General features: G+C 64.6%; 47 protein-coding genes (1 of these 47 running past the window's edge). 16 read left to right on the forward strand and 31 right to left on the reverse strand.

The genetic code is table 11. The features are described 5' to 3' along the window. The 5 genes from fliO to GTP55_RS20560 form a co-directional block, all read left to right on the forward strand. Positions 1–437, forward strand: a 437-nt coding sequence (gene fliO, locus GTP55_RS20540; RefSeq protein WP_161046722.1) for a flagellar biosynthetic protein FliO, incomplete at its 5' end; no start/stop codon positions are given. Next, on the forward strand, positions 427–1,188 hold the full coding sequence (gene fliP / locus GTP55_RS20545; RefSeq protein ID WP_110844730.1) for a flagellar type III secretion system pore protein FliP: 762 nt from the start codon (positions 427–429) through the stop codon (positions 1,186–1,188). The genes fliO and fliP, both read left to right, overlap by 11 nt. 9 nt (positions 1,189–1,197) lie before the next feature. Beyond that, a complete protein-coding gene (gene fliQ, locus GTP55_RS20550; protein WP_110844731.1) occupies positions 1,198–1,467 on the forward strand; it encodes a flagellar biosynthesis protein FliQ in 270 nt (89 codons plus the stop codon). Positions 1,468–1,555: 88 nt separating this feature from the next. Next, positions 1,556–2,407, forward strand: coding sequence for a flagellar biosynthetic protein FliR (gene fliR, locus GTP55_RS20555; protein WP_161046723.1), 852 nt, complete (start codon positions 1,556–1,558; stop codon positions 2,405–2,407). Positions 2,408–2,482: 75 nt separating this feature from the next. Beyond that, entirely contained in the window at positions 2,483–12,043 is a 9,561-nt protein-coding gene (locus tag GTP55_RS20560; RefSeq protein ID WP_229258084.1) for an SPM autocatalytic domain-containing protein, read from the forward strand. Between the two features lie 95 nt (positions 12,044–12,138). Here the strand turns inward: GTP55_RS20560 and flgL are convergent, their stop codons facing one another. From flgL to flgB, 11 genes are all read right to left on the reverse strand, one after another. Beyond that, complete coding sequence (gene flgL, locus GTP55_RS20565) at positions 12,139–13,413, reverse strand: flagellar hook-associated protein FlgL (protein ID WP_161046724.1); 1,275 nt, start codon at positions 13,411–13,413, stop codon at positions 12,139–12,141. A 16-nt stretch (positions 13,414–13,429) separates the two neighbouring features. After that, complete coding sequence (gene flgK, locus GTP55_RS20570) at positions 13,430–15,376, reverse strand: flagellar hook-associated protein FlgK (RefSeq protein ID WP_161046725.1); 1,947 nt, start codon at positions 15,374–15,376, stop codon at positions 13,430–13,432. Positions 15,377–15,430: 54 nt separating this feature from the next. Then, positions 15,431–16,402, reverse strand: a complete 972-nt coding sequence (flgJ, locus tag GTP55_RS20575) for a flagellar assembly peptidoglycan hydrolase FlgJ (RefSeq protein ID WP_161046726.1) — start codon at positions 16,400–16,402, stop codon at positions 15,431–15,433. Between the two features lie 12 nt (positions 16,403–16,414). Further along, positions 16,415–17,539 carry a flagellar basal body P-ring protein FlgI gene (locus GTP55_RS20580; protein WP_371868388.1) on the reverse strand — a complete coding sequence of 375 codons (1,125 nt, stop codon included), beginning with the start codon at positions 17,537–17,539 and terminating at the stop codon, positions 16,415–16,417. Then, entirely contained in the window at positions 17,539–18,192 is a 654-nt protein-coding gene (locus GTP55_RS20585; protein WP_161046728.1) for a flagellar basal body L-ring protein FlgH, read from the reverse strand. The genes GTP55_RS20580 and GTP55_RS20585 overlap by 1 nt, the downstream gene beginning before the upstream one ends. A gap of 10 nt (positions 18,193–18,202) precedes the next feature. Continuing rightward, positions 18,203–18,994 carry a flagellar basal-body rod protein FlgG gene (gene flgG, locus GTP55_RS20590; RefSeq protein ID WP_110844736.1) on the reverse strand — a complete coding sequence of 264 codons (792 nt, stop codon included), beginning with the start codon at positions 18,992–18,994 and terminating at the stop codon, positions 18,203–18,205. Between the two features lie 70 nt (positions 18,995–19,064). After that, a complete protein-coding gene (flgF, locus tag GTP55_RS20595; RefSeq protein ID WP_161046729.1) occupies positions 19,065–19,805 on the reverse strand; it encodes a flagellar basal-body rod protein FlgF in 741 nt (246 codons plus the stop codon). A gap of 23 nt (positions 19,806–19,828) precedes the next feature. Further along, positions 19,829–21,379, reverse strand: a complete 1,551-nt coding sequence (locus GTP55_RS20600; RefSeq protein WP_161046730.1) for a flagellar hook protein FlgE — start codon at positions 21,377–21,379, stop codon at positions 19,829–19,831. 26 nt (positions 21,380–21,405) lie between these two features. Then, the gene (locus GTP55_RS20605; protein ID WP_161046731.1) at positions 21,406–22,104 is read right to left on the reverse strand and encodes a flagellar hook assembly protein FlgD; all 699 of its coding nucleotides are present in this window, start codon (positions 22,102–22,104) and stop codon (positions 21,406–21,408) included. 22 nt (positions 22,105–22,126) lie between these two features. Next, positions 22,127–22,537 carry a flagellar basal body rod protein FlgC gene (gene flgC, locus GTP55_RS20610; RefSeq protein ID WP_161046732.1) on the reverse strand — a complete coding sequence of 137 codons (411 nt, stop codon included), beginning with the start codon at positions 22,535–22,537 and terminating at the stop codon, positions 22,127–22,129. Positions 22,538–22,539: 2 nt separating this feature from the next. Then, a complete protein-coding gene (flgB, locus tag GTP55_RS20615) occupies positions 22,540–22,968 on the reverse strand; it encodes a flagellar basal body rod protein FlgB (protein ID WP_161046733.1) in 429 nt (142 codons plus the stop codon). Positions 22,969–23,122: 154 nt separating this feature from the next. Here flgB and flgA point away from each other — a divergent pair, with 154 nt between their 5' ends. The 3 genes from flgA to GTP55_RS20630 all read left to right on the forward strand — a co-directional run bounded on the left by flgA (position 23,123) and on the right by GTP55_RS20630 (position 24,716). Beyond that, entirely contained in the window at positions 23,123–23,818 is a 696-nt protein-coding gene (gene flgA / locus GTP55_RS20620; RefSeq protein ID WP_161046734.1) for a flagellar basal body P-ring formation chaperone FlgA, read from the forward strand. 96 nt (positions 23,819–23,914) lie between these two features. Next, positions 23,915–24,232: a flagellar biosynthesis anti-sigma factor FlgM gene (gene flgM / locus GTP55_RS20625; protein WP_110844742.1), complete on the forward strand. Its 318-nt coding sequence runs from the start codon at positions 23,915–23,917 to the stop codon at positions 24,230–24,232. 7 nt (positions 24,233–24,239) lie between these two features. Beyond that, positions 24,240–24,716 (forward strand): flagella synthesis protein FlgN, encoded by a 477-nt coding sequence (locus GTP55_RS20630; protein ID WP_161046735.1) that lies wholly within the window; start codon positions 24,240–24,242, stop codon positions 24,714–24,716. A 1-nt stretch (position 24,717) separates the two neighbouring features. Here GTP55_RS20630 and motD read toward each other — a convergent pair whose 3' ends face one another. The 10 genes from motD to GTP55_RS20680 all read right to left on the reverse strand — a co-directional run bounded on the left by motD (position 24,718) and on the right by GTP55_RS20680 (position 35,612). Continuing rightward, complete coding sequence (gene motD, locus GTP55_RS20635; RefSeq protein WP_161046736.1) at positions 24,718–25,491, reverse strand: flagellar motor protein MotD; 774 nt, start codon at positions 25,489–25,491, stop codon at positions 24,718–24,720. Between the two features lies 1 nt (position 25,492). Further along, entirely contained in the window at positions 25,493–26,239 is a 747-nt protein-coding gene (locus GTP55_RS20640) for a flagellar motor protein (protein WP_161046737.1), read from the reverse strand. Continuing rightward, positions 26,221–26,952 (reverse strand): RNA polymerase sigma factor FliA, encoded by a 732-nt coding sequence (locus GTP55_RS20645; protein ID WP_110844746.1) that lies wholly within the window; start codon positions 26,950–26,952, stop codon positions 26,221–26,223. Before GTP55_RS20645 ends, GTP55_RS20640 begins: the two co-directional genes overlap by 19 nt. Before the next feature lie 20 nt (positions 26,953–26,972). Continuing rightward, a complete protein-coding gene (locus GTP55_RS20650; RefSeq protein ID WP_161046738.1) occupies positions 26,973–27,773 on the reverse strand; it encodes a MinD/ParA family ATP-binding protein in 801 nt (266 codons plus the stop codon). After that, on the reverse strand, positions 27,766–29,220 hold the full coding sequence (flhF, locus tag GTP55_RS20655) for a flagellar biosynthesis GTPase FlhF (RefSeq protein WP_161046739.1): 1,455 nt from the start codon (positions 29,218–29,220) through the stop codon (positions 27,766–27,768). Before flhF ends, GTP55_RS20650 begins: the two co-directional genes overlap by 8 nt. Positions 29,221–29,350: 130 nt before the next feature. Beyond that, a complete protein-coding gene (locus GTP55_RS30090; protein WP_161046740.1) occupies positions 29,351–30,436 on the reverse strand; it encodes a transposase in 1,086 nt (361 codons plus the stop codon). Positions 30,437–30,479: 43 nt separating this feature from the next. Then, the gene (flhA, locus tag GTP55_RS20665) at positions 30,480–32,603 is read right to left on the reverse strand and encodes a flagellar biosynthesis protein FlhA (protein WP_161046741.1); all 2,124 of its coding nucleotides are present in this window, start codon (positions 32,601–32,603) and stop codon (positions 30,480–30,482) included. Then, on the reverse strand, positions 32,600–33,790 hold the full coding sequence (gene flhB, locus GTP55_RS20670; RefSeq protein ID WP_161046742.1) for a flagellar biosynthesis protein FlhB: 1,191 nt from the start codon (positions 33,788–33,790) through the stop codon (positions 32,600–32,602). Before flhB ends, flhA begins: the two co-directional genes overlap by 4 nt. A gap of 128 nt (positions 33,791–33,918) precedes the next feature. Next, entirely contained in the window at positions 33,919–34,899 is a 981-nt protein-coding gene (locus tag GTP55_RS20675) for a fumarylacetoacetate hydrolase family protein (protein ID WP_161046743.1), read from the reverse strand. Then, the gene (locus GTP55_RS20680; RefSeq protein WP_161046744.1) at positions 34,896–35,612 is read right to left on the reverse strand and encodes a pseudouridine synthase; all 717 of its coding nucleotides are present in this window, start codon (positions 35,610–35,612) and stop codon (positions 34,896–34,898) included. Before GTP55_RS20680 ends, GTP55_RS20675 begins: the two co-directional genes overlap by 4 nt. Positions 35,613–35,735: 123 nt before the next feature. Here GTP55_RS20680 and GTP55_RS20685 point away from each other — a divergent pair, with 123 nt between their 5' ends. Continuing rightward, positions 35,736–36,035 (forward strand): hypothetical protein, encoded by a 300-nt coding sequence (locus GTP55_RS20685; RefSeq protein WP_202423808.1) that lies wholly within the window; start codon positions 35,736–35,738, stop codon positions 36,033–36,035. Between the two features lie 171 nt (positions 36,036–36,206). On the opposite strand, the gene GTP55_RS20690 is transcribed toward GTP55_RS20685, so the two are convergent. The 4 genes from GTP55_RS20690 to GTP55_RS20705 are packed head-to-tail and all read right to left on the reverse strand — an operon-like array spanning position 36,207 to position 39,276. Then, positions 36,207–37,223 carry a S49 family peptidase gene (locus GTP55_RS20690; protein ID WP_161046745.1) on the reverse strand — a complete coding sequence of 339 codons (1,017 nt, stop codon included), beginning with the start codon at positions 37,221–37,223 and terminating at the stop codon, positions 36,207–36,209. Positions 37,224–37,243: 20 nt separating this feature from the next. Continuing rightward, positions 37,244–37,621, reverse strand: coding sequence for a Rieske (2Fe-2S) protein (locus GTP55_RS20695; RefSeq protein WP_161046746.1), 378 nt, complete (start codon positions 37,619–37,621; stop codon positions 37,244–37,246). Further along, the gene (locus tag GTP55_RS20700) at positions 37,622–38,281 is read right to left on the reverse strand and encodes an HAD-IIIA family hydrolase (RefSeq protein ID WP_161046747.1); all 660 of its coding nucleotides are present in this window, start codon (positions 38,279–38,281) and stop codon (positions 37,622–37,624) included. 11 nt (positions 38,282–38,292) lie between these two features. Further along, a complete protein-coding gene (locus GTP55_RS20705) occupies positions 38,293–39,276 on the reverse strand; it encodes an RluA family pseudouridine synthase (protein ID WP_161046748.1) in 984 nt (327 codons plus the stop codon). Positions 39,277–39,946: 670 nt separating this feature from the next. Here GTP55_RS20705 and GTP55_RS20710 point away from each other — a divergent pair. The 5 genes from GTP55_RS20710 (at position 39,947) to GTP55_RS20730 (ending at position 47,722) form a co-directional block, all read left to right on the forward strand. Next, positions 39,947–43,048 carry an Rne/Rng family ribonuclease gene (locus tag GTP55_RS20710; RefSeq protein WP_161046749.1) on the forward strand — a complete coding sequence of 1,034 codons (3,102 nt, stop codon included), beginning with the start codon at positions 39,947–39,949 and terminating at the stop codon, positions 43,046–43,048. Positions 43,049–43,213: 165 nt separating this feature from the next. After that, positions 43,214–44,338, forward strand: a complete 1,125-nt coding sequence (moaA, locus tag GTP55_RS20715) for a GTP 3',8-cyclase MoaA (RefSeq protein ID WP_161046750.1) — start codon at positions 43,214–43,216, stop codon at positions 44,336–44,338. Between the two features lie 7 nt (positions 44,339–44,345). Next, a complete protein-coding gene (gene moeA, locus GTP55_RS20720; RefSeq protein WP_308494744.1) occupies positions 44,346–46,310 on the forward strand; it encodes a molybdopterin molybdotransferase MoeA in 1,965 nt (654 codons plus the stop codon). Positions 46,311–46,316: 6 nt separating this feature from the next. After that, positions 46,317–46,928, forward strand: a complete 612-nt coding sequence (locus GTP55_RS20725; RefSeq protein ID WP_161046752.1) for an ABC transporter ATP-binding protein — start codon at positions 46,317–46,319, stop codon at positions 46,926–46,928. Beyond that, entirely contained in the window at positions 46,925–47,722 is a 798-nt protein-coding gene (locus GTP55_RS20730; protein WP_161046753.1) for an ABC transporter permease, read from the forward strand. The genes GTP55_RS20725 and GTP55_RS20730 overlap by 4 nt, the downstream gene beginning before the upstream one ends. Here GTP55_RS20730 and GTP55_RS20735 read toward each other — a convergent pair. The 4 genes from GTP55_RS20735 to cqsA are packed head-to-tail and all read right to left on the reverse strand — an operon-like array spanning position 47,673 to position 52,178. Further along, positions 47,673–49,250 (reverse strand): acyl CoA:acetate/3-ketoacid CoA transferase, encoded by a 1,578-nt coding sequence (locus GTP55_RS20735; RefSeq protein WP_161046754.1) that lies wholly within the window; start codon positions 49,248–49,250, stop codon positions 47,673–47,675. The two genes, GTP55_RS20730 and GTP55_RS20735, sit on opposite strands and share 50 nt — an antisense overlap. Before the next feature lie 10 nt (positions 49,251–49,260). Then, positions 49,261–50,535, reverse strand: coding sequence for a DNA recombination protein RmuC (locus GTP55_RS20740; RefSeq protein ID WP_161046755.1), 1,275 nt, complete (start codon positions 50,533–50,535; stop codon positions 49,261–49,263). A 3-nt stretch (positions 50,536–50,538) separates the two neighbouring features. Then, positions 50,539–50,931, reverse strand: coding sequence for a group II truncated hemoglobin (locus GTP55_RS20745; RefSeq protein WP_161046756.1), 393 nt, complete (start codon positions 50,929–50,931; stop codon positions 50,539–50,541). 14 nt (positions 50,932–50,945) lie between these two features. Then, a complete protein-coding gene (gene cqsA / locus GTP55_RS20750; protein ID WP_161046757.1) occupies positions 50,946–52,178 on the reverse strand; it encodes an alpha-hydroxyketone-type quorum-sensing autoinducer synthase in 1,233 nt (410 codons plus the stop codon). A gap of 174 nt (positions 52,179–52,352) precedes the next feature. Here cqsA and GTP55_RS20755 point away from each other — a divergent pair, with 174 nt between their 5' ends. Beyond that, the gene (locus GTP55_RS20755) at positions 52,353–53,624 is read left to right on the forward strand and encodes a sensor histidine kinase (RefSeq protein ID WP_161046758.1); all 1,272 of its coding nucleotides are present in this window, start codon (positions 52,353–52,355) and stop codon (positions 53,622–53,624) included. Between the two features lie 3 nt (positions 53,625–53,627). After that, positions 53,628–54,635, forward strand: a complete 1,008-nt coding sequence (locus tag GTP55_RS20760; protein WP_161046759.1) for a response regulator — start codon at positions 53,628–53,630, stop codon at positions 54,633–54,635. 77 nt (positions 54,636–54,712) lie between these two features. Here the strand turns inward: GTP55_RS20760 and GTP55_RS20765 are convergent, their stop codons facing one another. Continuing rightward, complete coding sequence (locus GTP55_RS20765) at positions 54,713–57,250, reverse strand: ABC transporter permease (RefSeq protein WP_161046760.1); 2,538 nt, start codon at positions 57,248–57,250, stop codon at positions 54,713–54,715. Then, positions 57,251–57,671, reverse strand: the 3' end of a protein-coding gene (locus GTP55_RS20770; protein WP_161046761.1) for an adenosine deaminase. The gene runs 587 nt beyond the window's last position; only the last 421 of its 1,008 coding nucleotides appear in the window; its start codon lies off the right edge, out of view; it ends in the stop codon at positions 57,251–57,253.

Here is a 57,671-nt window from a genome sequence, read left to right on the forward strand (position 1 = left end):
CCGCCGTGCCGCCCACCGCCGTCACCCCGGCCGCGCCGGCCCCATCCGGCGCGATGGCCATGACCATCCCGACCCCGCAGCCGGCCGCGCCGTCGACCGGCGGCGGCCTGCTGCAAACCTCGCTGGCGCTGATCTTTGTCATCGGCCTGATGCTGGGACTGGCCTGGCTGACCAAGCGCTTCGGGCCGCGCAACTTCGGCGGCGGCAACAGCAACATCAAGCTGGTCGGCACGCTCAGCGTCGGCACGCGCGAGCGCATCCTGGTGGTGGAAGTGGGAGAACAATGGATAGTGGTGGGCGCCTCGCCCGGCCGCATGAACGCGCTGGCCACCATGCCGCGCCAGGAAAGCAGCGAACCGTTGCCGACGGCAGCCCTGCCGAGCGCCAATTTCGCCGAATGGTTCAAACAAACGATCGACAAACGCAATGGCAAATAAGCTGTCCGGTTACATCCCGCCGCTGCTCGCGCTGACGCTGCTGGCGCTGCCGCTGGTGGCCGGCGCTGAATCCAACATCGGCATCCCGGCCCTGAACGCCACGCCGGCGCCGGGCGGCGGCACCAATTACACGCTGCCGATCCAGACCATGCTGCTGATGACGGCGCTGACCTTCATCCCGGCCGCGCTGTTGCTGATGACCAGCTTCACCCGCATCATCATCGTGCTGTCGCTGCTGCGCCAGGCGCTGGGCACCCAATCGGCGCCGCCCAACCAGGTCATGGTCGGCTTGGCATTGTTCCTGACGCTGTTCGTCATGGGCCCGACGTTCGACAAGATCTACAACGAAGCGTACCTGCCGCTGCAGGAAAACAAGCTCAACATGAGCCAGGCGCTGGACAAGGGCGCGGCGCCATTAAAAACCTTCATGCTCAAGCAAACCCGCGAGGCCGACCTGGCGCTGTTCGTCAAATTGTCGCGCAGCCCGGCGTTGCAGGGGCCGGAAGACGTGCCGCTGCGCATCCTGGTGCCGGCGTTCGTCACCAGCGAGCTGAAAACCGCGTTCCAGATCGGCTTCGCCATCTTCATTCCATTTCTGATTATCGACATGGTGGTCGCCTCTGTCTTAATGTCGATGGGCATGATGATGATGTCGCCGGCGGTGATCTCGCTGCCGTTCAAGCTGATGCTGTTTGTGCTGGTGGACGGCTGGCAGTTGCTGCTCGGCTCGCTGGCCCAGAGTTTCTACTAGGAGGCCGCGATGACACCCGAAAGCGTCATGACCATGGGCAAGCACGCCATGGAGATCACCCTGATGGTGGCCGCGCCGCTGCTGCTGGTGGCGCTGGTCATCGGCCTGGTGGTCAGCATCTTCCAGGCCGCCACCCAGATCAACGAACAGACGCTGTCCTTCATTCCCAAGCTGGTCGGGGTGTTTGTGGCGCTGGTGGTGGCCGGCCCGTGGATGCTGTCCATCATGCTCGACTACATGCGCGAAGTGTTCGGCGGCATCCCGCTGCTGGTGGGCTAGTCACTTTGTCAATATGTAACAGTTTCCGATTTGGTAAGCACTTGCTCTACAATACAAAAGATGCCGGACGGAAATGTAACAGGCCCTTATGCTGACCGTCTCTTCTGCCGATATCAATATGTGGATCGCGGGCCTGCTGTGGCCGCTGTGCCGCATCATGGCGCTGATTGCCGCCTCGCCGCTGCTGGGCAATAGCGCCGTGCCGGCCAGCGTCAAGCTGAGCCTGGGGGTGATGATCGCAGCCATCGTCGCGCCGGCGGTGCCGGCCTGGCCAGCCACCGACCCGATGTCCTGGGCCGGCCTGCTAATTGTGATGCAGGAAATGCTGATCGGGCTGGCCATGGGGTTCAGCATCCGGATTATTTTCGCGGCGGTGGAAATGGCGGGGGAAATTTCCAGTTTGACCATGGGCTTGGGCTTCGCCAGCTTTTTCGATCCGACCACCCAGGGCCGGTCGTCGGCGATCAGCCAGTTCCTGTCGCTGGTGGCGACCATGGGCTTTTTGGCGGTCAACGGCCACCTGGTGCTGCTGTCGGCGCTGGTGGAGAGTTTTTCCACGCTGCCGGTGTCGGCCCTTCCAGTCTACGGTGGCGGCTTCAAGCAGCTGGCCGACTGGGGCGGCATGATTTTCAGCGTCGGCGTGCAACTGTCGTTGCCGATCGTCGCCGCTTTACTGATTACCAACGTGGCGCTCGGCATTCTGACCCGCGCGGCGCCGCAGCTGAATTTGTTTGGCATTGGTTTCCCGATCACATTGGGCGTCGGCCTGCTGGTCATCGCCATGACGCTGCCGTACCTGGGAATGCCGATCCAGAACCTGTTTTTGGACGGGATCGAGCGCGCGCGGCTGATGCCGCGCACCTGGTCGCAGCGACCGCAAGTAGTCAAACCGGCAACCGTTCCGGTTCGGCCAGCGGTGCTGCAACCGATGGCGGAATAGCCTCATCCCGTCGCTTTTTGGTTTCCTTAAGGAAATTTAACGCGTATCATGGCAGCACCCTAGGGAGATCCTGTAATGACTTCGATTATCGCCAACCTGAATTCTGACCAAATCGCCGCCATCTCGACCGAGCAGATTGCAGCGCTGGCCAGCGAAGACATGCAGGCCCTGACTTCTGACCAGCTGAGCTGGTTCAGCACCGACCAGGTACGGGCGCTGACCACCCGCGCCGTGACCCAGCTGACCGCCACCACGCTGGGCGGCCTGACCACCGATGGCATCCAGGCGCTGCGCACCACCCAGCTGGCCGCCATCCCGACCGCGATCCTGTCCGGCCTGACCGCCGACCAGCTGGTGGCGCTGACCACCCAGGACATGCCGGCCCTGACCACCAGCCAGGTGGCCGCGCTGTCGGCCAGCCAGTTCGCCGCGCTGGAAACCGACGACCTGCGCGCGCTGCGCACCCAGCAGGTCGCCGCCATCAATTCCAACCAGTTGCCGGCGCTCAGCACCGACCAGTTCACCGCGCTGAGCACGCTGCAGTTGCGCGCGCTCGGCACCAGCGCCATCACCAGCCTGACGGCCGACCAGCTGCAGTCGCTCAGCTCGCAAGCGCTGCAGGCCTTGCGCACCGACCAGCTCAACACCCTCAGCGCCGACCAGTTGAACACCCTCGGCACCGACCAGATCGTCAGCCTGAGCACCGTGCAGATCAGCGCCCTGAGCACTACCCTGGTGGCGGCGCTCAGCGGTGACCAGGTAGCCGCGCTGGAAACCCGCGACCTGATCTGGTTGTCCAGCCAGCAAGTCCGCGCACTCAGCGGCGATCAGCTCGCCTTCCTCCTCACCGACCAACTGCATGCGCTGCGCACCAACGAAATCGCCGCCCTGCTGGCCGACCAGATCAGCGCGCTGAACACCGACCAGTTGAACGCGCTGACCACGCTCTCGCCGCTGAACTCGGCGCAAATCGGCGGCCTGACGGCGGACCAGATCGCCGGCCTGACCACCAGGACCATCACCGCCCTCAGCAGCGCCCAGCTGGCCGCGTTCAACGGCGACCAGATCGCCAGCCTCACCACCGACCAGATCGTCGCCCTGAGCAGCCTGCAGGTGTCGACCCTGACCACCGGCATGCTCAGCCAGCTGAGCACCGACCAGCTGATGGCGCTGGAAACCCGCGACGTGCCGGCGCTAACCAGCGCCCAGCTGCGCGCCCTCACCGCCGAGCAGCTGGTGGCGCTCACCACCGGTCAGTTGGCGGCCTTGTCCAGCACCATGCTGCCGTCGTTGAGCCCGGACCAGATCAGCGTCCTCAACACCGACCAGATCGCCGCGCTGAAAAACCTGCTGCTGCTGACCAGCGCGCAGTTCGCCGCATTGACCACCGAGCAGCTGGCCGGGCTGGAAACGCGCGACTTCGTGGCGCTGACCAGCGCCCAGCTGAGCGCGTTGACCCCGGACCAGATCGCCGCACTGACGACCGACCAGGTGGTGCTGCTGACCTCGGCCCAGGTCGGCGCCCTGACCAGCGCCGTGGTCGGCCAGCTCAGCACCGCCCAGATCGCCGCGCTTGAAACGCGCGACATTCGCGCCCTGACCACCGCCCAGATCGGCGCCCTGAATGCCGACCAGTTGTTGGCGCTGACCACCGACCAGATCTCTGCGCTGACCACCGACGACGCCAAGGCCTTGCGCCCCGACCAGCTGGCCGTGATGACCACCGCCCAGATCGTGGCGATCAAGAGCCTGCTGCCGCTGACCACTGCCCAAATCGCCGCCCTGACCACCGACCAGGTGGCGGCGCTGGAAACCAAGACCATCGCCACGCTGACCAGCGCCCAGCTGGCCGCGCTCGGCCTGGAGCAGGTGCAGGCGCTGACCTCGGACCAGCTGGTGGCGCTGAGTACCGCGCAGATGGGCACGCTTGGCACCACGCTGCTGAGCGAACTGACGCCGGTTCAGTTGCAGGTGCTGGAAACCCGCGACATCGCCGCGCTTGGCTCGGCGCAGATCGGCGCGCTGGCGGTCGAGCAGCTGACCGCGCTCACCACCGACCAGTTCGCCGCGCTGAGCAGCGCCGCCGAACGCGGCCTGACGGCCGACCAGATCGCCGCACTGACCACCGAACAGATCGCCGCGCTGCAGTCGCTCGCTCCGTTCAGCACGCTGCAAATCCAGGCGCTGACCACGCTCCAGCTGGTGGGCCTGGAAAGCCGCGACCTGGTGGCGCTGACCAGCACCCAGCTGGCCGCGCTGACCGTTGACCAGATCCATGCGCTGAGCCCCACCCAGATCGTCGACCTGAGCGCCACCCAGTACGCCGGCATGGGCACCGACATGCTCAACACGCTGACCACCGATCAGCTGATCCTGATTGAAACGCGCGACATCGCCGCGCTGCGCACCGCGCAAGTGGCGGCGCTGGCGACCGGCCAGCTGTCGTCGCTGACCACCGACCAGTTCAACGCACTCAGCAGCGCCGCCGTCGGTGCCCTCAGCACCCAGCAGATCCAGGTGCTGACCAGCGAGCAGCTCAACGCCATGAGCACGCTGGCGGGCATCACCAGCCGCCAGCTGGCGGCCTTCACCACCGACCAGATCAGCACGCTGTCGACGCGCAACCTGGCCACGCTGGGCAGCAGCCAGCTGGGCGTGCTGACCTCCGACCAGGTGCAGGCGCTGACGCTGGCGCAGATCGTCGCCCTCAGCGGCGACCAGTTCCGAGGGCTCAGCGCGGCGGGCATCGCCGCCCTGACCTCCGACCAGATCCAGGCAATCGAAACGCGCGACATCGCTGTGCTGGCGACGCAGCAGATCACCAAGCTCACCAGTGACCAGATCGCGGTGCTGCTGACCGAACAGCTGGCCGCGCTCACCACGGCCGAGACCGCAGCGCTGACCACCGACCAGATCGTCGCGCTGACCGACGCCCAGCTCGACGCGCTGCGCAACCTCAGCGTGCTGACCACGGCGCAAATCCGCGCCTTGAGCAGCGACCAGCTCGGCGCCCTGAACACCGACGACCTGGTGACGCTGACCAGCCGCCAGCTGGCCGCCCTCAGCAGCGGCCAGCTGCAGGCGCTGACCACCGACCAGATCGTCGCGCTCAGCACCGCGCAGGTCGCCGCGCTGAGCACCGCCGCGATTGCCGCGCTCAGCCTCGACGCCATCGCCGCCATCGAGACGCGCGACATCCGCGCCATGCGCACCGCCCAGATCGCCCGTCTCAGCACCGACCAGGTAATGGCGCTGACCACCGACCAGTTGGCGGCGTTTACCACCGCCGCAGTGCGGGCGCTGACGCCGACCCAGATCAGCGTGCTGACCAGTGAGCAACTGACCGCGCTGCAACTGCTGCCGCTGGTCACCAAGCAAATCGTCGCGCTGACCAGCGACCAGATCGCGCAGATGAGCAGCAGCGACTTCGCCCGGCTGCAGACCGCGCAGCTGGCCGCGCTGTCGGCACTCCAGGCCAGCGCCATTACCAGCGCCCAGATGGTGGCGCTGGGCACCGACCAGTTGCGCGCGCTCAGCACCGCCACGCTGGCGGCGCTGGCGGCAGACCGCATCGCCGCCCTCAGCAACGGCGACCTGGCAGCGCTGACCACGCGCCAGATCGCGGTGTTGTCCAGCGACCAGCTGGCTGCGCTGAGCACTGCCCAGCTGCGCGCACTGACCACCCAGGAAATCGCCGCGCTGACCGCGCTCCAGCTGGGCACGCTGGTCGACAGCCAGCTCGACGCGCTGCAAACCCTCGCGGCGCTGACCACCCGCCAGTTGCAGGCGCTGACCACCGACCAGGTGGCGCACCTGAACCTGACGGACCTGCGTTCGCTGAGCACGCGCCAGGTGGCGTCGCTCAGCAACGACCAGGTTGCCGCACTCGGCACCGCCCAGCTGGCCGGCCTGCTCAATGAACAACTGCGCGCGCTCAGCACGCGCGCGATCCAGGCGCTCGGCACCGAGCAGCTGGCGTCGCTCAGCGGCGCCGCGCTGTCCAATCTCAGTACGCGCCAGATCGCCGCGCTGACCACCGACCAGGTGGTGGCGCTGACCACCCGGCAAATCACCGCGCTGACCACGGCCGAAGTGGCGGCGCTGACACCGGCGCAAAAAGCCGTGCTGAGCAGCGACCAGATCGCCGCCCTGCCGTCGCTGGCCAGTTTCTCGACCCTGGCCATCGCTGCCCTGACCACCGACCAGATCATCGCGCTGCCATTGGCGACGCTGGCCAGCCTGACCACGCGCCAGATCGCCGCGCTGACCACCGAGCAGACCAGCGTGCTGACCAGCGACCAGATCGTCGCGCTCAGCACCGCCCAGGTGCGTGCACTGAGTACACAGCAGTTGGCCGCGCTCAGCACCGACCAGGTCCAGGCGATCGAGGTGGCCGACCTGCAGGCGCTGTCGACCCGGCAGGTCGGCGGCCTCAGCACCGACCAGGTCAGCAGCCTGACGCTGGCCCAGGTCGCCGCCCTCAGCACGCAAGTGATCAGCGCCCTGACTACCGCCCAGGTGCACGCGCTGAGCACCCGTCAGATGGCGGCGCTGAGCACGCTGGCACCGCTGACCAGCAAGCAGATAGGCGCGTTGACGACCGAACAGATCGCCAGCCTGGCGAGCATCGCCACGCTCAAGACCAGCCAGATCGCCGGCCTCACCAGCGCCCAGATCGGCGCGCTGACCAACAGCCAGATCGCCGCCCTGAGCACTGCCCAAGTGCGCAGCCTGAGCGCCAGCGCGCTGGGCGCGCTGACCACCAGCCAGGTGGCGGCGATTGAAGCGGTCGACATCGGCGCGCTCAGCAGCAGTCAGATCACCGCCCTCAACAGCGACCAGTTGGCGGCGTTGTCGTCGACCCAGTTCGCGGCGCTGCGCACCGCCATCCTGGCCAGCCTGAGCACCCGCCAGATCGCCGCCCTGTCCAACACCCAGATCGACAGCCTGGGATCGTTGGCGCCGCTGACCACCAATCAGGTACGCGCGCTGACCACCGACCAGATCGTCAGCCTGCTGCTGCCGCAGATCGGCACGCTGACCACGCGCCAGCTGCGCGCGCTCACCAGCGACCAGCTGCAAACGCTGAGCGAAGACCAGCTGGTGGCCTTGAGCAGTGCGCAAGTGCGCGGCCTGGGCGCCGCGCTGGCGCTGCTGACGCCGGACCAGATCGCCGAACTGGCGCTGGACGACATCGCCGCGCTGTCGAGCGCACAGATCGTTGCGCTGAACACCGACCAGGTGGCGGCCTTGACCGTGGCCCAGCTGGCGGCCTTCACCTCGCAGGAAATCGCCGCGCTCACGCCGGCCCAGCTGGGCGCACTGAGCGACGCCCAGTTCGCCGCGCTCGGCAGCCTGAGCGGGCTTGGCACCAAGCAGATCGCCGCCATGACATCGGACCAGATCATCGCCCTCACCCCGGAACAGATCGCCAACCTGAAAACCAGCCAGATCGCCGCGCTCAGCAGCACCCAGATCCAGTACCTGAGCGTCGCGCAGATCCCGGCGCTGACCACGGCCCAGATCCGCTCCCTGGCGAACGCCGCCATCGCGGCGCTGACGCCGGACCAGCTGGCAGCGCTGGAAGACGCCGACCTGCGCGCCTTCAGCACGCGCCAGATCGCCGCCCTCGGCAGCGACCAGCTGGCGGCGCTGACGCTGGCCCAGTACAGCGTGCTGACCACCCAGGAAATCACCGGCCTGACTACCCGCCAGATCAGTTGGTTGGACAATACCCAACTGGCCGCGCTGGCCAGCCTGAGCGCGCTCACCAGCAATCAGGTGCGCGCCCTCGGCAGCGACCAGATCAATGGCTTGTCGGTCGACCAGCTGAGCTCCTTCAAGACCAGCCAGCTGGCGGCGCTGACCGCCGCCCAGGCCGATGGCTTGAGCAATGCGCAACTGATCGCCCTCAGCACCGGCCAGGTGCGCTCGCTGTCGAGCGCGCTAATCGCCCACCTGAGCGAGACCCAGCTGACCGCCATCGAGACCGAAGACTTCAGAGCCCTCAGCAGCACCCAGCTGCGCGCGCTGACGACTGACCAGATGGGCTTCCTGCTAACCGAGCAATTGCACGCCCTGAGCAGCGCCAGCATCAACGCCTTCACCCAGGCCCAGATCGGCGCCCTCAGCGCCGCCCAACTGGCGGCGCTGGGCAACCTGGCCGATTACACTACCACTCAGATCGCCGGCCTGTCGACCGACCGCATCCAGGCGCTGACGGCCGACGACCTCGCCCTGCTCAGCACGCGCCAGATAGGCGCCCTGACGTCGATCCAGACCGGCGTGCTGGACGCCACCCAGCTGGCCGCCCTGAGCGGCGCCCAACTGGGCGCGCTCAGCATCAAGGGCCTGGCCGGCCTGGCGGTCGACAAATTGCCGTCGATCGACGCCGAAGACTTTGCCTTCTTCAAGTCGGCCCAGGTGGCCGCGCTCAGCACCGCGCAGCTGGCGGCGCTGACCAGCGACCAGTTCGCCGCGCTGAGCACGCAAAGCATGGCGGGCCTGAAGGCCGCCGTGCTGGCAGCGCTGAGCGCCGAACAGCTCAACGCGCTGCACATCGTCGGTCTTAGCACGGTGCAGGTGCGCGCCCTGACCAGCGAGCAGATCGCCGGCTTGTCGACCGACCAGATCGCCGCGCTGAAGACCAGCCAGATCGCCGCCCTCAGCAACGCCCAGGCCGCCGCGCTGACCACCGAGCAGATCGTCGCGCTGGAAACCGGCGACCTGCTGGCGATGAATACCCGCGCGCTGCAGGCGCTGACCGTGGACCAGATCGCCGCCATCGAAGGCCAGGACCTGGCGGCGCTGAAATCGGCGCAGATCGCCGCCCTGACCTCGGACCAGTTCGGCGCACTGACCAACGACCAGATCAGCTTCCTCAGCACCACCGCCATCGCCGGCCTGACCGTGAACCAGGTGCACAGCCTGAGCACCGGCCAGGTGGCCGGCCTTACGGGCGGCCAACTGCGCGCCCTCAGCACCAAGGCCATTGCCGCGCTGGACGCCAGCCAGTTCGGCGCCATCGAGGCGGCCGACATGGCCGCGCTGAGCACCGCGCAAATCGTCGCGCTGGGCACGGCCGACATCCAGATCATCAGCAACGACCAGCTGCAAGGTCTGACTTCGGCGCAGGTGCGCGCGCTCAGCACCGCCCAGGTCGCCGCGCTGAGCTCCGCGCAGCTGGCCTTGCTGCCGATCGGCTGGCTGAGCACCCGCCAATTGCCGGCGCTGAGCACCGACAACCTGAGCGCGCTGGACGATAGCCAGCTGTCCAACCTCAGCACCATCCAGATCGCCTCGCTGTCGAGCCAGCAGATTGCCACCCTGACCAACCACCAGATCCAGGCGCTGTCGGTGGCGCAATGGCGTGCCATGAGCACCGCCGCCATCCGTGCCCTCAGCAGCGATCAGCTCGCCGCGATGGAGCAGGAAGACCTGGCCGGCCTCAAAACCAACCAGTTCGCCGCGCTCAGCACCTTGCAGATCAGCCTGCTGAGCCTGGACCAGATGAGCCAGCTCAGCACGGCCGAAATCGCCGCCATGACGGCCGCGCAGATTAAGACCCTGAGCACCGACCAGCTGGCCGCGCTGAACTCGCTCACGCCGCTGACCACCCTGCAATTCAGCGGTCTCACCAGCGAACAGTTGCAGTCGCTGGACCCCACCCATATCGCCACCCTGAAAACCAGCCAGGTCGCCGCGCTGACCAAGACCCAGCTGCAAACCCTGGGCACCGAGCAGATCATTGCGCTGAGCACCGCGCAGACACGGGCGCTGGCGCTGGCCGCGCTGGCCGGCCTGAGCACCGACCAGATCAGCGCGATGGAGGCGGAAGACGTGGCCGCACTTAGCAGCGCCCAGCTGGCCATGCTCAACACCACGCAAGTGGCGACGCTGAACGTCGACCAGTTGGCCAGCCTGAAATCGTCGCAACTGCCGGGCCTGACCGCCGCCGACCTCAAGGCGCTCAGCACCGACCAGCTGAACGCGCTGGTCACGCTGGGCACGCTGAACGACAGCCAGGTCGCAGGGCTGACCACCGATCAGCTGGGGGCGTTGGACGACGACAGCTTCCTGTCGCTGCGCTCGGCGCAGATGGCGGCGCTGAAAGCGGCCCAAGTGGCGGCACTGTCGACCGACCAGTTGGCCAACCTGACCACCCAGCAAGCCAGCGGCCTGACGCTGACTTACCTGACCACCGACCAATTCCCGCTGCTGAGCCTGACGGCCATCAGCGGCCTGACCTCGACCCAGATCGGCACCCTGAAAACCACGCAGCTGAGCGTGCTGACGGCGACTCAGCTCAGTGCGCTTTCGACGCGCGCGCTGTCGGCGCTGTCGGTCAACCAGATCAAGGGCCTGACCACCGACCAGCTGAGCGGCATGACCACGCTGGCCGGCTTTACCACGCTGCAAATCCCGGGCCTGACCTCGGACCAGGTGGCGGCGCTGTCCGACAGCCTGTTCGACACGCTGACCACGCGCCAGCTGTCGGCCCTGGCCACCATGCAGGTAGCCGGCATGACCACCACCCAGATCGCCACCCTCAGCACGGCCGACCTCGGCGCGCTGTCGGTGGTGGCGCTGAACGCCTTCAATTCCGACCAGATCACCGCGCTGGACGCGACCGACATGGCGGCGCTGAAAACCGCGCAACTGGTGGGCCTGAAAGCGGCCACGGTGCAGCTGTTCAGCGCCGACCAGTTCAAGGCGCTGACCACCGGCCAGCTGAAATCGCTGATCTCGACCCAGCTGAAAGCCATCACCACCGACCAGTTGGCCGCGCTCAGCATGACCCAGGCCACCGCGCTGCTGGCCAATCCGGCCAAGGCCTCGCTTTCGACCGACCAGTTGGCCGCACTGACCGCCAGCCCGCTGGTGCTCGATCTGGACGGCCTGGGCATCAACACGCTGAACATCAGCGCCGGCGTCACCTTCGACATTCGCGCCGACGGCACCAAGGTCAACACCGGCTGGGTGGGTTCCGGCGACGGCCTGCTGGCCCTGGACCGCAACGGCGACGGCATCATCAACGACGGCAGCGAACTGTTCGGCACCGCAACCACCAGCAGCAGCGGTGGCAAGACCAGCAATGGCTTTGCGGCGCTGGCCGACATCGACAGCAACCACGATGGCGTAATCGACAGCAAGGATGCACAGTTCGGTAGCCTGCGCGTGTGGGTCGACGCCAATGCGGACGGCGTCAGCCAGGCCGACGAACTGAAAACGCTGGCAGCGCTGAACATCGCCAGCCTGACGGTGGCGGCGCAAGGCGTGAAGAACTTCGACCACGGCAACTGGATCGGCATGGAATCGAACTACACCAGCACCGATGGCAGCACGTATGCGCTGGCCGACGTCTGGTTCCAGGCAGGACGCGCCAGCGATGTCAGTGCGCTGAGTTCGGCCATCGGGGGTTACCAGAACAGTACGGCGGCCAGCAGCACGCCGGCCACGACCAAACTGGACACCACGCCGTCTAGCGGCCTCAGCAACAGCGTGGCCGCGCTGGCCAGCGAGCTGCATCACTACCAGGCAACCACCGCGCTCAGCGGCGTGACCACCGCCACCCGCGACGACGACTGGCTGCGCAAGCAGCCCAGCGCCAGCCACGGCATCCTGGCGGCGAAGTAACAGCACCCGCCCTGCTCCGGCGGGGCGCAGCAACAAAAACGGCCAGCTTGCAAGCTGGCCGTTTTTTTATGGCAGAAAAAACTTCGTGGTTAAAATTAGCTGATGTAATTAAACAGCGACAGGCCCGACATCGTGGTGAACGATTTCTGCGCCGCCGTCAGCGTGGTCTGTTGCTGGGTGAACAGCGAAATCGCCGCCGTGTAATCCAGATCCTGCAAGGTCGACAGCGTGCTGGCGTACTGCAGGCCGGCGTCATCGCCCGAACTATCCAGATAGTCCAGTTCCTTGAGCCGCGCCCCGACCGCCGAGTTGACCGCCGACACGTTGGCGGCGGCGTTGTCGATATTCACCTGCAACTGGTTCAGCATATTGTTCAGGCTGGCCTGGTTGGCCGGGCCGGAGCCCGGCTGGCGCAGCTGGTCGATGAAACCCTGCACCGTGGTAAACACCGACTGCTTGGTCGACGGCTCGACCGTGAAGCTGTCGCCATCGGCCGGATCGCCCTTGACGTCGAACTGCACGCCGTCAAACGAGATGTTCTGGCCGCTGACATAGGCCTGCGGCACGGCCGGCACCGGCGTCGGCGGCACCGGCACCGGATTGGCCGGATCGGTCATGTCGGTCACGGTGTAGGTGGTGGCCTTGGGCACGCCCGGCGTGGCCGGCACCACCTGGAAACTGATCTGGTAATTGTGGCCCGGCAGCACCTGGGTGGCATCCTTGACCGAGCCGGCGCTGATGATGCCGCTGCCGCCGCGGCCGACATTGCCCGGGTCCGGCTTGGTGACAAAGGTGCCGTTGCCGGTCTGGTTGGCCTCGAACACGGCGGAACCGGAATCGGTAATCGGTACGGTGCGGGTGGTGCCCACTTGCAGCGAACGCTGGCCCTGGTCGCCCTGGTAGTCGGCGCCGGTGGCGGTTTTGGTGAACGGCAAGGTGGTCGACTTGTAGCCGGAGAACACATAGCCGCCGACGCCGTCGGCGGTGTTGGCGATGCCCATCAGGTCGGCCAGCTTGCCTTCCAGTTCGATCGCCACCGACTCGCGGTCGGCGTCGGTGTAGGTGCCGTTGCCCGATTTGACCGCCAGATCCTTGATGTCCTGCAGCAGCGAAGTGGTGCTGGACAGCGCGGTGGTCTCGATGCCCAGCACGCCCTTGGCGTTGGAGCGGTTGGTGGCCAGCTGGGTGTTGAGCGACTGCGACTGCGTCACTTCCAGCGCGCGCGAACTGGCGATCGGATCGTCGGCCGCGGTCAGGTTCTTGCGGCCGGTCGATAGCTGCTGCTGCGTGCGCGCCATGGCCGAACTCAGCGACGTGATCTGCATCGAGCCGGTGTCGAAAATTGTTCTGGTGCTGATGCGCATAACCATAGAGCTCCCCTATTCCTTAATTGCCGATGCTGAGCAAAGTATCAAATAACTGGCTGGCCACCTGCATCACCTTGCCGCTGGCCTGGTAGGCCTGCTGGTAACGCAGCAGATTGGCCGCTTCTTCGTCCAGATTGACGCCCGACACGCTTTGCTGCGCGGCGGTGGCCTGCTTGACCGACGCATCAGCGGAGGTGCTGCTGATCTGCGCCTCGCGCGCCTTGGTGCCGACGAAGTTGACCATCTGCGCGTAGCTGGTCTGGAAGGTGGCGGTGCCGTTGTTCATCACGTTCTTGGTCTGCAGGCCGGCCAGCAGCGCGCCGTTGCGGCTGTCGCCGACGCCGCTGGTGTTGGGGCCGACCGTGAAGGTGTCCTTGTCGACCGGGGTGCCGCTGATGGCGAAATTCACGCCGCCGAAGCTGATGCTGGCGCCGTCCGTGTACAGCACCGGCGTGCCGGCCGGGTACACGGTCGGCGTGCCGTTGACGGTGACCGTCACATCCTGGCCGGCCGGGAAACCGGACAGCGTGCCGCTGGCCTTGTCGAAGGTCAGCGTGGACGGCGCGGTCAGCGCGTTGCCGGCGGTCAGATAGTTTTTGTCAACGCTGCCGGCGGTGATCTTGGCGTTGCCGGCGTTGGCGGTCGCGGCCGAAGTGGCGATCGGCGCCGCCAGCGCGATCTTGGTGGTGTCGGTGATCGCCACCGACAGGCTGGTGGCGGCGTTGTAGGTCGGCCGTACCAGGAAGTTGTCTTTGGCCTGCGGCGTGCCGCTGAAGGTGTAGGTGACGCCGTCGATTTCCTGCGGCGAGCCGGTCACCGCCGTGACCTTGCCGTCGCTCTTGCGGGTGACGTTGTAATTGGTGCCGTCGTAATCGACGCTGTAATCGCTGGCGGTCAGTGCCGACCCATCGGTCACCACCGCCGTGACTTCGGCCGTGCTGGCCGGCGAGTTGCGCGTACTGGTGCCGACATAGGCCTGGATCGGGTTGAAGAAATTGGTGCCCAGGTCGCCGTTCTGGTCCTGCCCCAGCACGTGCTGGGCATTGAAGGCGGTGGCCAGGCTGGCGGCCACCTGCCCCAGCGCGTTTTGCGCCTTGTCCAGCGCACCGTTGCGGAACTCCATCAGGCCGCCCATCTGGCCGCCGGTGAAGACGCTGTCCGGCAACGCACTGAAGTTGCCGTTGGACGACTGGTAGCCGATCGTCACGCGGCTGACGTCGGTCGGCGAACTGGCGGTGGCCAGCTGGAACGGCTGGTTGCCCACCACCAGCGGCTGGCCGGTGCCGAACTGCACGTTGAGCATATTGTTGTCGCCCGGCGTGACGTTGATTTTGACCAGCTTGTTCAGCTCGGTCAGCATCTGGTCGCGCTTGTCCAGCAGGTCGTTCGGCGCGGCCTGGTCGGTGGTCAGCCCGGCGATGGTGTTGTTGATCGCGGCGATCTGCGTAGCGTAGGAATTGATTTCGTTGACGCTGGAGGTGATCGTCGAATTGACGCCGGCGCTGATTTCGGTCAGCTTGGCGCTCATGTCCTGGAAGCGCGACGCCAGCGACTGCGCGTTCGACAGCAGCGACTGGCGCGCCGCGGCCGAAGCCGGATTGGCGGTGGCGTCCTGCACGCCGCTGAAGAAGTCCTGCAGCGCCGGCGACAGGCCGGCGGTCGGATCGGCCAGCAGGTTGTCGATCTGGCTGATCTGGCCGCTATACGCGTCCAGCGACGCCTGGTTGGCCTCGGCGCTGCGCAGCGAGGTGGCCAGGAAATTATCGTAATAGCGACGCACAGCCTGGATCTCGGTACCGGTGCCCACGTAGCCGAAGCCCTGGTACTGGGTACCGGTATCGCCCTGGATGGCCACCTGGCGGTTGTAGCCGGCCGTATTGGCGTTGGTGATGTTGTTGCCGGTCGTCGATAAGCCAACCTGGGCAGCCAACAAACCGCTTTTACCGATGCTGAGAAGACTGGACATGATATGTTTAACTCTATGTTATGCGTGTTAACGGCAAACCGCCGAAAAACTTGATTACCCCGCCAGCGAGCGCTTGATGATGCTGGTCAGCTTGGAGGCGTAATTCGGATCGGTGGCGTAGCCGGCCTTCTGCAAGCCCTGGGCAAAGCTGCTGGCGTCGCCTGCGCTGGCCAGCACTTTTTCATAGCGGGGGTTACTCACAAGCAATTTCCCGTAATCCTTGAAACTGTCGGCATAGCTGTCGTAGGCGCGGAAACGCTCGACCTTGGTCTGCGCCTTGCCATTAACGTATTCGGTGGTGGTGGCCTCGACCACCTTGCCTTTCCAGTCGGCGCTGGCCTTGATGCCGAACAGGTTGTGGCTGTTGGTGCCGTCGCGGCCCTTGATCTCGCGCTTGCCCCAGCCGGACTCCAGCGCCGCCTGGCCCAGCATGAACTTGGCCGGGATGCCGGTGGCCTTGCTGGCCTCTTCCGCGTGCGCCGCCAGTTTTTCCTGGAAGCTGCGCACGTGCGGCGCCTGCGACCCTTTATTGGTGCTGGTGGCGTCGGTGCTGGTGGCGGCGGTCGTGGTCGCTGCGGCATTGCCGCCGGCGGCGGCGATCGCGCGTTGCAGCTTGGCGTCCATCAGGCTGGCCACGCCGGCAAAGCTGCCGGCATTGGCGCCATTGCCGCTGTCGGCGGCCTCGCCGCTGAGCGCCAGCGCTTGCGCGTCGGTCTGCTTGTTGAGCTGGCGCACCAGCATGTCGGCCAGGCCGATGCCCTTTTTGGCGATGCTCTGGCTGGTCTGCTGGTCCTGCATGGTCTGGAACATCTTGGTCTGCGCACTGTCCGTCAGCCCGTCCTGCGGAGTCGCCTCGCGCATGCTCTTCATCATCATGTTGACGAACATGGCTTCAAACTGGGTGGCGGCGGTCTTCAGCGCGGCCGGGCTGCCGGCGCGGGCCGACTGCTTGAGGCTGCCCATATCGCGCACATCCAGCGCAAACTTGCCACTCAGGTCGGTATTGGTCGAAGTTGGACTGGTCATGGTCGTACCTGCTTAAATGATTTCCAGTTCGGCGTGCAGCGAACCTGCCGCCTTCATCGCCTGTAAGATCGACAGCAGGTCCTGCGGCGTCGCGCCGATGGCGTTGAGCGCCTTGACCACATCGGCCAGCGAGGCGCCGCCCTTGACCAGCATCACCTTGCCGCCATCGGCCTTGATCGCCACTTGCGGATTCTGCGTGACCACCGTGCGGCCGCCCGACAACGGGTTCGGCTGGCTGACGGACGTGTCGGCATTGACCGATACTGACAGATTACCGTGGGAAATGGCGCACGTATCCAGCGTCACGGCGCGGTTCATCACCACCGAGCCGGTGCGGGCGTTCATGATCACCTTGGCCTGCTGCTCGGCCGGATTGACTTGCATGTCCTGCAGCGTGCCGATGAAGCTCACGCGCTGGTCGCTGCTGCTGGGCGCCTGCACCCGGATCACGCGGCTGTCCAGCGCGTAGGCGATGCCGGCGCCATATTTGTCGTTGATGGCCTCGACCACGCGGCTGGCGGTGGCGAAGTCGGCGCTGTTGAGTTCCAGCTTGATCATATTGCCTTCGCCCAGATTCGAGGCGACAGCGCGCTCGACCGTTGCACCGCCGGAAATCTTGCCCACGCTCAGGTGGTTGACGGTCAGCGAACTGCCGCCGCCACCGCCGCCGGCCTGCACGCCGACGCCGCCGACCAGCACATTGCCCTGCGCCATGCCGTAGACCTGGCCGTCGGCGCCTTTCAGCGGCGTCATCAGCAGCGTGCCGCCGCGCAAGCTCTTGGCGTTGCCCATCGACGACACTGTGATGTCCAGCTGTTGGCCCGGCTGCGCAAACGGCGGCAGCGTGGCCGTCACCATCACGGCGGCAACGTTTTTCAGCTGCAACTGGGTGCCGCCCTGCGGCAGGTTGACGCCCAGCTGCTGCAGCATGGAGACCACGCTTTGCACGGTGAACGGCGTCTGCGTGGTCTGGTCGCCCGAACCGTCGAGGCCGACCACCAGGCCATAGCCCAGCAATTGGTTGTTGCGCACGCCGGCGATGCTGGCCAGGTCCTTGATGCGCTCGGCCTGGGTCAGCGGCGCGGCCAGCGCCAGGCAGACCAGCAGAGCGGATTTGAGGGAAGTTTTCATGGTCATCAGAACGGCAGCAGACTTTGGAAGAAGCGCGACGCCATCGACGACAGCTCGGCGCGGTCGATGTGATTGGCGGTGCGGTACTCGACGCGCGCATCGGCCACGGCGGTCGACTGCACGCTGTTGCCGGTGGCGATGCTGTCCGGATTGATCATGCCGGAGAAGCGGATGTATTCGGTGCCCTTGTTCATGCCGATCTGCTTTTCGCCGGCGACGATCAGGTTGCCGTTGCCCAGCACTTCCACCACCGTGATGCCCATGGTGCCGGTGAAGGCGTTGCTGGCGGTCTGGTTGTCGCCATCGGTGTAGGTGTTGGTGGTGGCGGCCGTCAATGGATTGCCGAAGGTGCTGCTCAGCTTGCCAGGCAAGGTGGCGCTGACGCTGCCCGACTTGTTGCCGCTGGCGGTGCCGGCCTTGTTGGCCGAGGTGCGCTCGGTGATGACCAGCGTCAGCACATCGCCCACGTGGCGCGCACGGCGGTCTTCGAACACCGGACGGAACGCGGCCGGCTGGTAGATGGCGCCGTTGTTGGGCACCGCCTGCATCTGCTCGGTGGTCAGCGGACGCGCCGTCATCGGCGCGCTGACGATCGAGGTCGGCGTCGCAGCGCAGGCGCTCAACAGAACTGCGGTAACAAGGGGGATGGCGTGTTTCATGATCATGTCCTTACATCTGCGACAGTTTTTGCAGCATCTGGTCGGAGGTGGTGATGGCCTTGGAATTGATCTCGTAGGCGCGCTGGGTCTGGATCATATTGACCATCTCCTCCACCACGTTGACGTTGGACGTCTCCACATAGCCCTGCAAAATGGTGCCGGTGCCGTTGCTGCCTGGCGTGTTCTGCTGCGGGGCGCCGGACGCGGTGGTTTCCACGTACAGGTTTTCGCCCTTCGATTCCAGCCCGGTCGGGTTGATGAAGGTGGCCAGTTGCAAACTGCCCAGCTGCTGGGTGGTGGTGGCGCCGTTGGTGTTGGCGATGTTGACCGAGACGGTGCCGTCGCGCGCCACGGTGATCGACTGCGCGGTGATCGGGATGGTGATGGCCGGTTGCAGCGCAAACCCTTCCGAGGTCACCATCTGGCCGTTCTGGTCGCGCTGGAAGGAGCCGTCGCGGGTGTAGGCGGTGGTGCCGTCCGGCAGCAGCACGGTGAAGAAGCCGCTGCCATTGACCATGATGTCTTTATCGTTGCCGGTCGACTGCGGATTGCCCTGGGTGTGGATGCGCTCGATGGCGACGGTGCGCACACCGGTACCGAGCTGCATGCCCGAAGGCAGATTGGTCTGCTGCGACGATTGCGCCCCCGGCTGGCGGATATTCTGGTACAGCAGATCTTCGAACACGGCGCGCGACTTCTTGAAACCGTTGGTGCTGACGTTGGCCAGATTGTGGGACGTGACGTCCATCTGCGTCTGCTGCGCTTCCATGCCAGTCTTGGCGATCCATAACGAACGTATCATGATGCTTCTCCCAATGCCGGACGAACATCAAACCTGTTCATCCCATGCAAGCATTATGCGGGAGAGCGCATCAACTCAAAGCGAGGATCTGGGTGGCTTTTGCGGCGTTATTCTCGGCGTTCTTCATCAGGCTCATTTGCATTTCAAACTGCCTTGCCAGACTGATCATGTTGACCATGGAATCAACCGGATTGACATTGCTGCCCTCGACCGCGCCATCGACCACGCGCACCGTGGGGTCGTTCTGGGCCGGCGTGCCGTCGGCCTGGCGGAACAGGCCGTCGTCGCCGCGCAGCAGCGTCCTGGTGTCGGGATTGACCAGCTTGATACGGCCCAGCACGTTGGCCGGGCCCGGCGCGTAATTGTCGTCGTTGACGCTCACCGTGCCATCGCTGGCGATGGTGATCTTGGTGTCCGGCGGCACCGCGATCGGCCCGCCGTCACCGATCACGGTCTGGCCGCTGGTGGTTTGCAGGATGCCGTTTTCGGTGACCTTCAGGCTGCCGTTGCGGGTATAAGCTTCGGAACCGTCCGCCGACTGCACCGCGATCATGCCCTGGTCGCGGATGGCGATGTCCAGCGCCCGCCCGGTGGTCTCGATCGGGCCGGAACGGAAGTCCGTCCCCACCGTGGAGTCGACCACAAAAGCGCGCGTGGGCAGGCCCTCGGACACCACCGGCACCGCCCGGAACGTATCGAGCTGGGCACGGAAGCCGGTGGTGGTGGCGTTGGCCAGGTTGTTCGACACGGTGGCCTGCTGCTCCATCACGTGGCGGGCCCCGGTCATCGCGGTGTAGACGAGACGGTCCATAAGTTACCCCTTTAACTGCGCCATTAACGCAGATTGACCAGCGTTTGCAGGATCGAGTCCTCGGTCTTGATGGTCTGCGCATTGGCCTGGTAGACGCGCTGCGCGGTGATCATGTTGACCAGTTCGGCCGTCAGGTCGGTGTTCGAGGTTTCCACCGCCGACGAGCGCAGCGAGCCCATCGAGCCCGCGTTCGGCACGCCGATGGTCGGCGGACCCGAGGTCGAGCTTTCCGCCCAGGCATTGTTGCCCAGTGGCGTCAGACCGTCGACGCTGGCGAAATTGGCCATGGCGATCTGGCCCATGGCGCGCGACTTGCCGTTGCTGTACTGGCCCAGGATCACGCCGTTCTCGTCGATCGAATAACGCTGCCAGGAGCCGGCCGAGTAACCATTCTGGGTCGAGCCCAGGTCGTTGGTCACGCTGCCGTACTGGGTGGTTTTGTCGAAGGTGGTGGCGACCGTCATCGGCTCCTGCGCGCCGGTGTCCGGGAAGATCGGCAGCTGGATCTGGAACGGCAGCGTTTGCGGCGGGTCCATCTGCGCCATGGCTTGCGGGTCGAGCGCGCCGTTCTTGGTGAACAGCAGCGTGCCGACCTTGACCGCAGGAACCGTAATGGCGGCGGCCAGCAGGCCGTTGATCTGGTCCGGCGTCTTGCCGGTGACCGAGCCGGTGGGGCCCGGGTCGATGGCGGCGTAGGCGGCGTCGATCGCCGCCAGCTGGTCAGTGCTGGCGCCGGCCGTCTGGGCGGCGGCATACATGGCGTCGTGCGCCACGGCAGCGTAGGCGCCGGCCGCCTGGGCCACCGCGTTCACATCGGCCGGCACCGCCTTCACGGCGGTGTTGTAGTCGAGCCGCGCCTGCACCACGTTCGCATCGCTGTTGACCGACGCGGCCACGCTGGCCGACACGATTTCCTTGTTGTCGGCGGCGGCGTACACGTCCCAGGTATTGGCGTCGGTCTTGACGTAATACGTGGTCATGATGTGCGCGGTCCCCAGCGAGTCATACACGTTGAGCACGGTCTGCTTGTTGTAGCTGGTCGGGTCGTTGGCGTCGAACGGCTGGGTGGCAGGCACTTTTTCAGCCGAGCTCAGGTTCAGCTGAAAGTTGGCGGTGGTGGTTTCCACCGGCGTCAGGTCGGACTTGTCCAGGGTCAGCGGCACGGGCGAACCGAGCTGGATCACGCCGGCCGTGTTCGACAGATAACCGGTCAGCTGCGCGCCTTGCGCGTTGACCAGCGTGTGGCTGGCGTCTTCGTGGAACTGGCCGTTGCGCGAGTATTCCACCGCGCCGTTGACCACCAGGCGGAAGAAGCCGCCGCCGTTGATCGCCACATCCAGCGGATTGCTGCTGGTCTCGATATTGCCCTGCGTGAACTGCTGCGCCAGTTTCGACACCGTCACACCAATCCCGGCGTTGTTGCCCGACACGCCATTGAGCGAGTTGGCGTACAAGTCGGCAAACTGCGCCTGCGAACTCTTGAAGCCCACAGTGCTGGCATTGGCGATGTTGTTGCCAATGACGTCCAGCGATTTGGATGCAGCATTCAAGCCGCTCAGTCCTTGTTGGAACATGGTATTCCCCTATTGGTGATGACTGCTTACAGAACTTCTTTGACATCGCTCATGGCGAACTGCCCGAGCGAGGTATTCAGTTTGACGCCGCCGCTGCCGGTCGACACGCTGGCCACGGCCGCCAGTTGCAGCGGCGTGGCGTCGGTCAAGGTCTTGCCGGCGCTGGTGGCGGTGACGGTAAAGGTGTACTTGCCGGCCGGGGCGGCGGTCTTGTCGTCCTGGGTGCCGTCCCAGGTGATCGGGTAGGTGCCGACGTCGGCATTGGTCATGGCCATGGTGCGCACCGTCTTGCCGGTGCTGTCCTGGATCGCGATCGTCACGCTCTGCGCCGCCGACGCCAGGTCGATGCCGAACACGCTGGAGCTGGTCTTGGTGCCGTCGTCGGCGGTGCTGGTCGCCAATTCGATGCCCTTGCCTGCCACCAGCACCCCCTTGCCGATCATGCTGATCGCGCTTTGCGACTGCGAACTGGCGATATCGGAGCGCAGCGATTCCAGCGTGGCGTTGACCTTGTTGATGCCGGTCACGGTCGACAGCTGGGCCAGCTGGCTGGTCATGGCGGCATTGTCCATCGGATTCAGCGGATCCTGGTTCTGCAGCTGGGTCACCAGCAGTTTCATGAACTTGTCCTGGTCCGCCTGCACGCTGTCGGTCGTCGTGGTCGTGGTGGTGGTCGGGGTGCTGTTCACCGCCGCCGGCGTGTCGATGATGCCGCTAATGGTCATGATGGCCTCTTGTTTCTCTTATTTAGTTTTGACCGATGGTCAGGGTTTTCAACAGCAGCGTTTTCGCCGTGTTCATGGTTTCCACATTGTTCTGGTAGGAGCGCGAGGCCGACATCATGTTGACCATCTCGTCCACTACGTTGACGTTCGGCATGGTGACGTAGCCGTTTTCGTCGGCGCCCGGGTGCTTGGGGTCGTACATCATCTTCATCGGCGACTGGTCTTCCACCACCTGCTTGACCCGTACCCCGGTGGAGGCGCCGCCATTGGTCGGCGTCTGCGCCTCGAACACCACCTGGCGCGCGCGATAGGCTTCGCCGCTGGCGCTGGTAGCGCTGTCGGCATTGGCCAGGTTGGAGGCCACCACGTTGAGCCGCTGCGACTGCGCGCTCATGGCCGAACCGGAAACATTAAAAATATTAAACAGTGACATGATCAGCTCCCTGACTGGATCGCCGCCAGCATCGACTTGATCTGGCCGTTGATGGCGGTGATGCCGGCTTCGTAGCGGATCGCGTTGTCGGCAAACTGGTTGCGCTCGACGTCCATGTCCACCGTGTTGCCGTCCACCGCGCCCTGGATCACGCCGCGGTACAGCAGTGGCGTGCCGTCGGCCAGCGTACCGGCGTCTTGCAGAGGGTTGGGGTAATGCTTGACCGCGGTGGTCGCCAGCGACTGCTGGGCATTCGGGTTGGCCTTGGCCAGCGCGGCCTGCATGGTGGCGCTGAAGTCGATGTCGCGCGCCTTGTAATTCGGCGTGTCCGCGTTGGCAATATTGGAGGCGAGCACCGACTGACGCGTCGAACGCAGGCTCAGTGCCGTTTCATTAAAGCGCATGTAATCGTCTAACTTGCTGCCGAGCATGATGTGCTCCCCTTCCACATTAATGACAGGATCGATGATACGGAGTTGCCCGCCGTAACAATCGGGCGATAAGCACCCCATTTCCCGCCTTATTCAACGCTTCAAGTCCAGCCTGCCAGACTATGATGGCAGCATTGAACGGGAAACCATCGCCATGAAACCACGTCTGCTCATCGCTGCACTCTTCGGCATTGCACTTGGCGCCAACGCCGCCGCCCAGCCCGGTCGCCAGGACATCGCGGCCATCAAGCACACGGTCGAACAATTCCTGCAGGTGCAGGCCGGCGGCCTGCCGGGCCAGGTCACGGTCACGGTCGGCGCCATCGATCCGCGCATGCAACTGGCCGCCTGCCCCGACCCGCAGGCTTTCTTCATGCCCGGCGCCCGCGCCTGGGGCAAAACCACGGTCGGCGTACGCTGTGCGACACCGGCCACGTGGACGGTATATATTCAAGCCAACGTGACCGTGGTGGGCGAATACATCGCCGCCGCCGCCCCGCTGGTGCAGGGCCAGCCGATCGACGCCAACCAGTTGACCGTCCTCAAGGGCGATCTGACAATGTTGCCAGCAGGTATAGCCACCGACGCCAGCCAGGTGATCGGCCGCAGCGCCTCGGTGTCGTTGCCACCAGGAACGCCTTTGCGGCTGGACACGCTGCGCAGCAAGCCGGTGGTGCAGTCGGGCCAGCTGGTGCGCCTGGTATCGAGCGGCAGCGGTTTCAGCGTCTCGGCCGAGGGCCGGGCCATGAGCACGGCCGGCGACGGCCAGGTGGTCCAGGTGAAAACCGGCAATGGGCAACAGATTACCGGCATCGCCAAGACCGGCGGCATGGTCGAGGTGGCATTTTGAGCAATGGCCAGGCAAACCCGGCTAAAGTTTACGACCGAATCGCCGTTACCGACTCAGATCCCGGAGTTTCGTACTCCTCGCTGAGAAGGAAATGCTGTGAAAATTAACGATACATTAAAGAGCACGCCCGGCCTGCCGTCGACGCCTGCTGCAACCAGCTCCACCGCGCGCGGCGCGGACAAGGCTGCGGAAGCGGCGCCGTCGAATGTGGCGTCGGACAGTGTCCGCCTGTCTCCGCAAGGCCAGGCCATGGCGGCCAGTTCGGCCAGCGGCGCCAATGCCGTGTTCGACACCAAGAAAGTCGAGCGCATCAAGTTGGCAATTGCCGATGGCCAGTTCCAGGTCAACTCGGAAAAAGTAGCGGATGGCTTGCTGGATACCGTCAAGGATCTGCTGCACTCAAGAAAACGATAGGATAGTCATGACCACCGTCACCCCGCTGAACAGCCTGCGCGAAGAAGAACACATCATGTCCACCCTGCTGGATGTGCTGCGCCAGGAACAGCAACTGCTGGTGACGGCCGAGATTGAAGGCCTGCCGGCCATTACCACCCGCAAGAACGCGCTGGTCACGCAAATGACCCTGTTATCCGCGCAACGTCACCGCTCGCTGGGCAAATGCGGCTTTCCTGCCGAGGAAGCCGGCATGGATGCGTGGATCGCCGCCAGCGGCGAGGCGCGCGCCGAGTCGGAAAGCCTGTGGAGCGCGTTGCTGCAGCACACCCGCACCGCCAAGGAACTCAACCTGCTCAATGGCGTGCTGATCAACAAGCAGATGGGGCAAACCCAGGATGCGCTGCACGCCTTGCGGCCGCAGGGTTCGGCCGGCAACAACTTCTATGGCCCGGGCGGCGTGACCACCACCCTGCCGCGCAGCCGCGGTTTCCTCGCCGGCTAATTTATTGCGCCGGCAATGCCGTCGGCACTTCCGTACTCGGATCAGGAATTCCCGACAAGATCGTCACCGCCACGCGGCGGTTGCGCGCGCGGCCCAGTGGCGTGTCGTTGTCGGCCACCGGCTGGTTGGAGCTGAAGCCCACCGCCGTCAGCCGCGTCGGCGCCACGCCGGCATCGATGAACAGCCGCACCACGCTGCTGGCGCGCACCGACGACAATTCCCAGTTGGATGGATAACGCGGATTGGCAATCGGCTGATTATCCGTATGCCCTTCCACCTGCACATTGTGCGTATCGCTCTTGAGCAGATTGGCCACCGCGCGCAGCGCTTCCACCGATTCCGGCATCAGCCTGGCCTCGCCCGGATCGAACAGCACCGACGCATTGATCTCGACGCTGACGCCGCGGCTGTTCTGCGTCACCCGCACCTTGCCCTCCTTGACCAGCGGCGCCATGGTCGACAGCAAATCCTGCGCCAGCCGCGTCATCTGCTCTTTTTCCTTGCGCAGCAGCTCGGTGCGGCGCTTCAGGCCGGGATTGGGAATCGGCAGGTTCTGCACCTGTGTATTGACCGGCGTGGCCGAACCCTGGCCGCCGAAGGCATTGCCCAGCGCGTCGGAAAACACCTTGTACTTGCCGATGTTGACCGCCGAAATCGCATACATGACCACAAAGAACGCGAACAGCAGCGTGATGAAGTCGGCGTACGAAATCAGCCAGCGCTCATGGTTCTCCGGCTCGTCGTCGAACTTTTTGCGGGCGCGACGGTAGTACATCTCAGTGCTCCCGCAGCAGCGTGGCGATGCGTTCGTCGATCACCCGCGTGTGGTCGCCGGTGGCGATGTCGTAGAACACCGCCGCCGCAATCTCCTGCTGGTGCACTTCCTGCGTGACGATCGCCTTCAGTTTATTGGCGATCGGATAGAAGAACAGATTGGCCAGGCCGACGCCGTAAATGGTCGACACGAACGCGATCGCAATGCCGGACCCCAGCTTGCTCGGATCGGTCAGGTTTTCCATCACGTGAATCAGGCCCAGCACCGCGCCCAGGATGCCGATGGTCGGCGAATAGCCGGCTGCCGATTCCCAGATGCGCACGGCCTGGCGCTCGGCGGTTTCATAGGCGGTAATTTCGGTGTCCAGCAGCTGGCGCAGTTTCTCCGGCGCGATGCCGTCGACGATCAGGCGCAGGCCCTTGGTGTTGAACTGGTCCTTGGAGGCCAGCATGTAGCGCTCCAGCGACAGCAGGCCGTCGCGGCGCGCCGCCAGGTTCCAGGCGTTGATGTCGCGCGCCAAGGCGGCGCGGGTGTCCTTGGGCGGCGCAAACACCAGCCGCAGCATGCGCACGCCGCGCACAAAGGTCTTGAAGCGGGTCTGCAACAGCACCGCGCCAAACGTGCCGATGACAACGATCGCAAACGCCGCCGGTTGCAACAAGGAAGTGAGCTTGCCGCCTTCCATGGTCTGGCCGGCCATGATGCCGGCCAGCGCCAGCAGCACGCCGGCTACGCTGGCCCAGTCCAAGACCGCTCCCGGAGTGAGGCGCGCAGACGCGCCACGGCCTGCGTATGCAATTGCGATACGCGCGATTCGGATACGCCCATCACGGCGCCAATTTCTTTCAAGTTGAGCTCCTCTTCGTAGTACAAGCCCATCAGCATCTTCTCGCGCTCCGGCAGCATATCGATGGCATCGATCACGGCCTGGCGGAAGTCGCCGTCCAGCAGGGAACGCAGCGGATCGGCGTCGTCATCGGCGGCATAGCGGTCGAGGAAGCTGTCGTTGCCGTCGTCGTCATGGAAATCTTCGTAGTACACCAGCTGGTGGCCGCCGCCGTCGCCCAGCATTTCCTGGTAGTCGGCCAGCGACAGCTTGAGCGACTTGGCCACTTCCGATTCGCTAGGCGGCCGGCCCAGGCGCTGCTGCAGCGTCGACATGGCGGCTTCGACCTTGCGCATGTTCTGCCGCAGCGAGCGCGGCAGCCAGTCGCTGCTGCGCAGCTCGTCCAGCATGGCGCCGCGGATGCGCAGCACCGCGTAGGTTTCAAATTGCGCGCCGTGGGTTTCTTCGTAACGGCTGATGGCGTCCAACAGGCCGATCATTCCGGCTTGCACCAGATCGTCGACTTCGACGCTGGGCGGCAGTTTCGCCTTCATGTGGTGGGCCAAGCGTTTTACCAACGGCATATGCTCCGTCAGTAAAGTATCCTTGTCCGCTTTCCCTTTTACCGTATACATTCGAATATTTATTATATTAATCAAGCGCGCAGTTGGTGAGTCCCCCCCAGCGCGAAGCGGCCCGCCAATTGGCGAAACGCGACAGAAGCCCCCGCCAGCGGAAACGCATCGACCACCGCACGCCCCAAGCGCGCCGCACGTTGCAGGTATTCATCCGCCGGCACCGATCCCATCGACACCAGATTGACGGCCAGGTAACGGCTTGCCGCCTGTGCCATATTATCGTAAACCAACCTAGCTTCGTCTTCCGAGGCGCCGGTGACCAGAATGCCGAACGGCCGACGGCCCAGTTCCTGGTTCAGGCGCTTAATCATACTGTACGCAGCCTTGATCGAGGTAGCGCTATTCGAGACCTGCACCACAATCTCCGAGCTGGCCATGATCGGCACCGGAAAGGCTTCGCCGTCGAACTCGCCGTCGACCAGCACCATGCCGGTCTGCTTGGCCAGCACATCGAAGGCCTTGGCCAGGCGCCGGGTCTCGTCCGGACCGGAGCGCGCCGCGCCGCGGGTCATCGACGCCACCGAGAAACCTTGCGGCACCGCGTGGATCACCTGGTTCAGCGCGCATTCCTGGCGCGCCACATTGAGCAGGCTGTCGCCGCCGTCGACACCCAGGCGCGAGGCGACGCCGTGGGCGCTGGCGCAGGCGTCGACGATCAGCACGTCATTGCCGGCCCGGGCCAGCGAAGCGCCCAGGTTGACCAGCATGGCGCCCTTGTCGTCCTGCGGCGCCGCCGACAGAAAGGTAACGATGCGGGGCTGGGCCCCGGCCAGCATGCGGCGCAGGCCCTCCGCCTGGTCGAAATTAAAATTAGCCAAGGTGCACCTCGCGCATGCTGCGGTTGTCTTGCGTTGTATTGCTCATCAGCAGAGGCAGCTCCGCATCCTGGTACTGAGTGTGGACGCTGTCTCGCTTGAGCTTGAAGGCGCGGTCGATCAGGTAGGCCGGATCGGCCAGGTGCAGGTCTTCCGGCACGCGCTGGCCGTTCGACACGTAGAACAGGTTCAGCTTGTGGCGGATCACCACGTCCAGCGCGTTGCCAATCGCGGCCGCTTCGTCCAGCTTGGTCATGATGCAGCCGGCCAGGCCGCTGCCCTGGTAGGCGCGCACCACTTCGCTCAGGGTTTCCTGGGTGGCGGTGGCGTTCAGGCACAGCAGGCGCTTGACGTTGGTGTCGGCGCCTTGCAGCATCGACACCTGCTCGGTGACCATCTGGTCGCGCTGGCTGACGCCGACCGTGTCGATCAGCACGGTATGCTTGTTCTTCAGTTCTTTCAGGGCGATGCGCAGGTCGGCTTCATCCTTGACCGAGTGCACCATCACGCCGAGGATTTTGCCGTAGATGCGCAGCTGTTCATGCGCGCCGATGCGGTAAGCGTCGGTGGTGATCAGGGCCAGCTTGTCCGGGCCGTGGCGCATCACGCAGCGCGCCGCCAGCTTGGCGGTGCTGGTGGTCTTGCCGACGCCGGTCGGACCGACCAGCGCGAACACGCCGCCCTGCTCGATCAGCGCGTCTTCGTTGGCCATGGTTTGCAGGTTGCGCGTGAGGACGGTCTTTATCCAGCGCAGGCTGTCGGCGGCGTCGCGGCCGGCCGGCAGTTTTTCGATCAGGTAGCGCGCCAGGCTGGCCGAAAAACCGGCCGCCAGCATTTCGCGCAGCACCGCGGTCTTCTGCGGTTCGCGCGCTTGCGTCGCGCCCCATGACAATTCGGCCAGCTGGGTTTCCATCATGCCGCGCATGGCGCGGATTTCGCTCATCATGCCGCTCATCTCGACGGCGGCCGATTCCTTGGCGCTGGCGACAGCGGCGCTGACCAGCGCGGCGATCTGGTGGGCGTCGATAGATGGCGCGGCTTTTGGCTGTGGTGCAGGCGCCGGAGTCGGTACCGGCGCGGCTGCGGCGACCTTAGTGGCGAGCGATGAGTGCGAGGCCACCACGCGGCGTTGCGGCTGCACCGGCAGGCTGGCTGGGCGGGTGCTGGCAACCGGCGGCGACATGTGCGGCAACTCCTCTTCGAAGCGCGGCTCGACGCGGCTGGCGGCGATCACCGGGGCGTCCAGGTCCAACGAGGGTGCGGGTTCCGCCATCGGCGAATGCGGCGCCGGCATGGCCAGCGAGGCGGCGTCATCGTTTGCCAGGGCGAGGATTTCGACGATGCCGTCGGATTGACGGTTGGACAGGATCACGGCGTCAGGGCCGAGGGATTCGCGGACTTTGCGCAGCGCTTCGCGGGAAGTCGGTGCGGTAAATTTTTTAACGTTCATGACCGTCTCTCAAGGGAACCAGGTTGAGTCACGCGCCTTGCGATACAAGACGCCTTGACTCCAATGCTTCCATTATTGACGATGCACTCCGGAAACGATCTGATGAACAGGGGTACAAATGGCCCGCATTTCAGTCGCGGAAAACTTCGTCCAGTGTATGGGCATCAACGAAGTTCAGCACCCATTTGGACAGTTGCGCGACATCGGCGTTAACCAGGCGCGCCGCCACCTCAGGATCGAGCGCGCCAAAGCGCTTGCCCAATAGCGCCGCCAGCATCTCCGCCCCGCCTTCCTGACGGCCTTCCTGACGACCTTCCTGACGGCCTTCCTGAAGACCTTCCTGACGACCTTCCTGCAGGCCCTTCTGCCGGCCTTCCTCCAATCCTTTCTGCAGCCCCGCCTGCAGTCCCTTCTGCAGCCCCTCCTGCAGCCCCTTCTGCAACCCTTCCTGCAGTCCTTTGCTCATACCGATCTCCATCCCTATACGCTCATATGAGGTGACATAAGGCATAGCTTTTCTCCTTTCCAATTCCAGGATCCCATACCTGAGCCGCTTATCAAGCGACTTGGGCAGACGCATCAGCCAGTCGATCGTGCGGTGCAGATTAATGATACGCCGCTTGTCCCAGTCACGTTGATACAGTAGCTTGGCCAAACGCCACTTGGCGCGGCGGCGTTGGTGAGGGCTGTGTTTGGTCTGCTGCGTTAACAGGTGGGCAGCGGTCACCAGGGCAAACGGATTGGCGTCAGTCAGAAGAGCGTCCAGGCAGCCGGCATAGTCCTGCAACTTAGCCACTGGGAAATTCAAGCGCAACTCACAGCCCAATAGGGAATAAGCGAACGATTCAGGCTTCCAGCGCCGCCCCGTATCCGCCAGCACCGCCATGCTGGCGACCGGCCGGTGATAGCGGTCATACACGCGGTAGTGATAGGTGAAGATGCGTTCGGCAAAGCCCGCGTCGCGCCAGCCTTGCACTTCCAGGTGCACCAGCACCCACTGCTCACCGCCCTGATGCAGGTACACGCGCACCAGCTTGTCCAGCAGTCGCTTTCCCTGCTCGGCACCGGGCGACAGTGCAGACAACTCCTGATCGAGAAAATCATGCGGCCGCGACCAGTCGATCGCGGCATGCGCGGAGGGGAAATAGAAAGCCATGAGTTCCGGGAAGTGATCGGTGATCACGTCCTTCCACGGCGTGTCGTAATCGTCATTCATGCAGGCAGTCTAGGCTGCCTGCATGGGAACATGACGCGCTAGATCAAGCCGGCTGCTGGCCGACCAGCGCAGTCACGCGGATGGTTTTGCTTTCCGGGATCTCGGCATGCGACAGCACCTTCAGCTGCGGCAGCGAGCGGCGCAGGAAGCGCGACAGCAAGGCCCGCAACGGTCCCGGCACCAGCAGCACCGGCGTCAGGCCCAGCGCTTCCTGCTGCTGCGTGGCCGCCGCCGCCTGCTGCGCAATGGTATCGGCCAGCCCCGGCTCGATGCCGGCGCCATCCGGACCGCTGGCCGCCAGCGCCTGCATCAGCAAGCGTTCCAGACGATTATCCAGTGTCATCACCGACAGCTCGCCGGCGCCAGGGAACAGCTGCTGCACGATCGCCCGGCCCAGCGCGATGCGCACCAGCGCCGTCAGGTCGCCGGCATCCTGGGTGTGCGCGCCATGCTCGGCCAGCGTCTCGATGATGGTGCGCATATCGCGGATGTGCACGCCCTCCGCCAGCAGATTCTGCAGCACCTTCTGCAAGGTCGAGATCGACACCATCTTCGGCACCAGATCCTCCACCAGCTTCGGCGATTCCTTGGCCAGATGATCCAGCAGCGACTGCACTTCCGAGCGGCCCAGCAGCTCCGACGCGTGCGTGGTGATCAAATGATTCAGGTGCGTCGCCACCACCGTGCCGGCATCCACCACGGTATAGCCCATGCCCTGCGCCTGGTCGCGCAGGCTGGCGTCGATCCACACCGCCGGCAGGCCGAAGGCGGGATCGGTGGTCACCATGCCCTGCAAGGTGCCGCTTGCCATGCCCGGATTGATCGCCAGGAACTGGCCGTTGAACGCCTCGCCCGCGCCCACCTCCACACCCTTGAGCGCGATCCGGTAGGCCGATGGTTTGAGTTCCAGGTTGTCGCGGATGTGCACCGGCGGCGCCAGGAAACCCACCTCCTGCGCGAACTTCTTGCGGATGCCCTTGATGCGCTTGAGCAGCTCGCCGCCCTGGGTCTTGTCCACCAGCGGAATCAGGCGATAGCCCACTTCCAGCCCCAGCGTATCGACCGGCATGATGTCCTGCCAGGTCGCCTCTTCCTGCTCCGAAGTGGCCGCCGCGGCTGGCGCCGCCGCTTCCGCCGCCGCCGTTTCGGCCGCGACTTTCTGCACTTTTTTCTTCGACATCAGATAAGCCGAGCCGGCCAGCGTGCTCGCCAGCAGGATGAACACCAGGTTCGGCATACCGGGAATCAGCCCCATGCCGCCGATGATGCCGGCCGTGATGTACAGCACTTCCGGCTTGGCGAACAGCTCGCCCACCAGCTGCGTGCCGATGTCCTCGTCGCTGGCCACGCGCGACACCACGATGCCGGCTGCCACCGAGATGATCAGCGATGGAATCTGCGCCACCAGGCCGTCACCGATGGCCAGCAGCGTGTAGTTTTTCAACGCGTCGGAAAACGGCATATCGTGCTGGATCAGGCCGACCAGCAGGCCGCCGATGACGTTGATCACCGTCACCATGATGCCGGCCACGGCGTCGCCGCGGACGTACTTCGATGCACCGTCCATGGCGCCGTAGAATTCGGCTTCCATCGACACTTCGCTGCGGCGTTTTTTCGCATCTGCCTCGCCGATCAGGCCGGCGTTGAGGTCGGCGTCAATCGCCATCTGCTTGCCCGGCATCGCGTCCAGGGCGAAGCGCGCGCCCACCTCGGCGATACGGCCCGCACCCTTGGTCACCACCACAAAGTTGATGATGGTCAGGATGATGAACACCACGATACCGACCGTGTAGTTACCGCCGATCAGGAAGTGGCCGAAGGCCTCGATCACCTTGCCGGCCGCATCGGCGCCGGTATGGCCTTCGGTCAGCACCACCCGGGTCGACGCCACGTTCAGCGACAGCCGCAGCATGGTCGACACCAGCAGGATGGTCGGGAACGACATGAAGTCCAGCGGCTTCACCGTGTACAGCGAAGTCAACAACACGATCACCGACAGCGCGATGTTAAAGCTGAAGAAGATATCCAGCACAAACGCCGGCAACGGCAGGATCATCATCGCCAGCAGCATGATGATCAGCAGCGGCGCCGCCAGGCTGGACTTGTTCGGCGAGGACGCCAGGCCTTGCAGCCATGGTGGTAACTTCACGTTGCTGAGGGCGTTCATGCGGATGCTCCATTATTCAAATCTGGGGTCTTGCCATGCTTGGGGATGAAGGCGGGATTCAGCGGGTCCATGGTGGCCGGCACGTCGAGCTGTTTCGGCTCTTCCGGACGGTTGCCGCCGGCACGGCTGAACAGGCGCAGCTGGAACACATACGCCAACACCTCGGCCACGGCCGCGTACAGCTGTTCCGGAATCTCGTCGCCGATCTCGGTATGCTTGTGCAGCGCCCGCGCCAGTGCCGGCGCTTCCAGAATCGCCACCTTGTTTTCCTTGCCGATTTCGCGGATCTTGGCGGCCACCTCGTCGATCCCCTTGGCCACCACTTTTGGCGCGCCGCGCATGCCATCGTTGTATTTCAGCGCCACTGCATAGTGGGTCGGATTGGTGACGATCACGTCGGCGGTCGGCACGTCGGCCATCATGCGGCGCTTGGCCATCTCGCGTTGCAGCTGGCGGATCTTGCCCTTGATCTGCGGATTGCCGTCGGATTCCTTGGATTCCTGGATCAGCTCCTGGCGCGTCATCTTCAGTTTGTCGGCGTAGTGCCACATCTGGTATGGGCCGTCGATCGCGGCAATCAGGCCCAGCGCGCCGACGATGAACAGAAAGCTGGACGCCAGCATGTTCAGCGTGTGGCCGATGCCCAGCTTGAGCGGCTCGACCGACAGGCCGATCACCGCATCCTTGTACTTCATCACCACCAGGTAGGTGACAAAGCCGACCACCACCGTCTTCAGGATGGCCTTGAACAGCTCCACCAGCGCGTTCTTCGAGAACATATTGGTGATGCCGCTGATTGGATTGAGCTTGCCGAAATTCGGCGTGAAGACCTTGCTGCTGAACAGCCAGCCGCCCACCAGCAGCGGCGAGGCCAGCGCCACCACCATCACTGCCACGCCCAGCGGCAGGCAGGCGATCAGCACCTGCACCAGGTCCACGGCGATCCGGTGAATCAGCACGTCGCTGTCGAAAATCTGCTCCTGGGTCAGCTTGAGGCCGGATACCAGCACGGTTTGCAGCTGCCGGATCAGGCTGTCGCCGGTCATCCACAGGCCGGCGCCGGCCGCCATCAGCACGGTAAACGTCGCCACTTCCCGCGAACGGGGAACGTCGCCTTCTTCGCGCGCCTGCTCGAGGCGCTTCGCTGACGCGGGTTCGGTCTTTTCGGCGTCGCTGTCTTCTGCCATGGATTCTGCCTGCTACGTGGGTTAATTGTCGACCCTGCCATTATCGATGGCGGCAGGCGCGCGGCATCGATGGAATACGGCGGGTTTTCACCGCCTGCTCCACAATTCCATACGGAAACTCAGGCTGGTCAGGCGGATTGCCTGACGGTTTGCTGGATGGCGCCGAACACGGATTTACCGTCGTCCAGCATTTCGATGCGGATGGTGTCGCCAAACGCCATGAACGGCGTGACCGGCTCGCCGCCGGCAATCATCTCCAGGCAGCGTTGTTCGGCGATGCAGGAATAGCCGCGCCTGGCGTCCTTGTTGGATACCGTGCCCGAGCCGATAATCGACCCGGCCCGCACATTGCGCGACTTGGCCAGATGGGCAATCAGTTGCGGAAAATTGAACACCATATCGACGCCCGCATGCGGCTTGCCGACCAGTTTATCGTTCCAGGTCGACAACAGCGGCAGGTGCACCTTGCCGTTTTTCCAGGCATCGCCCAGCTCGTCCGGAGTGACGGCCACCGGCGAAAAACTGGTGGCCGGCTTGGACTGCACGAAGCCGAAGCCTTTGGCCAGTTCTTCCGGAATCAGATTGCGCAGCGATACGTCATTGGCCAGCATCAGCAGGCGAATCCGCTGGTGGGCTTGGTCGGCGGTGGCGCCCATGGCCAAATCGTCGGTGATCACGCACACTTCTGCTTCGAAATCGATGCCCCACTCCTCATGCGCCAGCATGATGTCGTCGGTCGGGCCGAGCAGATCGTCGCTGCCGCCCTGGTACATCAGCGGCTCTTCCCAGAACGAAGCGGGCAGCTCGGCGCCGCGCGCCTTGCGCACCAGTTCGACGTGGTTGACGTAGGCCGAGCCGTCGGCCCACTGGAACGCGCGCGGCAATGGCGCCATGCAGTTTTGCGGCTCGAAATCGAAGCTGCGGCGGCCGCCACCCCGGTTCAGTTCATGGTAGATGGCGTCGAGTTGCGGGGAGATGAAGGCCCAATCATCCAGCGCCCGTTGCAGCGTACGGGCCACGCCGTCGGCCAGCTGGGCGGTTTTCAGGTCGCGCGAAACCACCATCAACTGGCCGTCGCGGGTGCCGTCCCTCAGCGTCGCGAGTTTCATGCTGGCGTCAGCAACGACAGTTGTTCAGCCGTCAGGTAGCACCAGTCGCCCTCCTCGATGCCCAGCGAGGCCAGCTCCAGACCGCCGATGGCGGAACGGTGCAGCGCCGAGCAATGGTTGCCGGCGGCGGCCAGCATGCGCTTGACCTGGTGGTATTTGCCCTGCTCCAGCACGATTTCCAGCTGGAATTCGCCGCGCTTGATGCAGGTCTGCGCCGCCAGCGGCGCCGGTTCATCGTGCAATTGCACGCCGGCCAGCAGCTGGGCGATCAGCTCATCGGTGACCGGTTCCGCCGTAGTGGCCTGGTAAATCTTGGGCACGTGCCGCTTCGGCGACGATTGCGCATGGATAAAGGCGCCATCGTCGGACATCAGCAGCATGCCGGTGGTGTCGTGGTCGAGCCGGCCGACCGGCTGCACGTCGCGCCAGGTCAGTTCTTCCGGCAGCAGGGTCAGCACGCCCGGATGATGGCTGGGCTTGCGCGAACATTCATAGTTCTGCGGCTTGAACAGCGCGATGTAGACGTGTTCGCGGTACACCACGTCTTCGTCGAACAGGTTGAAAACCAAACCGTCGGTGTCGATGGTTTCTTTGTAATTGTCGTGCACCACGCCGTTGATGGTGACTTCGCCGTCCTCGATCAGGGAGCGGCAGTATTTGCGGGTGCCATAGCCCTGCGATTGCAGGATGCGGTCCAAGGATAATTTGCTCATGGCCGGGATTTTACAGGAGTCTGGATCATTGATGCATATCAAGCCCCGCCCGGATTCTATTGATAGACTGAAACTGCATTAGGAATTCGCCTACTGCGCTTCGGAATCTCAGCAGGACATCATATGACTTTTCCCGCCAACCCAGCGGCGCAAGCCCAGGCAGCCAAACACCGGGCCGCACTGCTATTGGAGCGCTGCCGCCATGAGCAGCCACTAACGCCCATCCCAGCGGCCAGCGCGCAAGCGCTGTGGCATCGCTATCAGCAAACCCTGTTCCTGGCCTGGCTGGACGCCGGCGGCTTTGCGCAAAACGAACCGCCAATAGAAAACAGCGGCATTGCGCCGCTGTTTTCAGCCCCACAAGGGGACTCGAAAGAGGAATCGAAATTCTCTCTGAGCCGCATCGACGATGCGGTGGAGTAGTTCCATCATTCAGTCTGAATCAAGAACGTGCTGACAACAAGATAAACTGTTTATATCGGCCCCCCTTGGAAAGAACTACAACACCACTATAGTTCACCACTCCGGATATGCAAGTGAAAAAGAGACCGTATTGATAATGTTAATCGCCGCGCCAGTCGTCCATGATGCAGCCTAATGCAGGCTCGGCCGTACAGTGTCGACCGCCGACTTCATCGCGCCGGCGCCCATCGCCGCGCCGAATTTCTTCAGCACGCGTTCCGGCAAGCCTTCGTGCTGGGTATAGTCGACGATGTCTTCCGCCTTGATGACGTCGCGCGCCACCGTATCGACCGTGCCATAGGCGTCGGCCAGGCCCATGTCAATCGACTTGGCGCCGGTCCAGAACAGGCCGGAGAACATCTCCGGCGTTTCCTTCAGGCGCTTGCCGCGGCCGCTGCGCACCACCTGGATGAACTGTTCGTGGATTTCGTTCAGCATCACCTGCGCGTGCTGCTTGTGCTTCTCGGTCAGCGGGCTGAACGGGTCCATGAAACCCTTGTTTTCGCCGGCGGTCAGCAGGCGGCGTTCGACACCCAGCTTTTCCATCGCGCCGGTGAAGCCGAAGCCGTCCATCAGCACGCCGATCGAGCCGATAATGCTGGCCTTGTTGACATAGATGCGGTCGGCGCCGGCGGCGATGTAATAGCAGCCGGAGGCGCAGATCTCGTCCACCACCACGTACAGCGGCTTGCCCGGATAGCCTTTGCGCAGGCGCACCATCTCGTCGACGATCATGCCGGCCTGCACCGGGCTGCCGCCGGGGCTATTAATATGCAGCACCACCGCTACCGAGCCGGTGTCCGAGAACGCCTTGTTCAGCGCCGGAATCACCACCGCCGCCGAGCCGCTGCCCTCGGATTCGATGGCGCCCTCGACTTCGATCAGCGCCGTGTGGCGGCCCAGCGTTTCGCTGTCCGAGCCGGTCCAGCTGAAGTCGAAGTAGGCGCTGAGCGCAAACACGATCACCAGCAAGGTCACGGCCTTGAAGAAAATACCCCAGCGGCGCGCGGCCTTCTGCTCCTTCAGCGTGGCAAACACCAGCTTTTCCAGCACCTCGCGCTCCCAGTTGGAGGCGCTGACGGCTGGCTTGGCCGGCTGCGGAGCAGGCGTCGGCGTCGGGGTGCTGCTCGGATCGATGTTGTCGCTCATGGATTGCTTGTCTTGGTTAATCAGGCGCGCACAGGGCGCACATATTCATCCGGCTGCCAGTAAATCTGCTGGTCATGCTCAACCACGGCGATCGGCCGCAGCCGCCCGCCACGGCACGGGCCGCCGGCGCACTGCCCGGTTTCCGGCACATACACCGCGCCGTGGGTGGCACACATGATGTACAGCTTGCTGGATTCAAAGAACTCGCCTTCCGCCCAATCGAGTTCGATCGGCACGTGGGCGCAACGGTTCAGGTAGGCATAGGCGGCGCCGCCGTGGCGCACCACGAAGCCGGTGGCATCCTCGCCGCCAGCCGTCAGCGGAAAGCGCACGCCCTTGCCGCCGTTCTCGATGGCGTCCGAGGCGCAGATCAGGATTTCATCCACGGTGTCACTCATCTAGGCGTTCTCGCTCAGCCAGCCATGCAGCTCGGCCACCGTCTTGGCCGAGAACATCGGCTTGCAGGCGGCCAATTGCTCGACCGGATGCGCGCCGTACTCGACCGCCACACCGGCCGCGCCGGCATTATTAGCCATCAGCAAGTCATGCGAAGTATCGCCGATCATCACGGTACGGCGCATATCCTGGCCCAACTCGCGCGTCAATTCCTGCAACATGGCCGGGTGCGGCTTGGAGAAGGTTTCGTCGGCGCAACGCGTTGCGTCGAACAGCGACAGCACTTTGACGTCATTCATGGCCCGGTTCAGACCGACCCGGCTCTTGCCGGTGGCCACGGCCAGGAAATAGCCGTGATGCGACAAATCCTCCAGCATGTCGTGCACGCCGGGGAACAGACTGATTTCGTGATCGCGCGACAGGAAATGGTAACGATAGCGCTCCACCATGCGCGGGTAATAGGTCGGATCGATGTCCGGCAAGACCGCCTGCATGGCTTCGTGCAGGCCGAGGCCGATCACGTGCGCCGCCATTTCGTCGCGCGGCACCGGCAGCGCCAGGTCGCGCGCTGCGGCCTGGATGCATTTCACGATGGTGGAAGTGGAATCCATCAGCGTGCCATCCCAATCGAAGACGATCAGATCAAATTGCTTTCTTGCCATTGTGTTTGCGATTAATTAAGAGGTTTGCCCAAGCTTACCAAGAATCGCTCACATTCGGCGGCCAATGGCGCATTGAGCGTCATGTTTTTGCCAGATTCGGGATGGGTAAACGTAATTTGATGCGCATGCAGGAACATGCGTTTCAGTGCGCCGCGTTGGTCCGTGGCTTTCAGCAAAGCCTTGTTGAGCGCGAAATCGCCGTACTTGTCGTCACCTAGAATCGGAAACTCCGACGATGACAGATGAACGCGAATCTGGTGGGTGCGGCCGGTTTTCAGTTCGGCTTCCAGCAAGGCAAAACCCTCGAATTTCTTCAGCAGCGAAAAAATCGTGTGCGAGGCCATGCCGCCCTCGTGCGACACCGTGACGCGGCGTTCGCCGTCCGCCGTTGTATATTTATGCAACGGCAACTTGATATGCTGGCGCGCGTTTTTCCAGTCGCCTGCCACCATGGTCAGATAGCGCTTGTCGGTCAGGCCGTCGCGCATTTGCTCGTGCAGATTGGTCAGCGCCGAGCGTTTCTTTGCGAGCAACAACAGGCCCGAGGTTTCGCGGTCGAGGCGGTGCACCAGTTCCAGGAACTTGGCGTCCGGCCGCGAGGCGCGCAACTGCTCGATGACGCCGAACGACACGCCGGAACCGCCGTGCACGGCCACGCCGGCTGGCTTGTCGATCACCAGCAGGTGGGTATCCTCGAAAATAATATCGAATTCGGCCGCCGGCACGTGGTTGTCCGGCTTCTCTGCCAAACGAATGGGGGGGATTCGCACCACATCCCCTTGTACCAGGCGGTACAGTTGGTCGATACGACCCTTGTTAACGCGGACTTCGCCCGAGCGCAGGATACGATAGACGTGACTTTTCGGCACGCCTTTGCAGATACGCAACAGGTAGTTATCGATCCGTTGACCGGCTTCTTCTTCAGTGATGGTGACGAATTGGGCTTGCAGCGGGGCGGACGTTGAAGCGGGAACAACATCTTTTTGCATCTTCATTTGCTCTGTCTTCCCAGAAATCTCTCTAAGTCCTTCATTTTGAATATATAATTGTTTCGCTGCGGTTCAAACTGCGGCAAGTGTAAGAATAAAAGCACATTTTACACAGGGGCGTCTCCACTGGCCTCGCCAAATTGCAAATTCAGAGGAAAAAATGTATACGCACCATCCCTGACGGAATCAAGGTTGCACCGTCGTTGTAATCGGAGGGCGGCAGGGGTGGCGAAGAAGATTGATTGGTTAGTAAGGATAAAGTCCGGTCAGCCAGCTCACGCGGGCTGGCCGGTTTGATGAGTAGTTGATAACGCTTGCCGTTTTCGCCAGACCCCATGCTTTACTGCAAGCTCGACGGAAGGCTGGAAACCAGCCTGGTTACCGAAGTTGCATTATTTGTAGTAGCAAGCATGGTCGAGATCTGGTCATTTAGACGCTGCTCTCCGTCTGTTCTTTTCTGCCGTCCGTTGGGGCCGCATGGAGAACTACAGATGAAGCGAGCACTCGGCATGTCGATCAGCCTCATGCGCCCAGTTGCGGCCGTTTCGTGCAGCCGCACAGGATGGGCATAACCCACCGCAATCACTCCAATTCTCGCGTATATCCCTGTAGCTTGCTGGACCGGACTAAGAAACCGGACAGCATAGATGGCCCAAGGGTCGCGGAGTTAATAAAAATGAAACGCATGTTATTTAACGCTACGCAGCAAGAAGAGCTGCGCGTAGCGATTGTCGACGGTCAGAAACTGATCGATATCGACATCGAAACCGCCGGACGCGAACAGCGCAAGTCCAATATCTACAAAGGCGTGATCACCCGCATCGAACCGTCGCTGGAAGCGTGCTTCGTCAGCTATGGCGAAGACCGCCACGGTTTCCTGCCATTCAAGGAAGTCGCCCGCACCTACTTCAAGGAAGGCGTCGATGTCCGCAACGCCTCGATCAAGGATGCCCTGCGCGAAGGCCAGGAAATCATGGTCCAGGTCGAAAAAGAAGAACGCGGCAACAAGGGCGCCGCCCTGACCTCGTTCGTTTCGCTGGCCGGCCGCTATCTGGTGCTGATGCCGAACAACCCGCGCGGTGGTGGCGTATCGCGCCGTGTCGAAGGTGAAGAGCGTCAGGAACTGCGCGAAACCATGGACAAGCTGGACCTGCCGCCAGGCATGTCGGTGATTGCCCGCACCGCCGGCATCGGCCGCAACGTCGATGAACTGCAGTGGGACTTGAATTACCTGATGCAACTGTGGCGCGCCATCGAAGGCGCCGGCAAATCGGCCTCGGGCGCGTTCCTGATCTACCAGGAATCGTCGCTGGTGATCCGCGCGATCCGCGACTACTTCCAGCCGGACATCGGCGAGATCCTGATCGACACCGACGAGATCTACGAACAAGCCCACCAGTTCATGAGCCACGTGATGCCCGACATGGTGCACCGTGTAAAACGCTACAGCGACGACGTGCCGCTGTTCTCGCGTTTCCAGATTGAACACCAGATTGAAACCGCCTACAGCCGCACCGTGCCGCTGCCATCGGGCGGCGCCATCGTCATCGACCACACCGAAGCGCTGGTCTCGGTCGACGTCAACTCGGCCCGCGCCACCCGCGGTTCCGACATCGAAACCACCGCCTTCCACACCAACTGCGAAGCGGCTGAAGAAGTCGCCCGCCAGCTGCGCCTGCGCGACCTGGGCGGCCTGATCGTGATCGACTTCATCGACATGGAAGTGGCCAAGAACCAGCGCGAAGTGGAACAGCGCCTGAAAGACGCGCTGCACCACGACCGCGCCCGCGTCCAGATGGGCAAGATTTCCCGCTTCGGCCTGATGGAACTGTCGCGCCAGCGCCTGCGTCCGTCGCTGTCGGAAGGTTCGCACGTTGCCTGCCCACGCTGCTCGGGCACCGGCCACATCCGCGATACCGAATCGTCGGCGCTGCAAGTCCTGCGCATCATCCAGGAAGAAGCGATGAAGGAAAATTCGGCCACCATCCACGTGCAGGTGCCAGTGGACGTCGCCGCTTTCCTGCTGAACGAAAAACGCAGCGAAGTACTGAAGATCGAGACGCGTCACCGCATCAACGTCATCCTGGTGCCGAACAAGCACCTGGAAACCCCGCACTACAAACTGGAACGCATCAAGCACGACGATCCGCGCCTGGAAGACAGCGCCGCCAGCTACTCGCTGGCCGAGACCGCCGAAACCGACATGGCCTATAGCAAGCGCCAGAAGGAAGAGGCCAAGCCGCGCCAGGAAGCTATGGTCAAGACCATCACCCCTGATCAACCGGCCCCGCTGGTCGAGCGCAAGCCGACCGAAACCGTGATCAAGCCAGCACCGGCTCCGGCGCCAACGCCAGCCCCGCAAGGTTTCTTCGCCAAGCTGATCAGCTTCTTCACCGGCGCACCAGCCGCTCCGGCCCTGCCGCAGCAGCCGACCATCGTCGTCAAGGCGCCAGCCGGCGCCGACCGTGGCGACCGCAACGCCCGTGGCCCGCGCGGCCGCAACCGCAACGGCAAAACCGGCCGTCCTGAGCGTGAAGAGAAAGAACCAGGCGCAGCCCGCGCCGGCGCCGGCCAGGAAGAAGGCAAGGCAGCCGACGCCAACGGCCGTCCGCCACGTCAGCCACGTCCACCACGCGAACCGCGTGAAGGCCGCGAGCCACGTGAAGCGGGCGCCGAAGGCCAGGGCCGTGAACGCGCCGAGCGTGCAGAACGTCCGGAACGCGCAGAACGTCCTGAGCGCGCCGAGCGTGCCGAACGCGGCGAGCGTCCACCACGCCAGCCACGCGAGCCGCGTGGCGACAAGGCGCCGGTCGAAGCCAAAGTGGAAGAACTGGCACTGAACGCCGGTGTTCCTGCGGCCGGTCCAGTGGCTGACGCTGCCGCCAGCATCCTGAAAACCGCGCCGAACGCCGGTCCGGAAGGCGATGAAAACGACGTCGCAGGCGAAGGCGATGAGCCACGCCGTCGTCGTCGTCGTGGCGGCCGTAACCGTAACCGTCGCGAGCGCGAAGGCGCAGAAGGCGTGGATGGCGTAGAAGGTCAGGAAGGCGAAGCGGGCGAACAGGCAGAACTGGGCTTCACGCCAGTCGCCGAAACCGCCGCTGTGGCCGTCACGGCTGTCGCAGTGACGGAAGTCACCGAGGCTGTGGTTGTTGCCGCACCTGTTGCTGAAGCCGCACCAGCGGTTGAAGCTGCGCCAGTGGTGGAAGCGGCACCTGCCGCGCCGGTAACAGAAGCCGCGCCGACGGTGGTCGAGGCGCCTGCCCCGGCACCCGTTGAAGCTGCCCCAGTCGCTGCAGAGGTGGAAGCAATCGTGCCGCCAGCACCGGTAGTTGAATTGGCAGCCGAAACCGTCGCCGCACCGGCCGTGGTAGAAGAAGCCGCGCCAGTGGTAGAAGCCGCACCGGCTCCAGCGCCTGTAGCGGAAGTGCCAGTCGCCGCGCCAGTGGTGATCGAGGCCGCGCCAGTCGCAGCAGAAGCAGCACCTGTGGTGGCAGAACCAGTGGTGGCCGCGCCAGCGCCAGTCGTTGCCGCTCCGGCACCGGCGCCTGCTCCGGCGCCAGCACCAGCACCTGCTCCGGCACCAGCGGCGCCGATCGACCTGCAAGCAGTGCTCGGCTCCGCCGGCCTGACGCTGGCAGCCACCGACCCGGCCAAGCTGCGTGCCGCACAGGAAGCTGCTGCGCAAGTCGCGCCGCCGGTGCGCGTACCGCGTGAACGCAAGCCGGTACAGCAGCAAGTTGACGAGCCATTGATCCAGGTCGATACTCGCCGTTAATCTGCTCCGGCAAATAAAAAAAGGGAAGCTTCGGCTTCCCTTTTTTATTGGCGACCTGCGTCTCACCTCTGGGCAGTACGCCAAATGGCCGCTCGTGGTATCGTACCCGGTTGGTACGCACGAGGGTGCGCGCCGTTTTTCAAAAACAGCAAGATTGCATGACCCATGGCAGAAAAAATCATCATGATGACCGAGCAGCGCGGCGAGTCCAATCGCGTGCCGGCCGTCCCCACCTCGCTGGAGGCACCGACCGGTCTGCTGAGCGACCGCCTGGCGCGGTCGCTGCACGACCTGCGCATTTCGGTCACCGACCGCTGCAACTTCCGCTGCGTGTACTGCATGCCGAAAGCGGTGTTCGACAACAACTACCAATACCTGCCGCATACCTCGCTGCTGTCGTTTGAAGAGATTACCCGCATCGCCCGCCTGTTCGTCGCGCACGGCGTGGAAAAACTGCGCCTGACCGGCGGCGAGCCGCTGCTGCGCAAGAACGTCGAACGCCTGATCGGCATGCTGGCCGAGCTCAAAACCGTCAGCGGCAAGCCGCTCGACCTGACGCTGACCACCAATGCCTCGCTGCTGGCGCGCAAGGCGCAGTCGCTCAAGGACGCCGGCCTGCAACGCGTAACGGTGTCGCTCGATGCGCTGGACAACGACACCTTCCGCCGCATGAACGACGTCGATTTTTCGGTGAACGATGTGCTGAAGGGGATCGACGTCGCCCACCAGGTGGGCCTGGGCCCGATCAAGATCAACATGGTGGTCAAGGGCGGCATGAACGACCAGGAAATCGTGCCGATGGCGCGCCATTTCCGCGGTTCGCCCTACATCCTGCGCTTTATCGAATACATGGACGTCGGCGCCTCCAACGGCTGGAAGATGGATGAGGTGATTCCGTCGGCCGAGGTAGTGCGCCGCATCAGCGCCGCCATGCCGCTGGAACCCATCGCCGCCAACTACACCGGCGAGACGGCCTCGCGCTGGCGGTATGCCGACGGCGGCGGCGAAATCGGCGTCATTTCCAGCGTCTCCCAGGCGTTTTGCGCCGACTGCTCTCGCGCGCGACTGTCAACTGAGGGTAAACTGTACACCTGTCTGTTTGCCACCAGCGGCCACGATCTGCGCGCGCTGCTGCGCGAAGGCCGCAGCGACGCCGAAATCAGCACCGCGCTGGCGCATCTGTGGCGTGCGCGCAGCGACCGCTATTCGGAGCTGCGCACCAGTCAGACCGAGGAGCTGAAGCGCGAGCGCAGCGCCAATAAAGTGGAAATGTCATATATCGGGGGATAGTTTGTCTTTGAAGAGCAAGGTCACGGGACTGGTACTGGCGGGCGGTCGCGGCACACGCATGGGCCGTGTAGACAAGGGCTTGCAGCCGTTTCGCGGATCGACGCTGGTGGCGCACGTGCTGGCCCGCCTGAAGCCACAGGCGGCGTCGGTGGCGATCAACGCCAACCGCAACCTGCCGCAGTACCAGGTGGTGGCCGGCGAATCGCCGGTGCTGCCGGATTTCCTCGAAGGGTTTGCCGGGCCGCTGGCTGGCTTGCAGATTGGCCTGCAGTTCTGCCCGACCGAGTTGCTGCTGACGGCGCCGTGCGATTCGCCATTCGTCCCGCTCGACCTAGCCGAGCGCCTGCACGCGGCAATGGCGGTCCAGGACGCCGACCTGGCGATGGCGGTCACCATGGAGCGCGATCCGGAGCAGCCGGACGCCGCGCCGTACCGCCAGCCGCATCCAGTCTTCAGCCTGATCAAAGCCAGCGTGCTGCCGCAGCTGGACGCGTATCTGGAAACCGGCGGACGCCGCATGGAAGGCTTCTTCAAATCCCTGCGCGTGGCCGAAGTGCTGTTCGACGACAGCGCCGCCTTCGGCAACATCAACACTCTGGAAGACCTGCACCGCGCCGAACGCGCCACCGCAGCCGAGCAGACCACCGCCACGCCCATGCCCATGCCGAACGCCGACGCCGCGTCCGGCCCTGCGCCAGCCAGCCCGGCCGCCGCCCGCCCGGCGGACAGCGATCCGGCCGCGCTGCCGGTCGATCAAGCGCAACGGCTGATCTCCGACCGCATCACTGCCGTCGAGGCCACCGAAACACTCCCTCTGCTCAACGCCCTGGACCGCGTGCTGGCCGCCGACATCATCTCGCCGATCAACGTCCCCGCCTACGACAACTCGGCCATGGACGGCTACGCGCTGCGCGGCGCCGACCTGCCGGCCGGCGGCGCCGCGCCGGTCACATTCAAAAACATCGGCATCGCCTACGCCGGTCACCCGTTCACGCAAGCGCCACAGCAAAACGAATGCATCCGCATCATGACCGGCGCCGCCATCCCGCCCGGCTGCGACAGCGTGCTGCCGCAGGAACTGGCTGCCGCGATTGACGGCGAAAACGTCACCATCGCCGCCAACGCCATCCGCGCCGGCGCCAACCTGCGCCGCGCCGGCGAAGACCTGCCGCAAGGCGGCATCGCCATCGCCGCCGGCAAACTGCTGCGCCCTGCGGACCTCGGCCTGATCGCCTCACTCGGCATCGCCAACGTGACGGTGCGCCGCAAGCTGCGCGTCGCCTTCTTCTCCACCGGCGACGAACTGCGCTCCATCGGCGAACAACTGGAAGCCGGTTGCGTCTACGACAGCAACCGCTACACCCTGTTCGGCATGCTGCAGCGGCTCGGCTGCGACATCATCGACATGGGCGTGGTGCGCGACGACCCGCACGCACTGGAAACCGCGCTGCGCGAAGCCGCCAAAACCGCCGACGCCATCATCACCTCCGGCGGCGTGTCCGAAGGCGCGGCCGACTACACGCGCGACATCATGGCGCTGCTGGGCGACGTCGCCTTCTGGAAGCTGGCGATGCGTCCCGGCCGCCCGCTGGCCTTCGGCAAAGTCCAGGCCGAGCAAGACAGCGCCTGGCTGTTTGGCCTGCCCGGCAACCCGGTCGCCGTCATGGTCTCGTTCTACCTGTTCGCCCGCCCCGCCCTGCTGCGCATGATGGGCGCCGACAGCAAACTGCAAACCATGCAGGCGCGCGCCATGGACACCATCCGCAAGCGCCCCGGCCGCACCGAATACCAGCGCGGCATCGTCAGCACCGCTGCCGACGGCACGCCGCAGGTGCGCCTGACCGGCGCCCAGGGTTCCGGCATCCTCAGCTCCATGACCGAAGCAAACTGCATCGTCGTGCTGCATCAAGCGCAGGCCAACGTCGCCGCCGGCCAACTGGTCGACGTGCTGCTGTTCGACGGCCTGACCTGACGCTTCATGCCGCCGCGCCTGCAAATCCACCAGCTGCAATCGCCCCTCGCCGGCCCCTACTCATTCGAGCTGGCGGCCGGCCAGTGCATTACCATCTCCGGCCCATCCGGTTCAGGTAAAAGCCTGCTGCTGCGCATGCTGTGCGACCTCGATCCCAACACTGGCGAGATCCTGCTCGACGGCGCGCCGCGCTCCGGCATCAGCGCGCCCGCGTGGCGCGCGCAGGTGCTGTACCAGCCGGCCGAACCGGCATGGTGGCTGCCCACCGCCGGCGCACACTTCAAGCCGGGTCAGATTCCGCGCATGCAGGAACTGCTGCCGCAACTGAACCTGTCGCCGGCGCTGCTGGAACATGAGGTGAGCCGCCTGTCCACCGGCGAGCGCCAGCGCATGGCGCTGATTCGCTCACTGGCCTGCAGCCCCAAGGTGCTGCTGCTGGACGAACCGACCGCCGCGCTGGACCCGGAATCAGTGGCCGCCAGCGAAGCGCTGCTGCGCAGGGAAGTAGCCAACGGCCTGTCGCTGATCCTGGTCACCCATTCCGAAGCGCAGGCGCAAACCCTGGGCCACCGCCACATGACCATGCGCGAGCGCCAGCTGCATGAGGTCATCCAATGAACGCCATCCAGCCCGGCGCCATCGACCTCACCATCGCCTCCTCGCTGGTGGTGCTGAACGCCGGCATCTCGGCGTATCTCGGCTTGCGCATGCAGCGCATGATGCTGTGGTCCGCTGTGCGCATGGTGGTGCAGCTGCTGCTGGTGGGCGTGGTGCTGCGCTGGGTGTTCGCGCTGGCGTCGCCGGCCGCCACGCTGGCGGTGGCGCTGCTGATGATCGCCGCTGCCGCGCGCGAAGTGGTGGCGCGGCCGGCGCACAGCCTGCGCGGCTGGCCCGGCGTGTGGCTGGCCACGGCCAGCGTCGGCCTGTCCAGCGTCGCCACGGTGATGCTGGCGCTGCTGACGGTGCTGCATCCAACGCCCTGGTACGAGCCGCAATACGCCGTGCCGCTGATCGGCATCGTGCTGGGTAATGTGCTCAATTCCGCCAGCCTGGGACTGGACACCTTCTACGGCGGCGTGGTCAACTCGCGCGCCGCCATCGAGGGCCAGCTGGTGCTGGGCGCCACCCGCAACGAAGCGCTGGCGCCGCTGATCCGCGACTCGGTGCGCAAAGGCCTGATCCCGATCATCAACCAGATGTCGGCGGCCGGCATCATCACCCTGCCCGGCATCATGACCGGCCAGATCCTCGCCGGCATGGACCCGATGGACGCGGTACGCTACCAGATCCTGCTGATGTTTTTACTGGCCGGCGGCAGCGGCATCTCCGTCACGCTGGCGGTCTACCTGGCCGCGCGCAGCGTCACGGACGAGCGTCACCGCCTGCGGCTGGAGCGCTTGACGAGCCGCTGAGGTCAACCGCGCTACTCCACTGCATCAAGCCCGGCGCAAACAGGCGCGCATCCATGATCTTCAGCCGATCGCTGATGGCCGGCCGGAAGTCCATCTGCGCCAGGATGTCGCGCTCCACATCGACATCCGGCGCGATCTCGATCAGCTCCAGCCCGGACTCGCCGTCCCGCAGCACCAGCCGGAACACGCAGCGCTCCGTCACGAACAAGGCTTCCTGCCCGCGCTGCGCCGCGTAGCTGCCGCTGTAGGTGCGATGCTCGACTTCATGGACAAACTTGCGCGTGGCCCCGCCGGCGGCGGTAAAAGTGCCGACAAACACCACCTTGCGCGCGTTCTGGCTGATGTTGATGAATCCACCCGCGCCAGCCAGCTTGCTGCCGAATTTGCTGACGTTCAGATTGCCCTGCCGGTCCGCCTGCGCCAGTCCGAGAATGGCCACATCGAGCCCGCCGCCGTCGTAAAAATCAAACTGGTAGGGCTGGTCGATGACCGCGTCGGCATTGATCGCCGCGCCAAAATTCAGGCCCGACGCCGGCATGCCGCCGATCACGCCGGCTTCCGCCGTCAGCGTTACCAGCTCCAGCATCTGCTCTTCCGCCGCCACCACCGCCACGCCCTCCGGCATGCCGATGCCGAGGTTGACCACGTCACCCGGCCGCAGTTCCATCAGCGCGCGGCGCGCGATCACCTTGCGGTCCGACAGCGGCATTTCGCCCAGCGCCGACAAGGCCACCCGTGATTCGCTGGCGAAGGCCGGGTTGTAAACCTCGGCAAACGTCTGCATGTGATACCCCGGCTGCTCCGCCACCACCACGTAGTCCACCAGGATGCCGGGGATCTTCACCTGGCGTGGATTGAGCGCGCCGCGCTGCGCGATGCGCTCCACCTGCACGATGACGATGCCGCCCGAGTTATGCGCCGCCATGGCGATGGCCAGGGCCTCCAGCGTCAGCGCCTCGCGCTCCATGGTGACGTTGCCGTTGGCGTCGGCCGTGGTGCCGCGTATCAGCGCCACCTGGATCGGATGGGTTTTGTAGAACAGGTGCTCCTTGCCGCCGAGCGTGGTCAGCTCGACCAGGTCTTCGGTGGTGCGGTGGTTGATCTTGCCGCCGCCATGGCGCGGATCGACAAACGTGCCCAGGCCGACATGCGTCAGCAATCCCGGCTTGCCGGCGGCGGTGTCGCGAAACAGCTGGCTGATGACCCCTTGCGGCAGGTTGTACGCTTCCACCTTGCCGCTGATGGCCAGCTGCTGCAGCTTGGGCACCAGGCTCCAGTGGCCGCCGATGATGCGACGCACCAGCCCTTCGTGGCCCAGGTGATTCAGGCCACGGTCCTTGCCGTCGCCCTGCCCGGCCGCGTAGACCAGCGTCAGTTCGCGCGGCGTGGCGGTAGTCAGGAAGCGCTGCTCCAGCGCCACCGCCAGGTTCTCGGCGAAGCCGACGCCGACAAAGCCGCCGGTGGCGATGGTGTCGCCGTCGCGTATCAGGCCCACGGCGTGCGCCGCGCTCACCACCTTGCCGTCCATGCCGCGCTCCTTATTCGATATCGAGGTCGCTCTTGTCCAACTCTGCTCCCATCAGCAATTGCGCCTGTTCGCTCGGCAGCGCCTCCACCGTCTTCAGCTTGCGCGCCATCACGCGGCTGCGGGTCTCGGCCGATTCGATATTCTTGGCGGCGCGTTCCAGCGTCAGCTTGGTGGCGGCCAGCACGTCGCCGAATTTGGCGAACTCGGTTTTGACCGCACCCAGCACCTGCCACACTTCCGACGAGCGTTTTTCCAGCGCCAGCGTGCGGAAGCCCATTTGCAGGCTGTTGAGCAGCGCCGTCAGCGTCGACGGCCCGGCGATGCTGATGCGGTGCACCCGTTGCAGGTCATCGGCCAGGCCGGGACGGCGCATCACTTCCGCGTACAAGCCTTCGGTGGGCAGGAACAGGATGGCGAAGTCGGTGGTGTGCGGCGGCGACACATACTTTTCGGAGATGGTCTTGGCTTCGACCCGCACCGCGCGTTCCAGTTCCCGGCCGGCCAGCGCCACGCCTTCCGCATCGGCGTTGTCGGCCGCTTCCAGCAGGCGTTCGTACTGCTCCTTCGGGAACTTGGCATCGATCGGCATCCACACCGGCGTGCCATTGTCGTTCTGGCCGGGCAGCTTGAGCGCGAACTCGACGCGCGCGCCGCTGCCGGCGATGGTCTCGACGTTCTTGCCGTATTGTTCCGGCGTCAGCACCTGCTCCAGCAGCATTTCCAGCTGCACCTCGCCCCAGGTGCCGCGCGTTTTCACGTTGGTCAGCACGCGCTTCAGATCGCCGACGCCCAGCGCCAGCTGCTGCATTTCGCCCAGGCCCTGGTGCACGCGCTCCAGCCGTTCCGACACCTGCTGGAACGACGCCGTCAATCGCGTCTCCAGCGTGGCGTGCAGTTTTTCGTCGACCGTCTTGCGCATCTCTTCGAGGCGCATGCCGTTGTCGGCTTGCAGATCCTTGATCTTGGTTTCCAGCGTACCGCGGATTTCCTCCATGCGCTGATGCATGGTGTCGGCAAACGCCTTCAGGCTGCGCGCCTGCTCGTTGCGGCCGACCAGGCCTTGCGCTTCCAGCTGGCGGCGCATCGCTTCAAACTGCTGCACGGTGGCGGCGTTGCTGGTCTGCGCCGTGGTTTGCAGCTGCATGCGCACTTCGCGCTCGACGCGTTCGATGCGCTCGGCCAGATCGGCCGCCGGGCTGCTGCGGGATCGCAGCATCGCCAGCACCTGCAACACGATCACGGCGGCCAGCGCCGCCAACAACACGAAAAACTCGATCTGGCTCATGGGTTAATCCGGCTTGTTACGCATCCAGTCGGCGGTCTGGAAGAAGGAGTTCATCAGCCGTACGCGCAGTTCGGTGTCGATGCCGACATCTTCCATCGCCCACGCCATGCAGCGCAGCCACTGGTCGCGCTCCTGGGTGCCGATGGCGAACGGCATGTGCCGCATGCGCAGGCGCGGATGGCCGTGCGCTTCCTGGTACAGGTCCGGGCCGCCCATCCAGCCGCTGAGGAACATGAACAGGCGCTGGCGCGCGTTCTCCAGCGACGGACCGTGCACGGAGCGCAGCAGCTGGAACTCCGGTTCCAGCTCCATCAAATCATAAAAGCGGTCGACCATGTCGCGCACGGTCGGCTCGCCACCAATTACTTCATACAGGGTGCGGGATTCTTCAGTCATCCCGCCATGATAGCTTATACCAGCGCCAGCTTGCGCAGGCGCCGTGTGGACGACCAGTTCTCCAGCTCGACCTGGCCGCGAATCGCGTCGCAGGCGTGGACGATGCGCGCCAGCTGCGCGCGATCCAGCCCGGAATTGAGCGTCAGCCGCACCAGCGAGCGGTTCTTCGGCGTGGCCGGCGCGCAGAACATGGCGCCGTAGACGCCGTGCTTTTCCAGCAGCTTGCGCAAGGCCAGCGTCTTCGGTTCCGGCCCTGGTTCCAGCGCGATGATTTGCTCGCTGCCGTCGCTGACGTTGTAGCCCAGGGCGCTCAACTCCTCGCGCAGTTCGCGCGCGTGGGCATGCAGCGTGGCGCGGCGGTCATCGGCGGCGGCAATGAAGTCGATGGCGGCGTCAAACCACGCCAGCTCATGGCCCAGCAGGCAGGAACTGAAAATCGCCGGGCGCGACTCCGACAGGAAGTAGCCCTTGAAGTAGCTGGAACAACTGATGAAGCCCGCCCGTCCGGCAAACGCCTTGGCCAGCGACGCCGTTCGGAAATGCACTCTGTCGCTCAAGCCCAGCGCCGCCACCAGTCCGGCGCCGCGCGGCCCGTGCGTGCCCAGCGAGTGCGACTCGTCGACGATCAGCATGCAGCCGCTGCGCTCCGCAATCTCCACCAGTTCCGCCAGCGGCGCCACGCTGCCGTTGGTGCTGTACAGCGCATCGACCACGATCAGGCCGCGGCCGTGACGCTGCAACTGCTTCTGCAAATGCTCCATGTCGTTATGCAGGAAGGACACCGGCAGCGCGCCGGCCGACTGCACGCCCTCCCACAGCGAGGCGTGCGCCTGCATGTCCAGATACACCGGGATGCCCGGCCCGGCCAGCGTCTGCACCAGGCCGACGTTGGCGGCCCAGCCGGATTGCGCCAGGATGCCGTCTTCGGCCCCCATGAAGCGCGCCAGCTTGCGCTCCAGCCGGTGCTGGGCGCTGCCCTCCTGCAGGTACACGGCCGACATCAGCATCTCGCCCTGGCTGTGCTGCAAGGCTGTCACCTGCGCGCACACCAGCGCCGGCTCCCCCGCCAGGCACAGATAGTCATTGCCAGCCAAAAACACCGCGTTGGCCGGCGTCGGCTGCCAGGCGTGCGGATGTTCGCCGCCCAGCAGCTGGGCGATCCGCGTGACGTAATGCAGGTCCATGCGGCGGGTGACAAAGTCGGGAAAAAGGGTATGAGCTTGGTGTTCGGCAATAGCGTAGGTCATGGCGACATCTCCTGGAGGGTGGAACAAAAAAGATTGTTTTTTTATGAACCGCAAGTCCACGATGCGGCGAAAAAAACTCAAAGAGATTGATGCGGATCAATTCCCGTTTTGATACCCCCAACCACGTTGTAAATTAAGGCCATGATGGCAACTTGATAAAAGTCAAACGTGATCATGAGCCCGACCCTGCAAGAACGCTGGAAGCGCTGGCAACACGGACTGGTGCAGTCTTTGTTGCTGTATCACGGCCGCGAAGACCATGCGACCGTGCGCGTGCTGCTGCTGTCCTGCATCGGCACGGTGGGCATGCCGCTGTACTACGTGATCTGGCAGCACTTCTTTCCGCAGGAATACGAGTCGCTGTCGCTGCGCCTGCTTGGCATCCTGTTGTGTGCGCTGGGCCTGTTCGCACGCCAGTTCAGCCGGCAGATGCTGAACCTGTATCTGCTGGTCACACTCAGCTACATTTTTCCGTTCTTCTTCACGTTTATGTTCTTGATGAACCACGCGTCCGGCGTGTGGGGCGAATCGCTGCTGATCGGGCTGGTGGTGCTGTTCCATTTCGACACCGGCCTGGCGCTGCGCGCCTACGTCATCGGCACCACGCTGGCCTGCGTGGCGGCGGCGGCGCTCGGCGCCGGCGACATGCTGCTGAGCCGGCAGGTGCTGCAGCAGTTACCGATCCACCTGTTCACCATCGCCGTGCTGTCGGTGGCCAAGATCAGCCGCCATGTGCTGGCGCAGGAAAAACTGGCCGGCATGGGCGCCGGCCTGGCCACCGTGGCGCACGAGCTGCGCACGCCGTTGACCAGCGTCGACGCCAACGTGCGCGGGCTGCTGCGCATGATGGCCGACGCCCAGAGTCCGGGCCAGAGTCCGGACGACCGCCTGACCATCATCGACGCGCTGGCGCGCATCCAGTTCGAGGTGCGCCATATGAATCACATGATCGACCTGTTCCTGCTGAGCGCCACGGCGGTGCGGCAAAACCTGCACCCGGTGGAGACGGTGTCGATGGAGAACGTGGTGGAGGCGGTGCTGAAGCGCTATCCGTTCGTCAGCACCAAGCAGCAGAAGCAGGTCCGGCTGGAGGTGCGCCACAACTTCCAGTTCGCCGGCCAGACGGAACTGGCGGTGGTGGTGCTGCTTAACCTGCTGCGCAACGCGCTGCGCGCCGTGCAGCGCGCCGGCAAGGGGCGCGTGCGCATCATCATCGACGGCGGCCACCAGCCGCCACGCCTGCTGTTCATCGATACCGGCTGCGGCATACCGACCTCGCAGCTGGCGATGATTTTCCGCCGTTTCTATTCGCATCCGCCGCACAACGGCGCCGGCATCGGCCTGGCGTTGTGCCAGGAAATCATGGATGCGTGGCGCGCCAAGATCCGCTGCGTATCGCGCGAGAGCGCCTACGCCATCTTCATTCTGGAATTCCCCGCGAGGTGAACCATGCATCTACCCGTCTACGCCCATCCCACGCTGACCGTGCTGATAGACGACAGCGATTCGTTCTTGCGCAGCCTGTCGTTCCAGCTCGATCCCATGTTGGCCAACAAAACCTTCCACGACACCGCCGAAGCGCTGCTGTGGCTACGCGCCAGCGCGCCGGAACGCGACGTGCCGCTGCACGTCAACTTCGACATGCAGAATCTGCCGGCCGACCAGTGCAACGTGGCGCTGGACCTGGAACGCATCTACCGCATCGCCGAACAGCGCGAGCGCTTTGCGATGCCGTCGGTGCTGGTGGTGGATTACTCGATGCCGCAGATGAATGGCGTGGAGTTCTGCGAAGCGGTGGCGCATCTGCCTTGCAAGAAGATTCTGTTCACCGGCGCGGCCGATGAGAAGATCGCCGTCAGCGCCTTCAACCGCGGCCTGATCGACCGCTACATCAAGAAGAGCGACGACCACGCGCTGGACATTCTGGAGATGGAAGTGGCGGCGCTACAGGAGCGCTATTTCGACAACCGCTCCGACACCATCCGCGACATGGTGGCGCTGCATGATTACCGCTTTTTGACCGATCCGGCGCTGGCGGAAGTGGTGCGGGAGCTCAAGCGCACGCTGGGCTTCGTCGAGCATTACATCTTTCCCAATCCGACCGGCATCCTGTTCCTCGACCGCGACGGCAAGGCCACGCTGATGATGATCGAAACCGAGGAAAGCATGCAGTCGCAATATGAGATCGCGCGCGACAGCGACGCGCCACGGTCGCTGCTGCGCGCGCTGCTGGAGCGGCGCGTGCTGACCTTCTTCAGCGATCCGTATGGCGACGGCATGTACACCAGCAGCATGAGCGAGAACTGGCACCGCTACAGCGCCGCGCCGCGCATCTGCCAGGGCAAGGAGACGTATTACTGGGCGCTGTTCGAACTGCCGGCCCACTACTTCGACCAGCGCCCCTACACCTATGCGCAGTTCCTGCAGGAGCTGCAGCCGCAGATGGTTGCGGCGTAAGCGTCGTCCTCGCGTAAGCGGGGACCCATGGAACGCTTGCTCAGCATAGGCCCCCGCGTGCGCGCGGGCGACGCGGCTCACGCTTCGCGCAGCGTTTGCAGCGGCGGCTGGCGCAGCACGTTGCGCAGTCCCAGCCAGCCGCCGGCGATGGCGCACAGCGCGCCGGCCAGCAGGCCGACCAGCCACACGGCAGGGCTGAATTCCCACGCAAACTTGAACTGGTAGGTGGCCAGCGCCCAGCCCATGGCTGCCGCGCCGGTCGCCGCCAGCACGCCGGACAGCGCACCGACCAGCGTGAACTCGATCAACTGCGCCTGCGACAGCTGCCTGCGCGTCGCGCCCAAGGCCCGCAACAGGCCCGCTTCACGCGTGCGCTCGTCCTGGGAACCCATCAGCGCCGCATACAGCACCAGCACGCCGGAAGCCAGCGTAAAGATGAACAGGAACTCCACCGCCGTAATCACCTGGTCCAGCACCGCCTGCACCTGGCGCAAAATGCCGCCGACATCGACGATGGTCAGGTTGGGATAATCCCGCGTCAGCGCATTCATCGCCGCGCCCTGCCCTTGCGGCAGATGGAAGGCGGTGATCCAGCTTTGCGACACTTCCGTCATCGCCGCCGGGTTGATGATGACGAAGAAGTTGACCCGCATCGAGCCCCAGTCAAGCTTGCGGATGCTGGTGATGGTCACATCCACCGGCGTGCCGGCGATATCGAAGCGCAGCTTGTCGCCCAGCTTCCAGTGCAGCGTCTTGGCGATGCCCTGTTCCACCGACGCTTCGCCGGCGCCCGGCTTGTCCTCGAACCATCTGCCTTCCACCAGCTTGTTCTCGGCCTGCATCTGCGCCATAGAGGACAGATTGAATTCGCGGTCGGCCAGGCCTTTGGCGCGGTCTTCGGTGTAGGTCTCGGCGGTGACCGGCTTGTCGTTCACGGCCGTCAGGCGGCCGCGTATCATCGGATACTGCGGCGCGTACTTTACGCCCGCCGCCTGCAGGCGCTTGCCGAGGTCCTGTTGCTGCTCCGGCTGGATGTTGATGATGAAGCGGTTGGGCGCGTCCGGCGGCGTGGCGTTGCGCCAGGCCGTCATCAGATCGCCGCGCACCACGGTCAGCACCAGCAGCGCCATCATGCCCAGCGCCAGCGATACCACCTGCACAATGGTCGCGCCGGGGCGGCGCTGCAAGGACGTGACGGCGAAGCGCCAGCTTTGGTGATCAATCGCGCCGCGCAGCGAACGCAGGGAACGCAGGCCAAGCCAGGCCACCAGCGCGAACACGGCAAACGCGCCGATAAAGCCGAGGGCCGTGTACAGCGCCATCGCCACATCGCCCGCCTGCCACAGCAGCAGCGCCACAAAGCCGGCCATGCCGAAGCCGTAGGTGGCCAGCGCGGTGACTTTCGGCGGCTCCTGTTCGCGGCGGATCACGCGGTTGTGCGGTACTTTGCGCAGTTGCAGGATCGGCGGCAGCGCAAACGCGGCCAGCAGCAGAATGCCGATCGCCATGCCTTGCAACGCCGGGTAGATGGTCGGCGCCGGCAGTTCGGCGGACACCAGTGACCCCAGCACTTCCAGCAGCACGTAGTGCGCGCCGAAGCCGAGCGCCACGCCCATGGCGCTGCCCAGCAGGCCGACCAGCAGGAATTCGATCAGGTACATGGACGTGACCTGGTTCTGCGTCAGGCCCAGGCAGCGCAGCATGGCGCAGGCATCCAGGTGGCGCTGCATGAAGCGGCGCGCAGCCATCGCCACGGCCACCGCCGCCAGCATCGCCGACAGCAGGCCGACCAGCGACAGGAAGCGGTCCGCGCGCTCCAGCGTGGCCTGCATTTCAGGGCGGCCGTTTTCCAGCGACTCGACGCGCACGCCCTTGATGTTGTTGTTCTTGATTTCCGCTTGCAGCCAGTCCTGATAAGCCTTGGCAACAGCGGCGCCGTTCTTCAGCGCCGGCGGCGTGCCGACCAGCAGGCGGTAATTCACGCGCGAGCCGGGCTGGATCAGATTGGTGGCATCCAGATCGGACAACGCCAGCATCACGCGCGGCGCGAAGGCCAGGAAGTTGGCGCCGCGATCCGGCTCAGTGGCGATCAGCTGGGTGACGGTAAAAGTCTTGTCGCCCAGCTTGAGCGGCTGGCCGACCTTGGTATTCAGGCTGCCCAGCAGACCGGGTTCGATCCACACCGTGCCCGGCGCGGGAACAGTGGTGGCGGGCGTGCCGATGCTTTGCTCGGCCTGCGCGGCGTCGGTGGTAATCTTCACCTTGCCGCGCAGCGGGTAGCCGGGACCGACGGCTTTCAGCGCCGACAGCATGGAGGTGGACGCATCGCCCTCGCCGGCTTGCGCCATGCTGGGGAAGGTAACGGTATCGGTCACCGTCAGGCCGCGCTGGATGGCTTGCGCGCGCCACTCGGCCCGCACCGGCAAGTCGGCGCTGACCACCACATCGGCGCCCAGCAACTGGTGGGCGTCGCGATCCAGTCCGCTGCGCAGGCGGTCGATGAAAAAGCCGGTGGCGGACAAGGCGGCAACCGCCACCGTCAGCGCGATCAGCAGAAAGCGCAACTGGCCGGCACGCCAGTCGCGCGCTGTCATGTTGAGGGCGAGTTTGAGCATTTAGATTTGCGCGAAGAAGGCGTCTACTTCATCAAGATACTGCTGCTTTTTGTCGGCCGGCAGGAAGGCTGCCGAGAAGCTGTTGCGCGCCAGCGTCTGCGCGTGCGACAGGCCGAGCGGCAGCGCTTCAAAGGTGGCGATGAAGTTGTCGTTCATGTAGCCGCCGAAGTAGGCCGGATCGTCCGAGTTGACGGTCGCCACGATGCCGGCGTCCAGCAGTTCGAGAATATTGTGCTGCTCCATTTTGTCGAACACGCACAGCTTGATGTTGGACAGCGGGCACACGGTCAGCGCCATCTTTTCGCGCGCCAGACGCGCGGTCAGCGCCTGGTCTTCCAGGCAGCGCACGCCGTGGTCGATGCGTTCCACCTTCAGCGTATCGAGCGCGGTGTAGATGTAGGCCGGTGGGCCCTCTTCGCCG

The sequence above is a fragment of the Duganella margarita genome, assembly GCF_009857535.1.
In the GTDB taxonomy this organism is placed as follows: domain Bacteria; phylum Pseudomonadota; class Gammaproteobacteria; order Burkholderiales; family Burkholderiaceae_D; genus Rugamonas; species Rugamonas margarita.

Bases quoted from the DNA above. Each gene is read 5' to 3' on its own strand.
- fliP (WP_110844730.1), top strand. From the start codon at position 427: ATGGCAAATAAGCTGTCCGGTTACATCCCGCCGCTGCTCGCGCTGACG.
- fliQ (WP_110844731.1), top strand. From the start codon at position 1,198: ATGACACCCGAAAGCGTCATGACCATGGGCAAGCACGCCATGGAGATC.
- fliR (WP_161046723.1), top strand. From the start codon at position 1,556: ATGCTGACCGTCTCTTCTGCCGATATCAATATGTGGATCGCGGGCCTG.
- GTP55_RS20560 (WP_229258084.1), top strand. From the start codon at position 2,483: ATGACTTCGATTATCGCCAACCTGAATTCTGACCAAATCGCCGCCATC.
- flgL (WP_161046724.1), bottom strand. From the start codon at position 13,413: ATGGTTATGCGCATCAGCACCAGAACAATTTTCGACACCGGCTCGATG.
- flgK (WP_161046725.1), bottom strand. From the start codon at position 15,376: ATGTCCAGTCTTCTCAGCATCGGTAAAAGCGGTTTGTTGGCTGCCCAG.
- flgJ (WP_161046726.1), bottom strand. From the start codon at position 16,402: ATGACCAGTCCAACTTCGACCAATACCGACCTGAGTGGCAAGTTTGCG.
- GTP55_RS20580 (WP_371868388.1), bottom strand. From the start codon at position 17,539: ATGACCATGAAAACTTCCCTCAAATCCGCTCTGCTGGTCTGCCTGGCG.
- GTP55_RS20585 (WP_161046728.1), bottom strand. From the start codon at position 18,192: ATGAAACACGCCATCCCCCTTGTTACCGCAGTTCTGTTGAGCGCCTGC.
- flgG (WP_110844736.1), bottom strand. From the start codon at position 18,994: ATGATACGTTCGTTATGGATCGCCAAGACTGGCATGGAAGCGCAGCAG.
- flgF (WP_161046729.1), bottom strand. From the start codon at position 19,805: ATGGACCGTCTCGTCTACACCGCGATGACCGGGGCCCGCCACGTGATG.
- GTP55_RS20600 (WP_161046730.1), bottom strand. From the start codon at position 21,379: ATGTTCCAACAAGGACTGAGCGGCTTGAATGCTGCATCCAAATCGCTG.
- GTP55_RS20605 (WP_161046731.1), bottom strand. From the start codon at position 22,104: ATGACCATTAGCGGCATCATCGACACGCCGGCGGCGGTGAACAGCACC.
- flgC (WP_161046732.1), bottom strand. From the start codon at position 22,537: ATGTCACTGTTTAATATTTTTAATGTTTCCGGTTCGGCCATGAGCGCG.
- flgB (WP_161046733.1), bottom strand. From the start codon at position 22,968: ATGCTCGGCAGCAAGTTAGACGATTACATGCGCTTTAATGAAACGGCA.
- flgA (WP_161046734.1), top strand. From the start codon at position 23,123: ATGAAACCACGTCTGCTCATCGCTGCACTCTTCGGCATTGCACTTGGC.
- GTP55_RS20630 (WP_161046735.1), top strand. From the start codon at position 24,240: ATGACCACCGTCACCCCGCTGAACAGCCTGCGCGAAGAAGAACACATC.
- motD (WP_161046736.1), bottom strand. From the start codon at position 25,491: ATGTACTACCGTCGCGCCCGCAAAAAGTTCGACGACGAGCCGGAGAAC.
- GTP55_RS20645 (WP_110844746.1), bottom strand. From the start codon at position 26,952: ATGTATACGGTAAAAGGGAAAGCGGACAAGGATACTTTACTGACGGAG.
- flhF (WP_161046739.1), bottom strand. From the start codon at position 29,220: ATGAACGTTAAAAAATTTACCGCACCGACTTCCCGCGAAGCGCTGCGC.
- GTP55_RS30090 (WP_161046740.1), bottom strand. From the start codon at position 30,436: ATGAATGACGATTACGACACGCCGTGGAAGGACGTGATCACCGATCAC.
- flhA (WP_161046741.1), bottom strand. From the start codon at position 32,603: ATGAACGCCCTCAGCAACGTGAAGTTACCACCATGGCTGCAAGGCCTG.
- flhB (WP_161046742.1), bottom strand. From the start codon at position 33,790: ATGGCAGAAGACAGCGACGCCGAAAAGACCGAACCCGCGTCAGCGAAG.
- GTP55_RS20675 (WP_161046743.1), bottom strand. From the start codon at position 34,899: ATGAAACTCGCGACGCTGAGGGACGGCACCCGCGACGGCCAGTTGATG.
- GTP55_RS20680 (WP_161046744.1), bottom strand. From the start codon at position 35,612: ATGAGCAAATTATCCTTGGACCGCATCCTGCAATCGCAGGGCTATGGC.
- GTP55_RS20685 (WP_202423808.1), top strand. From the start codon at position 35,736: ATGACTTTTCCCGCCAACCCAGCGGCGCAAGCCCAGGCAGCCAAACAC.
- GTP55_RS20690 (WP_161046745.1), bottom strand. From the start codon at position 37,223: ATGAGCGACAACATCGATCCGAGCAGCACCCCGACGCCGACGCCTGCT.
- GTP55_RS20695 (WP_161046746.1), bottom strand. From the start codon at position 37,621: ATGAGTGACACCGTGGATGAAATCCTGATCTGCGCCTCGGACGCCATC.
- GTP55_RS20700 (WP_161046747.1), bottom strand. From the start codon at position 38,281: ATGGCAAGAAAGCAATTTGATCTGATCGTCTTCGATTGGGATGGCACG.
- GTP55_RS20705 (WP_161046748.1), bottom strand. From the start codon at position 39,276: ATGAAGATGCAAAAAGATGTTGTTCCCGCTTCAACGTCCGCCCCGCTG.
- GTP55_RS20710 (WP_161046749.1), top strand. From the start codon at position 39,947: ATGAAACGCATGTTATTTAACGCTACGCAGCAAGAAGAGCTGCGCGTA.
- moaA (WP_161046750.1), top strand. From the start codon at position 43,214: ATGGCAGAAAAAATCATCATGATGACCGAGCAGCGCGGCGAGTCCAAT.
- GTP55_RS20725 (WP_161046752.1), top strand. From the start codon at position 46,317: ATGCCGCCGCGCCTGCAAATCCACCAGCTGCAATCGCCCCTCGCCGGC.
- GTP55_RS20730 (WP_161046753.1), top strand. From the start codon at position 46,925: ATGAACGCCATCCAGCCCGGCGCCATCGACCTCACCATCGCCTCCTCG.
- GTP55_RS20735 (WP_161046754.1), bottom strand. From the start codon at position 49,250: ATGGACGGCAAGGTGGTGAGCGCGGCGCACGCCGTGGGCCTGATACGC.
- GTP55_RS20740 (WP_161046755.1), bottom strand. From the start codon at position 50,535: ATGAGCCAGATCGAGTTTTTCGTGTTGTTGGCGGCGCTGGCCGCCGTG.
- GTP55_RS20745 (WP_161046756.1), bottom strand. From the start codon at position 50,931: ATGACTGAAGAATCCCGCACCCTGTATGAAGTAATTGGTGGCGAGCCG.
- cqsA (WP_161046757.1), bottom strand. From the start codon at position 52,178: ATGACCTACGCTATTGCCGAACACCAAGCTCATACCCTTTTTCCCGAC.
- GTP55_RS20755 (WP_161046758.1), top strand. From the start codon at position 52,353: ATGAGCCCGACCCTGCAAGAACGCTGGAAGCGCTGGCAACACGGACTG.
- GTP55_RS20760 (WP_161046759.1), top strand. From the start codon at position 53,628: ATGCATCTACCCGTCTACGCCCATCCCACGCTGACCGTGCTGATAGAC.
- GTP55_RS20765 (WP_161046760.1), bottom strand. From the start codon at position 57,250: ATGCTCAAACTCGCCCTCAACATGACAGCGCGCGACTGGCGTGCCGGC.